This window comes from Vogesella oryzae, assembly GCF_902829295.1.
Classification (GTDB): domain Bacteria; phylum Pseudomonadota; class Gammaproteobacteria; order Burkholderiales; family Chromobacteriaceae; genus Vogesella; species Vogesella oryzae.
Genome location: NZ_CADEPL010000021.1, coordinates 55,798 through 113,468 on the forward strand (window position 1 = coordinate 55,798; position 57,671 = coordinate 113,468).

General features: G+C 64.3%; 47 protein-coding genes, 1 tRNA gene and 1 pseudogene (2 of these 49 only partly in view). 16 read left to right on the forward strand and 33 right to left on the reverse strand.

Annotated elements, in window-relative coordinates:
- The 10 genes from HU218_RS09500 to HU218_RS09545 all read right to left on the reverse strand — a co-directional run.
- On the reverse strand, positions 1 to 1,391 hold the 5' portion of the coding sequence (locus tag HU218_RS09500) for a sensor domain-containing diguanylate cyclase (protein WP_174874705.1). 535 nt of this gene lie to the left of the window's left edge; only the first 1,391 of its 1,926 coding nucleotides appear in the window; it begins with the start codon at positions 1,389 to 1,391; its stop codon lies beyond the left edge, outside the window.
- A 101-nt stretch (positions 1,392 to 1,492) separates the two neighbouring features.
- Positions 1,493 to 2,560, reverse strand: coding sequence for a magnesium/cobalt transporter CorA (gene corA / locus HU218_RS09505; protein WP_174874706.1), 1,068 nt, complete (start codon positions 2,558 to 2,560; stop codon positions 1,493 to 1,495).
- A gap of 80 nt (positions 2,561 to 2,640) precedes the next feature.
- Complete coding sequence (gene ppx, locus HU218_RS09510; RefSeq protein WP_174874756.1) at positions 2,641 to 4,089, reverse strand: exopolyphosphatase; 1,449 nt, start codon at positions 4,087 to 4,089, stop codon at positions 2,641 to 2,643.
- Between the two features lie 128 nt (positions 4,090 to 4,217).
- Complete coding sequence (gene phoU / locus HU218_RS09515) at positions 4,218 to 4,931, reverse strand: phosphate signaling complex protein PhoU (RefSeq protein WP_174874707.1); 714 nt, start codon at positions 4,929 to 4,931, stop codon at positions 4,218 to 4,220.
- 108 nt (positions 4,932 to 5,039) lie between these two features.
- Positions 5,040 to 5,702, reverse strand: coding sequence for a ribose-5-phosphate isomerase RpiA (gene rpiA, locus HU218_RS09520; protein WP_174874708.1), 663 nt, complete (start codon positions 5,700 to 5,702; stop codon positions 5,040 to 5,042).
- A gap of 63 nt (positions 5,703 to 5,765) precedes the next feature.
- On the reverse strand, positions 5,766 to 6,248 hold the full coding sequence (gene ispF / locus HU218_RS09525) for a 2-C-methyl-D-erythritol 2,4-cyclodiphosphate synthase (RefSeq protein WP_174874709.1): 483 nt from the start codon (positions 6,246 to 6,248) through the stop codon (positions 5,766 to 5,768).
- On the reverse strand, positions 6,245 to 6,934 hold the full coding sequence (gene ispD / locus HU218_RS09530) for a 2-C-methyl-D-erythritol 4-phosphate cytidylyltransferase (protein WP_174874710.1): 690 nt from the start codon (positions 6,932 to 6,934) through the stop codon (positions 6,245 to 6,247). Before ispD ends, ispF begins: the two co-directional genes overlap by 4 nt.
- 11 nt (positions 6,935 to 6,945) lie before the next feature.
- Complete coding sequence (gene dnaQ, locus HU218_RS09535) at positions 6,946 to 7,674, reverse strand: DNA polymerase III subunit epsilon (protein ID WP_174874711.1); 729 nt, start codon at positions 7,672 to 7,674, stop codon at positions 6,946 to 6,948.
- A 24-nt stretch (positions 7,675 to 7,698) separates the two neighbouring features.
- Positions 7,699 to 8,142: a ribonuclease HI gene (rnhA, locus tag HU218_RS09540; protein ID WP_174874712.1), complete on the reverse strand. Its 444-nt coding sequence runs from the start codon at positions 8,140 to 8,142 to the stop codon at positions 7,699 to 7,701.
- Positions 8,135 to 8,878: a class I SAM-dependent methyltransferase gene (locus HU218_RS09545; protein WP_217450775.1), complete on the reverse strand. Its 744-nt coding sequence runs from the start codon at positions 8,876 to 8,878 to the stop codon at positions 8,135 to 8,137. The genes rnhA and HU218_RS09545 overlap by 8 nt, the downstream gene beginning before the upstream one ends.
- Before the next feature lie 16 nt (positions 8,879 to 8,894).
- Here HU218_RS09545 and gloB point away from each other — a divergent pair, with 16 nt between their 5' ends.
- Positions 8,895 to 9,668: a hydroxyacylglutathione hydrolase gene (gene gloB / locus HU218_RS09550; RefSeq protein ID WP_174874714.1), complete on the forward strand. Its 774-nt coding sequence runs from the start codon at positions 8,895 to 8,897 to the stop codon at positions 9,666 to 9,668.
- Between the two features lie 144 nt (positions 9,669 to 9,812).
- Positions 9,813 to 11,876 (forward strand): lytic transglycosylase, encoded by a 2,064-nt coding sequence (locus tag HU218_RS09555; protein WP_174874715.1) that lies wholly within the window; start codon positions 9,813 to 9,815, stop codon positions 11,874 to 11,876.
- Between the two features lie 94 nt (positions 11,877 to 11,970).
- Here the strand turns inward: HU218_RS09555 and dtd are convergent, their stop codons facing one another.
- Positions 11,971 to 12,423: a D-aminoacyl-tRNA deacylase gene (gene dtd / locus HU218_RS09560; RefSeq protein WP_174874716.1), complete on the reverse strand. Its 453-nt coding sequence runs from the start codon at positions 12,421 to 12,423 to the stop codon at positions 11,971 to 11,973.
- A 66-nt stretch (positions 12,424 to 12,489) separates the two neighbouring features.
- Between dtd and yaaA the strand changes: the two genes are divergently transcribed.
- Positions 12,490 to 13,269 (forward strand): peroxide stress protein YaaA, encoded by a 780-nt coding sequence (gene yaaA / locus HU218_RS09565; RefSeq protein WP_174874717.1) that lies wholly within the window; start codon positions 12,490 to 12,492, stop codon positions 13,267 to 13,269.
- 47 nt (positions 13,270 to 13,316) lie between these two features.
- Here yaaA and HU218_RS09570 read toward each other — a convergent pair whose 3' ends face one another.
- Positions 13,317 to 14,312, reverse strand: coding sequence for a 2-hydroxyacid dehydrogenase (locus tag HU218_RS09570; RefSeq protein WP_174874718.1), 996 nt, complete (start codon positions 14,310 to 14,312; stop codon positions 13,317 to 13,319).
- 207 nt (positions 14,313 to 14,519) lie between these two features.
- On the opposite strand from HU218_RS09570, the gene HU218_RS09575 reads away from it, so the two are divergent.
- Positions 14,520 to 16,094 carry a methyl-accepting chemotaxis protein gene (locus HU218_RS09575; protein WP_174874719.1) on the forward strand — a complete coding sequence of 525 codons (1,575 nt, stop codon included), beginning with the start codon at positions 14,520 to 14,522 and terminating at the stop codon, positions 16,092 to 16,094.
- A gap of 81 nt (positions 16,095 to 16,175) precedes the next feature.
- Here HU218_RS09575 and HU218_RS09580 read toward each other — a convergent pair whose 3' ends face one another.
- From HU218_RS09580 to HU218_RS09660, 16 genes and pseudogenes are all read right to left on the reverse strand, one after another.
- Positions 16,176 to 17,171: a GGDEF domain-containing response regulator gene (locus HU218_RS09580; protein ID WP_174874720.1), complete on the reverse strand. Its 996-nt coding sequence runs from the start codon at positions 17,169 to 17,171 to the stop codon at positions 16,176 to 16,178.
- A 23-nt stretch (positions 17,172 to 17,194) separates the two neighbouring features.
- Positions 17,195 to 21,637 carry a CHASE domain-containing hybrid sensor histidine kinase/response regulator gene (locus HU218_RS09585; RefSeq protein ID WP_217450776.1) on the reverse strand — a complete coding sequence of 1,481 codons (4,443 nt, stop codon included), beginning with the start codon at positions 21,635 to 21,637 and terminating at the stop codon, positions 17,195 to 17,197.
- Between the two features lie 302 nt (positions 21,638 to 21,939).
- Positions 21,940 to 22,845, reverse strand: a complete 906-nt coding sequence (locus HU218_RS09590) for a MerR family transcriptional regulator (RefSeq protein ID WP_174874722.1) — start codon at positions 22,843 to 22,845, stop codon at positions 21,940 to 21,942.
- Between the two features lie 35 nt (positions 22,846 to 22,880).
- Positions 22,881 to 23,294, reverse strand: coding sequence for a nuclear transport factor 2 family protein (locus tag HU218_RS09595; protein ID WP_174874723.1), 414 nt, complete (start codon positions 23,292 to 23,294; stop codon positions 22,881 to 22,883).
- Entirely contained in the window at positions 23,291 to 24,064 is a 774-nt protein-coding gene (locus tag HU218_RS09600; protein WP_174874724.1) for an SDR family NAD(P)-dependent oxidoreductase, read from the reverse strand. Before HU218_RS09600 ends, HU218_RS09595 begins: the two co-directional genes overlap by 4 nt.
- A complete protein-coding gene (locus HU218_RS09605) occupies positions 24,061 to 24,600 on the reverse strand; it encodes a DUF3833 domain-containing protein (RefSeq protein ID WP_174874725.1) in 540 nt (179 codons plus the stop codon). The genes HU218_RS09600 and HU218_RS09605 overlap by 4 nt, the downstream gene beginning before the upstream one ends.
- Positions 24,567 to 25,820: an MFS transporter gene (locus tag HU218_RS09610; RefSeq protein WP_174874726.1), complete on the reverse strand. Its 1,254-nt coding sequence runs from the start codon at positions 25,818 to 25,820 to the stop codon at positions 24,567 to 24,569. The genes HU218_RS09605 and HU218_RS09610 overlap by 34 nt, the downstream gene beginning before the upstream one ends.
- The gene (locus HU218_RS09615) at positions 25,817 to 26,350 is read right to left on the reverse strand and encodes a chalcone isomerase family protein (protein ID WP_217450777.1); all 534 of its coding nucleotides are present in this window, start codon (positions 26,348 to 26,350) and stop codon (positions 25,817 to 25,819) included. Before HU218_RS09615 ends, HU218_RS09610 begins: the two co-directional genes overlap by 4 nt.
- Entirely contained in the window at positions 26,316 to 27,566 is a 1,251-nt protein-coding gene (locus HU218_RS09620) for an SAM-dependent methyltransferase (RefSeq protein WP_174874727.1), read from the reverse strand. Before HU218_RS09620 ends, HU218_RS09615 begins: the two co-directional genes overlap by 35 nt.
- Positions 27,563 to 28,378, reverse strand: coding sequence for a DUF1365 domain-containing protein (locus HU218_RS09625; RefSeq protein WP_174874728.1), 816 nt, complete (start codon positions 28,376 to 28,378; stop codon positions 27,563 to 27,565). Before HU218_RS09625 ends, HU218_RS09620 begins: the two co-directional genes overlap by 4 nt.
- Positions 28,378 to 29,691, reverse strand: coding sequence for an NAD(P)/FAD-dependent oxidoreductase (locus HU218_RS09630; protein WP_174874729.1), 1,314 nt, complete (start codon positions 29,689 to 29,691; stop codon positions 28,378 to 28,380). Before HU218_RS09630 ends, HU218_RS09625 begins: the two co-directional genes overlap by 1 nt.
- Before the next feature lie 180 nt (positions 29,692 to 29,871).
- A pseudogene (locus HU218_RS09635) lies at positions 29,872 to 30,845 on the reverse strand (IS3 family transposase).
- Between the two features lie 191 nt (positions 30,846 to 31,036).
- A tRNA-Met gene (locus tag HU218_RS09645) sits at positions 31,037 to 31,113 on the reverse strand.
- 72 nt (positions 31,114 to 31,185) lie between these two features.
- Positions 31,186 to 31,371 (reverse strand): hypothetical protein, encoded by a 186-nt coding sequence (locus HU218_RS09650; RefSeq protein WP_174874732.1) that lies wholly within the window; start codon positions 31,369 to 31,371, stop codon positions 31,186 to 31,188.
- 297 nt (positions 31,372 to 31,668) lie between these two features.
- Positions 31,669 to 33,738 (reverse strand): methionine--tRNA ligase, encoded by a 2,070-nt coding sequence (gene metG / locus HU218_RS09655; RefSeq protein WP_174874733.1) that lies wholly within the window; start codon positions 33,736 to 33,738, stop codon positions 31,669 to 31,671.
- Between the two features lie 96 nt (positions 33,739 to 33,834).
- Positions 33,835 to 35,085 carry an MFS transporter gene (locus HU218_RS09660; protein WP_174874734.1) on the reverse strand — a complete coding sequence of 417 codons (1,251 nt, stop codon included), beginning with the start codon at positions 35,083 to 35,085 and terminating at the stop codon, positions 33,835 to 33,837.
- Positions 35,086 to 35,403: 318 nt separating this feature from the next.
- Between HU218_RS09660 and apbC the strand changes: the two genes are divergently transcribed.
- The 3 genes from apbC to HU218_RS09675 all read left to right on the forward strand — a co-directional run bounded on the left by apbC (position 35,404) and on the right by HU218_RS09675 (position 40,114).
- Positions 35,404 to 36,504 (forward strand): iron-sulfur cluster carrier protein ApbC, encoded by a 1,101-nt coding sequence (gene apbC, locus HU218_RS09665; RefSeq protein WP_174874758.1) that lies wholly within the window; start codon positions 35,404 to 35,406, stop codon positions 36,502 to 36,504.
- Between the two features lie 12 nt (positions 36,505 to 36,516).
- A complete protein-coding gene (murI, locus tag HU218_RS09670) occupies positions 36,517 to 37,305 on the forward strand; it encodes a glutamate racemase (protein ID WP_174874735.1) in 789 nt (262 codons plus the stop codon).
- 229 nt (positions 37,306 to 37,534) lie between these two features.
- Entirely contained in the window at positions 37,535 to 40,114 is a 2,580-nt protein-coding gene (locus HU218_RS09675; protein ID WP_174874736.1) for a putative bifunctional diguanylate cyclase/phosphodiesterase, read from the forward strand.
- A gap of 124 nt (positions 40,115 to 40,238) precedes the next feature.
- Here the strand turns inward: HU218_RS09675 and HU218_RS09680 are convergent, their stop codons facing one another.
- On the reverse strand, positions 40,239 to 41,543 hold the full coding sequence (locus HU218_RS09680; RefSeq protein WP_174874737.1) for a hemolysin family protein: 1,305 nt from the start codon (positions 41,541 to 41,543) through the stop codon (positions 40,239 to 40,241).
- A gap of 135 nt (positions 41,544 to 41,678) precedes the next feature.
- Complete coding sequence (locus tag HU218_RS09685; RefSeq protein WP_174874738.1) at positions 41,679 to 42,920, reverse strand: MFS transporter; 1,242 nt, start codon at positions 42,918 to 42,920, stop codon at positions 41,679 to 41,681.
- 101 nt (positions 42,921 to 43,021) lie between these two features.
- On the opposite strand from HU218_RS09685, the gene HU218_RS09690 reads away from it, so the two are divergent.
- The 5 genes from HU218_RS09690 (at position 43,022) to yiaY (ending at position 47,858) form a co-directional block, all read left to right on the forward strand.
- Positions 43,022 to 43,930 carry a LysR family transcriptional regulator gene (locus HU218_RS09690; RefSeq protein ID WP_174874739.1) on the forward strand — a complete coding sequence of 303 codons (909 nt, stop codon included), beginning with the start codon at positions 43,022 to 43,024 and terminating at the stop codon, positions 43,928 to 43,930.
- A gap of 61 nt (positions 43,931 to 43,991) precedes the next feature.
- Positions 43,992 to 45,056: a PLP-dependent cysteine synthase family protein gene (locus tag HU218_RS09695; RefSeq protein ID WP_174874740.1), complete on the forward strand. Its 1,065-nt coding sequence runs from the start codon at positions 43,992 to 43,994 to the stop codon at positions 45,054 to 45,056.
- Between the two features lie 147 nt (positions 45,057 to 45,203).
- A complete protein-coding gene (locus HU218_RS09700; RefSeq protein WP_174874741.1) occupies positions 45,204 to 45,896 on the forward strand; it encodes a substrate-binding periplasmic protein in 693 nt (230 codons plus the stop codon).
- Positions 45,897 to 46,208: 312 nt separating this feature from the next.
- The gene (locus HU218_RS09705; protein ID WP_174874742.1) at positions 46,209 to 46,448 is read left to right on the forward strand and encodes a vir-repressed protein; all 240 of its coding nucleotides are present in this window, start codon (positions 46,209 to 46,211) and stop codon (positions 46,446 to 46,448) included.
- A gap of 279 nt (positions 46,449 to 46,727) precedes the next feature.
- The gene (gene yiaY, locus HU218_RS09710) at positions 46,728 to 47,858 is read left to right on the forward strand and encodes an L-threonine dehydrogenase (RefSeq protein ID WP_174874743.1); all 1,131 of its coding nucleotides are present in this window, start codon (positions 46,728 to 46,730) and stop codon (positions 47,856 to 47,858) included.
- A 107-nt stretch (positions 47,859 to 47,965) separates the two neighbouring features.
- Here the strand turns inward: yiaY and HU218_RS09715 are convergent, their stop codons facing one another.
- The 3 genes from HU218_RS09715 to HU218_RS09725 form a co-directional block, all read right to left on the reverse strand.
- On the reverse strand, positions 47,966 to 50,857 hold the full coding sequence (locus HU218_RS09715) for an adenosylcobalamin-dependent ribonucleoside-diphosphate reductase (protein WP_174874744.1): 2,892 nt from the start codon (positions 50,855 to 50,857) through the stop codon (positions 47,966 to 47,968).
- Between the two features lie 191 nt (positions 50,858 to 51,048).
- Positions 51,049 to 54,354, reverse strand: coding sequence for a DUF748 domain-containing protein (locus HU218_RS09720; RefSeq protein WP_174874745.1), 3,306 nt, complete (start codon positions 54,352 to 54,354; stop codon positions 51,049 to 51,051).
- 2 nt (positions 54,355 to 54,356) lie between these two features.
- Positions 54,357 to 54,512 (reverse strand): hypothetical protein, encoded by a 156-nt coding sequence (locus HU218_RS09725; RefSeq protein ID WP_174874746.1) that lies wholly within the window; start codon positions 54,510 to 54,512, stop codon positions 54,357 to 54,359.
- A gap of 32 nt (positions 54,513 to 54,544) precedes the next feature.
- Here HU218_RS09725 and HU218_RS09730 point away from each other — a divergent pair, with 32 nt between their 5' ends.
- The 4 genes from HU218_RS09730 to earP form a co-directional block, all read left to right on the forward strand.
- Complete coding sequence (locus tag HU218_RS09730) at positions 54,545 to 54,706, forward strand: hypothetical protein (RefSeq protein WP_174874747.1); 162 nt, start codon at positions 54,545 to 54,547, stop codon at positions 54,704 to 54,706.
- 16 nt (positions 54,707 to 54,722) lie between these two features.
- Positions 54,723 to 56,063, forward strand: coding sequence for a glutamine synthetase family protein (locus HU218_RS09735; protein ID WP_174874748.1), 1,341 nt, complete (start codon positions 54,723 to 54,725; stop codon positions 56,061 to 56,063).
- 106 nt (positions 56,064 to 56,169) lie between these two features.
- Positions 56,170 to 56,856 carry a ParB-like protein gene (locus HU218_RS09740; RefSeq protein WP_174874749.1) on the forward strand — a complete coding sequence of 229 codons (687 nt, stop codon included), beginning with the start codon at positions 56,170 to 56,172 and terminating at the stop codon, positions 56,854 to 56,856.
- A gap of 67 nt (positions 56,857 to 56,923) precedes the next feature.
- A protein-coding gene (gene earP / locus HU218_RS09745) for an elongation factor P maturation arginine rhamnosyltransferase EarP (protein WP_174874750.1) crosses the window boundary here: on the forward strand, positions 56,924 to 57,671 show its 5' portion. The gene runs 404 nt beyond the window's last position; the window shows 748 of its 1,152 coding nt (coding positions 1-748); the start codon lies at positions 56,924 to 56,926; the stop codon falls past the right edge of the window.

The window sequence follows — 57,671 nt, forward strand, 5'->3', positions numbered from 1 at the left end:
GAAATATCATGCAGAAAGGCGCTGAAGATCCGCTGGTCCTCCAGTTGCAGGGCGCGAATGCGCAGCTCTACCGGAATGGTGCCGCCCTGTTTGGTGCGCGCCGGCACTTCGACACGCTGATCCAGCACCTTGCTTTCACCGGTGCGCAGGTAATGCGCCATGCCGGCATGGTGCGCCGCTTGCAGATCCAGCGGGATCAGCAGCTCGTCCAGCGGCCGGCCGATCGCCTCCACCGCGGCCCAGCCGAAGGTTTCCTGCGCCTGGCGGTTCCAGGCAATCACCACGCCGCGCTCGTCGATGCAGATATAGGCATCGCTGGCATGCTCCAGCACCGCACTCAGTTCCGCCTCGCGTTTGCGCAACTGCTGTTCCACACGCTGCTGCTGCACCATGGCGGCCGACAGCTGGTTATTGGCCAGCTGCAGCTGGGTGGTGCGCTCGGCGACGCGCTGCTCCAGCTCCAGTTGCAGGGTATGCAGCGCGGCCTCGGCTTCTTTGCGCTGCTGGATGTCTTTCACGATCAGGATCTGGTACCAGCGGTCATCCAGCGCTTCGTAATGCCGGGTGACGGTGATACTGACCCACCGCAAGCTGCCATCCTTGCGCAGGCAGCGCTGCTCCAGCTGGAAGCGATCAATATCGCCGCGGCGCATCGCCTGCCGCTCGTCGTGACCGATGGGCGCATCGCCCGGATAGATCAAGTCGGTGGCGCGCAACGCCAGCAGCTCGTCTTGTGGATAACCGGTGATCTGGCACAAGGCATCGTTGACGCTCAGCCACTCCCCTTCCGCCCCCAGCAACGCGATACCGGCGCCGGCACCTTCGAAAATCAGCCGCAAGCGCTGTTCCCGCGTATTCATCCGCGCCTGGGCTTCTTCGATCTGCCGCTGCGCCAGCTGCCAGCGTTCGCGCTGCTGCAGTTGCTCGGTAACGATATCCGCCAGCTCCCGCAACATGGCCAGATCGGCTGCGGCCAACGTGCGCGGCCGGGTATCGATGATGCACAGCGTGCCCAGCGGATAACCGTGTCGTGACAAAAGCGGCACGCCAGCATAGAAGCGGATGCCCGGCGAACCGGTAACCAGCGGATTGTCGCGAAAGCGTTCGTCGGCCACGGCATCCGGCACCACCAGCGGTTCCGTCTGCAGGATGGCGTGGGCACAGAAGGCGTATTCGCGCGGCGTTTCACAAGGGTCCAGCCCGACGCGGGACTTGAACCATTGCCGCCCTTCGTCCACCAGCGACACCACCGCCACCGGCACCTGCAACAACTGGCAGGCCAGCCGGGTGATGCGGTCGAACGCCGGCTCCGGCGGTGTATCCAGCAGCTGCAATGCCCGCAGCAGCGACAACCGTTCGCGTTCATGAGGGTGCAGGGGAGCTTGCATCATGTCGTAGCCACTCCGCGCCAAGGCGCATCCGGGAAAAAATCCTGTTTCAGCTTAGAAAGCAGGTTGTCATCCTGCCGCGCATTCTGTTGCCGCAGCCCGGCTTACAGCCAGCGCCGCCGCCAGAAGATGAAGCCCAGCAGCAGGGCAATCAGCAGCATGCCGGCCATCACGCCGTAGTAACCATAATGCCAGTGCAGCTCCGGCATATTGTCGAAGTTCATGCCGTAGATGCCGGCGATCAGCGTCAGCGGCATGAAGATGATGGTGATCACCGTCAGCACCCGCATCTGCACGTTGAGGCGGTTGGACTGCGCCGACATGTACAAGTCCAGCATGCCGGAAATCACCTCGCGCGCGGTTTCCAGCGATTCGATCAGATGCAGGGTGTGGTCGAAGGCATCGCGCAGGTACAGCAGCGTACCGTGCTGGAAAAACGCATAGTCGCCGCGGGGCAGTACATTCAGCACCTCGCGCAGCGGCACCAGCGCGCGGCGCAGGCGCATCGCCTCCTGCTTCTGGCGCTGGATACGCGCCAGGATGAAGCGGTCGTGCCCGGACAGCACCTGCTTATCCAGCTGTTCCACACGGGTATTGAACTGGTCGATGACGCCAAAGTAGTCATCGATGATGGCATCCAGCAGACCGTAGGCCAGATAGTCCGCCCCCTGCTGGCGCAGTTGGCCGCGCCCTTGCGCCAGCCGCTCGCGCAAGGTGGCAAACACCCCCAGCGGCTGGGTCTGGAAGCTCAACACGAAGCCGTTGCCGATCACCAGATACACCTGATCATGCTGCAGGCGCTCGCTGTCATGCTGGTAGCGATACACGCGGGTAGCGATGAACAGGTAATCACCGTAATCGTCTACCTTGGGCCGCTGCCGGGTGTTGAGAATGTCCTCCAGCACCAGCGGGTGCAGCCCGAAACGCTGGCCGATCGCCTGCAGCAGCGCAGGGTCGGTCAGGCCGTACACGTTCAGCCACAGCACCGGCAATTGCGGCTGGTAGGCCAGCCCTTGTTCCAGCGTGGCAAACTCGGTTTCGCGATAGTCGCTGGCGTTGTACTCGATCAGCGAGATGCGGCTGGGCCGGGGATCGGGGTTGCCCACCGGCAATAAGGTACCCGGCGCTTCACCAAGGGTGGGAAAACGAGGTTTCAGTTGCGGATGACGCATACGGCTCCAGACAGACAAACGGTCGTGGCAGAGACTGCACACGACCGGTTCCAGACAACAGCAATAACCGCCAGGCAGGCTTAATCGCCGCGCAGCTCCAGCGCGACGCCGATATCGCGCCACTGGCCGATTTCCTGCTTGAAGGCGGCGGTGGTCAGCGGGTTGGCCGCCAGCCAGCTCTTGCCCACGGTCAGCGCATAACCGTTCATGGTGCGGCGCAGGCCGTGGATGGCATCGACTTCCACCGGATTGCGGCTACGGCAGAACAGCGCGGCCAACCGCAGCGCCAGCACCGCCGGCCACAGCGTCTCGTCGCTGACTTCGCGCAGCATCTTGCCCATATCGCCACGATGCCCCAACACGATGGTCGCCAGCGCGCTCTGCTCGCGGCGCGAGAAACCGGGCATGTCGGCATTGTTGAGGATGTAGGCGGAATGCTTGTGGTAGGCGGTATGCGCGATCGACAGGCCGATCTCGTGCACCCGCGCCGCCCAGACCACGCGCTTGAGCATGTCCTCGTCCAGCGGTTCACCGGCCACCATGCGGTACAGCCGCTCGGCCAGCTGCGTCACCCGTTCCGCCTGCGCAGTGTCGACGTGATAGCGTCGCTTGAACTGGGTGATGGTGGAATCACGCATGTCCTTCTCCCGCTGGCGACCAAGCAGGTCATACAGCACGCCGTCGCGCAGCGCGCCATCGGTCACGATCATGCGTTCCACCGCCAGCGCCTCGAACACCGCGATCATGATCGCCAGCCCGCCCGGCAGCACCGGCGCACGGTCGGACTTCAGGCCGTTGATGGCGATATTGCGGATATCGCCGCAACGCAGCAGCGCCTCGCGCAGCCGCTTCATGCCGGCCAGGGTGATCTCGCCGCCGAACCAGTCGTTGATCTCCATGATGTCGCGCAGCGAGCGCGCGGTACCGGAGGTGCCCACCGCCAGCTGCCATTCGCTGACCGGATACTGGTGGGCAATACGCTGGATCTCGTTGCGTGCGGCCAGCTCGGCATCGCGGAACGCGCTCTTGGTGATCTTGCCATCCGTAAAGAAGCGCTTGCTGAAGGTCACGCAGCCCAGCGGCAGGCTCTCGGTAACATGGGCCTTGTACTGGCTGCCGATGATGAATTCGGTAGAACCGCCGCCGATATCGACCACCAGCCGGCGCTCCTTGGTGGCCGGCAGGGTATGGGCCGCACCAAGATAGATCAGGCGCGCTTCTTCGCGGCCGGCGATGATCTCGATCGGGAAGCCCAGCAGCCGCTCGGCTTCCACAATGAAGGCCGGGGCGTTTTTGGCTACCCGCAGGGTGTTGGTGCCCACCACGCGCACCTGCTTCGGGTCCAGCCCGCGCAGCCGCTCGCCAAAACGCGCCATACAACCCAGGGCGCGGGCCAGCGTTTCTTCGTCCAGGCTCTTGTCTTCTTGCAGACCGCCACCCAGGCGCACGGTTTCTTTGAGGGAATCGAGGGTATACAGCTGGTCATCTACCACACGGGAAATCTGCAGCCGGAAGCTGTTGGACCCCATGTCCACGGTAGCCAGCACGTCAAACGGGGGCGTGACGGTACTCAAATGCTCACCCCTTGTCGGAGAATTGGTTGAATAAAAAAACGGCGGTAACCGATGTTACCGCCGTTCGCTAGGCTGATGCACGCTTATTGGGCGGCGTCGCCCAGCGATTCGCGTTTCTTTTCTTCCAGCGAGGTGTGGCGGATGTCCTTGCCCTTCACCAGATACACCACGTATTCCGAGATGTTCTTGGCGTGGTCGCCAATGCGCTCGATGGCCTTGCACAGGAACAGGGTATCTATGGAGGTGCTGATGGTGCGCGGATCTTCCATCATGAAAGTAATCTGGGCACGCATTTCGGACGCGTAGTCCTGGTCCAGCAGCAAGTCTTGCTCGGCCAGCTCGACCGCGGCGGTCGGGTCCAGACGGGCAAAGGCATCCAGCGCACGGTGCAGCATGGCGATGGCGGTTTCCGCCAGCTTGGAGACTTCACGGAAACGCGGCGCCGGCAGGCGGGAGCCCTGGCACAGGTCGCGGCCAACGCGGGCAATCTTCTGTGCCTCGTCGCCGATACGCTCCAGATCGGTAATGGTCTTGATCACGGCCACCACCATGCGCAGGTCGCTGGCCGCCGGCTGGCGGCGCACGATGATGTGCTGGCAGTCGTCATCGATCTGCACTTCCAGCGCATTGACCTTGGTATCGTCGGCAATCACCCGTTCCAGGCGGACCACATCGCCGTCTTGCAGGGCATCCATGGCGGCACGGATCTGCTGTTCAACCAGGCCGCCCATCTGCAGCACGCGGGTGCGGATGGTTTCGAGCTCCAGGTCATACTGTTTGGAAAGATGTTCGGGCATGTCAGACCTCGGTCAGAATTTCGACGTAACGACGTAGCGTAACTCAGCTTTGTGACAACTTGGTTGCAAACCATGCAAAAATCGGGCCGCCCGCCGGCGGCCAACCGTTTAGCGGTATTCCTTCACGCCTTCCGGGGTACCCAGCAGCAACACATCGGCACGGCGGGCAGCGAACAGGCCGTTGGTCACCACACCGACGATCTGATTGATCTGCTGCTCCAGTTTTACCGGCTCGGCAATCTGCAGGCCGTGCACGTCCAGAATGATGTTGCCGTTGTCGGTGGTGACACCCATGCGCCATTCCGGATGGCCGCCCAGCTTCACCAGCTCGCGCGCCACGTGGCTGCGCGCCATCGGGATTACTTCCACCGGCAGCGGGAACTTGCCCATCATCGCCACGTACTTGCTGCTGTCGGCGATGCAGATGAACTGCTGCGCCACCGCGGCGACGATCTTCTCGCGCGTCAGCGCCGCGCCGCCGCCCTTGATCATGTGCAACTGATGGTTCACCTCGTCGGCGCCATCCACATACACCGGCACTTCGTCCGGGCCGACGCTGTTCAGATCGAGCACCGGAATGCCGATCTCTTTCAGCCGTTTGGTGCTGGCCTCGGAGCTGGACACCGCGCCCTTGATGCGGCCCTTGATCTTAGCCAGCTCGTCAATGAAGAAATTGACGGTGCTGCCGGTGCCGACGCCGACGATGCAGTCATCCGGCACAAACTTGATGGCGGCTTGCGCCACTTGCTGTTTCAGCTGGTTCTGGTCCATGAATCACTCCGCAGGTTTCAGGTGTTTTATGAATTTCGTGATGCGGCCAACCCTGCTACCGGCTCAGGCCGGCACCAGCAGGCATACCGCCTGGGTCTCGATCGCCTCGGCACGGCCGAGGTAGCCCAGCTTCTCGTTGGTCTTGCCCTTGACGTTGACGCAGCCGACATCGATGTCCAGCAGCGCGGCAATGCGTGCGCGGATGGCATCGATGTGCGGCGCCAGCTTGGGCTGTTGCGCAATGATGGTGCTGTCGACATTGACCAGCTGCCAGCCGGCAGCGCGTACGCGGCGCATGGCCTCCTGCAGCAATACGCCACTGTCGGCCCCCTTGAAGGCGGCATCGGTATCCGGAAAGTGGCGGCCAATATCGCCCAGTGCGGCCGCGCCCAGCACGGCATCGGTAATGGCGTGCAGCAGCGCATCGGCATCGGAATGGCCCAGCAGGCCCTTGTCGTGCGGGATGGTCACCCCGCCCAGAATCAGCGGCCGGCCTTCTACCAGCCGGTGCACGTCGTAGCCCTGACCGATACGGAACGGGGTCATGCGAAATCCTTTCTTGCAGCCAGAATGGCACCGGCCAGCGCCAAATCGCCGGGCCAGGTCACCTTGAAATTCTGCGCCTCCCCCACCACCAGCCGTGGCGCATGGCCCAGCAGTTCGATGGCGGAAGCTTCGTCGGTAATGGCAGGGTTGGCCGCATCCGCCAGCGCCTCTGCCAGCAAGCCGGCGCGGAACATCTGCGGCGTCTGCGCCAGCCACAAGCCGTCGCGCGGCACGGTGGCGGCAATGCGGGCGGCGGCATCGCCCTGCTTCACGGTATCGGCCACCGGCTGCGCCAGGATGCCGCCTACCGCATCGTCGCCGATCTCGGCGATCAGCCGCTCCAGCACAGTCGGTGACAGGCAGCAGCGCGCGGCATCGTGCACCAGCACCCAGTCGTCCGCCGCCGGCTGCAGGGCGTGCAGCCCGTTGGCCACGCTTTCGGCGCGGCTGGCGCCGCCAACGCGCAGCACCGTCAGCTTGGCCTGCGGCCAGTCGAAACTGTCGAACCACTCGTCGCCCGGCGAGATCACCACCGCCACCTGGTCAATGGCGGGGTTGGCCGCCAGCACCGCCAGCGTGTGTGCCAGCAAGGGTTGGCCGCCTATGTCCAGATATTGCTTGGGTGTCGCCGAACCGAAGCGGCTGCCGTGGCCGGCGGCGGGCACCAGCGCAATGTAGCGGGTCATATTGGCGGCTCTCAGGCCGGATTCCCGGCTGGCGGGTTTTCGATGCTGCGCCACAGGCAGGTGCCTTTGACGCTTTTGTCCAGGGTATCGAGGTATTCCTGATGCGCGGCCAGCTCCTCGGCGGACGCGGCCAGCACGGTCAGCGGTTTGCGCTCGAAGCGGTAACCCTGGCTGCTGCTGCCATCGGCATTGTCGCCATAGCCGATATCCATCATCAGGCTTTCCTGGCCACGGGTCATCCACAGGTAGACCTCGGCCAGCAGCTCGCAGTCGATCAGCGCGCCGTGCAGGGTCCGGTTGCTGCGGTCGATCTCGAAGCGGTCGCACAGCGCATCCAGGCTGTTGCGCTTGCCCGGAAAGGCATCGCGCGCCATCGCCAGCGTGTCGGTCACCAGCGCGCACTGCTTGTCCACCAGCGGCAAGCCCAGACGGTTGAACTCGGCATTGAGGAAGCCGACGTCAAACGGCGCGTTGTGGATGATCAGCTCGGCATCGGCAATGAATTCCGCCAGCTCGGCAGCCACATCGCGGAACTTGGGCTTGTCGGCGAGGAACTCCAGCGAGATGCCGTGCACGCGCTCGGCATCCGGATCGATATCGCGCTCCGGGTGCATGTACAGGTGCAGATGGCGGCCGGTGAGCTTGCGGTTCACCATTTCCAGGCCGGCAAATTCGATGATGCGGTGGCCCTGGTTCGGGTCCAGGCCGGTGGTTTCGGTATCGAGAATGATCTGGCGCATAACTGTTCTACAAGGTTGGCCGCATCAGCGCAGGCTGGCGACGCCGGCATTGGCCAGCTGGTCGGCGCGTTCGTTGAATTCGTGGCCGGCATGGCCCTTCACCCAGCGCCAGTCGACCTGGTGCCGGTTGCGCAGCTCGTCCAGCTGCTGCCACAGGTCGGCGTTCTTTACCGGCTCCTTGTTGCTGGTCACCCAGCCGCGCTTTTTCCAGCCGTGAATCCACTCGCTGATGCCCTTCTGCACATACTGCGAGTCGGTGTGCACCACTATGCGGCACGGGCGCTTGAGTACCTCCAGCCCGCGGATCACCGCCGTCAGCTCCATGCGGTTGTTGGTGGTGTTGGCTTCACCGCCAAACATTTCCTTTTCCTGGCCCTTGTAGCGCAGCAGCACGCCCCAGCCACCGGGGCCGGGATTGCCCTTGCAGGCGCCGTCCGGGTAGATCTCGACGATGGTGTCGTCAGTCATGTGGTTTATCGTCCTGCACTGTGTGATTTAATGGGTGGCGTTCGCTACCGCCGGCGACGATCAACCCGTGGCCAGCCTTGGCTGGCTTCCAGCTGGGCATGAGCAGGCGCATGCCGCGCTGGCGCTTGACGGCTTCGATGCCGTAGACGCCTGCCAGCATCGGCCAGCAGCGACCGCCGATGTTGTCCATGAACTGCCAGCGCGCCAGCCAGTCGCCGCGCGCGAAAGGCGGCGAGTATGCCACGAAGGCGTTGCCCGTGGCTTCCAGTTGCAACAGCGCCAGCCAGTCGCGGATGCGCGCCGGACTGAAGAAATTGCCGCTCCAGGGCGCGTCTCGCTTGCCGCGCAGCAAGCGGCACAACCCCCACAGCGATACCGGATTGAAGCCGGTGATGACCAGGCGGCCTTCCGGTACCAGCACCCGCTCGGCCTCGCGCAGCACCTGGTGCGGCGTACTGGTAAAATCCAGCGCATGCGGCATCACCAGCAGGTCCAGGCTGCGGCTGTCGAACGGCAGGAACGCGGCATCGCAAATCACGTCGGCGCTGGACTCCGGCCCGGCATAGCCATGCCAGGGAATGCGGTTGCAGGCCAGAAAATCGTATTCGGTCAAGCCGACCTGCACGGCGCGAAAGCCGAAGGCATCGGCCACCGCCCGATCGAAAAACACCTGCTCGCGGCAAAGCAGGTATTGTCCCAATTCCGAGCTGGCCAGCCAGTCAGCAAATGCTTCCATTGTTTCGGGGTACCCCATGGCCGACATTATTCGCCTCACACCGGTTTGTGCCTTTGCCGACAATTATATCTGGGTTTTGCACGACACTCGCTGCGCCATTGCCGTCGATCCGGGCGAAGCCGCCCCGCTGCTGGCGTTTCTGGAGCAACACCGGCTGCAGCTTGATGCCATCTGGATCACCCACCATCACGCCGACCATATCGGTGGCCTGCCGGAATTACTGGCACGTTGGCCGCAACTGGACATCTACGGTCCGCCAGGCGTGCCACACATCAACCAGCCGGTGATGGCAGGCAGCGAGCTGCTGGCATTCGGCGAAGCCGCGCACGTGCTGGCGGTCCCCGGCCACACCGCCAACCATCTGGCCTATCTGTGGGGCAAGCATTTGTTCTGCGGCGATACACTGTTTGGCGCCGGCTGCGGCCGCATTTTCGACGGCACGCCAGCACAGCTGCACCAGTCACTACAGCAACTCGCGGCACTGCCGGACGACACCCTGTGCTATCCCGCCCATGAATACACGCTGTCCAATCTGCAGTTTGCCCTGGCGCTGGAGCCGGACAATCCGGCGCTACAAGCCCGCTGGCAGCAGGATCAGGCTAGCCGTAACAGCTTGCGGCCAACCTTGCCCAGCAGCATGGCGCTGGAGAAGGCGACCAACCCGTTTCTGCGCACCGGCAGCAAGGACATCGCCGCCGCGGCCCGCCAGTACTGTGGCAGAGACCTTGCCGGCGATGAGGCCATTTTTGCCACACTGCGCGAGTGGAAAAACCACTTTCGTCCGGCATAAGTTCACCGCCGGCCGACAAATGATGTTGCCAACGATAAATATCGACTAAAACACAGAAAAATCATGCTTTAAGGTGAAGTTTCGCGTTTGACTGCCAGCCCTCGCGTGTTAGCATCGACCGATACGGAATACAGGCTCAGGTCCATGAAAAAGCTTACCCCGCTCGCTTTGTCGGTTTCTCTTGCATTTGTGCTGTCACCGGCGCATGCCGACAGCAGTAATGTCAGCCAGATCCCACAGCAACGCAGCGTGGATGACGCACTGGCTGCCGGCCTTGACATGATGCTGCTCAACAGCAGTCTGCTGCGTAACGGCGATAGCGTCTGGGAACGGGTGCGTGAAGGCTTCCAGATGTCGGAAGTCAATCCGGAACTGGTACGCCAGCACGAACGCTTCTTTACCGCACGCATCGACTATTTCCGCCGCACCGTTGATCGCAGCCGCAAATATCTGTTCTTCATCATGAACGAGGTAGAACGCCGCGGCATGCCGACCGAAATCGCCCTGCTGCCGATCGTGGAAAGCGCTTTCGTTCCCACCGCGCAATCGCCGGTCGGTGCCGCCGGCCTGTGGCAGTTCATGCCCGCCACCGGTCGCCAGTACGGTCTGGAGCAGACCTGGTGGTATGACGGTCGCCGCGATGTGGTGGAAGGTACCCGTGCGGCGCTGGATTACCTGCAGAACCTGTACACCATGTTCGGTGACTGGAGTTTGGCACTAGCCGCCTACAACTGGGGCGAAGGCAACCTGGCCCGCGCCATCGCCAAGGTGCGAGCCCGTGGCGAGGTGGAAAGCTACGAAAACATCCAGATGCCGAAGGAAACCCGCAATTACGTCCCCAAACTGCTGGCGGTACGTAATCTGCTGCAGGCGCCGGAGAAATTCGGCCTGCGCCTGGCACCCCTGCCCAACAAGCCCACTTTTGTCGCGGTCTCGACTGGCCGCCACATGAACATCGATATCGCTGCCCGTCTGGCCGAGATGTCGGTCGCCGATTTCAAGGAGCTCAACCCGGCCTTCAATCTGCCGGTGTTCGCCTACAAGAGCGGCCGCCAGATGCTGCTGCCGGAAAACAAGCTGCACAAGTTCGAAACCAACCTGGCCAAATGGGACAAGCCACTGCTGACCTGGCAAGTACATGTTCCGAATAGCGATACCTCCGCCAGCGAGCTGGCCAGCCAGTTCGAGATGAATCCCAACGAGCTGATCACCGCCAACAATATCAAGGGCGGCACGCTGCCGGCGGGCCGCCCGGTGCTGGTCGCCATGCATGGTAACGGCAACGCAGCACCACAGCTGGATGCCACCGATATTGCCGCCCCGGCCAGCGAAACAGCCACGCTGGTAGCCTTCGCCGCCAATGGCGTCCCGGCACCGGCCGCAACCAGCACGCCGCCGGCCACTAGCGCAGTCGTGCCTGCCAGCCTGCAAACCCAGGTAGCGGCACCAGCCAACAGCAAGCCGGTTGAAGCCGTTACCCCGGCCGCGGCAACAGTAACCGCAGCGGCCAAACCGGCGGCAACCACCACGGTAGCGCTGCAAAGCAAACCTCTGGCCGCGCCAGCGGCAGTCGCCATGTCTACTGGCGGCAGTAACGCTCCCGCTGCCGGCAATAATGTCCTGGCCGCCGCAGCCATCCAGCCGGCTACCGTGGTAACGAACAAGCCGGACAATGGTGGCGATCTGCAGCGGGTAGCACTGCGTGTCGATGGCAACAAAGCGGACCGTGGCGAAACGCTGCGTGTCATCGCCCGCAATGATGGCAACGTTGGCCGCGACCAGCAGCCGGTACTGCCCGTTAGCACTAACGGCCTACACACCGTGGCAGCCGGTGACACCCTGTTCAATATCTCGCGCCGTTATGGCATGACCGTTGCCGACCTGAAACAGCTGAATGGCCTGGGCGACAATGCCATCAAACTGGGCCAGAACCTGAAGGTGGTAAATGGAGTGCCGCTGCCTGCTGCTCCGGCAACGGTGATGGCCAGCAGCAATCCGCTGCGTACCGTGTCCTATACCGTACGCCAGCCGGCCGCCGGTCCGGTGCCGACCGATTACGTGGTCCAGCGTGGCGATACCGTGTTCAGCATCGCCCGCAAATTCAGCGTCTCGCATACCGACATCCTACGCTGGAACGATCCGGAGCAGCTGACCCGCCTGCAGCCGGGGCAGAAAGTCCGCGTATTGGCCGAGGGCGATGGGCTGTAAATAACTGCCGCACCAACAGCAAGGCCGCAGCATCTGCTGCGGCCTTGTGCTTTTCATCCCGCCCGCCAGCCATCAACGGCAGACGGGCAACGGTTTACTCCGGCGCCTTGCTATCCAGCCAGATGGTAACCGGGCCATCATTCACCAACGCCACCTGCATGTCGGCGCCAAAGATGCCGGTCGGCACCGGTTTGCCCAACGCGTCCTGCATCTGCTGCACAAAACGCTCAAATAGCGGCCGCGATACTTCCGGCCGCGCCGCGCGGCTATAGCCCGGACGGTTACCCTTTTTGGTAGTGGCAAACAGCGTGAACTGGCTCACCGCCAGCACCTCGCCTCCGGCATCCAGCACCGAGCGGTTCATCACCCCGTCGGCATCGTTGAAGATGCGCAGCTGGCTGATCTTGCGCACCAGCCAGCCGATATCCTCGTCGCCGTCGCTGTCCTCCACCCCGACCAGCAATAACAGGCCGCCGGCAATCTGCCCGCATACCTGCCCTTCCACCGTCACCGACGCCTGTGTCACGCGTTGCACCAGTACTCGCATCAATCTCTCCCATCATTGGACACAACATTCTAAAATGGGCGCCCACCTCCCAGACAAGGATTCGCCATGCTGATGGTCGTTTCGCCAGCCAAAACGCTGGATTACGAGACCCCCGCCCACACCGCGCAGTTCACGCAACCGGATTTTCTCGCCCACAGTGCCGAGCTGATCGAGGTACTGCGCGAACAAAGCCCGGCACAACTGGGCAAACTGATGGACATCAGCCCGGCATTGGCCGAACTCAACGTTGGCCGCTATCACGACTGGCACGCGGACTTCACCCCGGCCAATGCCAAGCAAGCCGTCCTCGCCTTCATGGGCGATGTCTACGAGGGACTGGACGCCGCCAGCCTGTCGGAAGCGGAGCTGCAGTGGCTGCAACAGCATCTGCGCATCCTGTCCGGCCTGTACGGCCTGCTGCGCCCGCTGGACCTGATGCAGGCCTACCGGCTGGAGATGGGTACCCGCCTCGCCAACGCGCGCGGCAGCAACCTGTACCAGTTCTGGGGCAGCATCATCACCGACGAGCTCAACCGTCTGCTGGCAGCAGATGAGTTTCCGCAGCTGGTAAACCTGGCGTCGGACGAATACTTCAAGTCGGTCAAGCCGAAACAGCTGCAAGGCCGCCTGATCACCCCGGTATTCCAGGATCTGAAAAACGGCCAGTACAAGATCATCAGCTTCTACGCCAAGCGCGCGCGCGGGCTGATGGCGCGCTGGGCCGTCAAGCACGGCATTGCCGATGCGCAGGCACTGCTGGACTTCAATGCCGAGGGTTATGCCTTCGCGCCGCAAGCCTCGGACGAGAATACCTGGGTATTCCGCCGCGATCCGGCGGCGCAATAATCCGCCCACCGGTTGGCCGCCCTGCCTGCTGCGGCCAACCTGGCCGGCTACAGCCGGATCTCGTTCGCCAGCGGGCGGCCCAGTGCAAAGTCGGTGGCATTACCCAGCGTGGTGGTGGCGATATTGTGCAGCGCCTCTGCCGTCAGGAAGCCCTGATGCGAAGTCACCAGCACATTGGGGAAAGTCAGCAATCGTGCCAGTTGGTCGTCCTGCAGACCGGTATCCGACAGGTTCTGGAAAAACACCCCCTCTTCCATCTCGTAAACATCCAGCCCGACCCCGCCCAGGTGGCCGCTTTTCAGCGCCGCGATCAGCGCCGGGGTGTCCACCAGCCCGCCGCGGCTGGTATTCACCAGCACGCAGCCCGGTTTCATCGCCGCCAGCGCCTGGCGGTCGATCAGGTGACGGGTTTGCGGCAGCAGCGGCAGATGCAGGCTGACCACGTCGGCTTCGGCCAACAGCTGCGCCTGCGGCACGTAGCTGAAGCCCAGGCGCGCCGCCAAGGCGGCATCCTGCTGCACGTCACTGGCCAGCACGCGCATGCCAAAACCGCGGGCAATGGCGATGGCTGCCTCGCCGATGCGCCCGGTGCCGATCACCCCGAAGGTCTTGCCATACAGATCGAAGCCCACCAGCCCGTCCAGCGAGAAATCCATTTCCCGCACCCGCACATAAGCCTTGTGGATGCGACGGTTCACCGCCAGTAGCAGCGCAAAAGCGTGCTCGGCGACCGCGTGCGGCGAATAGGCCGGCACCCTTGCCACGGTCAGGCCGTGGCTGGCGCAGGCCGCCAGGTCGACGCCGTTGTAGCCGGCACAACGCAGCAGCACCAGCTTGACGCCCAATGCGGCCAACCTGGCCACTACTGCAGCATCCAGCCGATCATTGACGAACGGGCACACTGCCTCGGAACCGGCAGCCAGCTCTACCGTGGCGCCATCCAGCCGTGGCGCGAAATAGTGCAACTCGTGGCCGGCACTCAGGTTGGCCGCATCCAGCGCCTGGCGGTCATAGTGTTTGGTATCGAAAACGGCAATTTTCATCCGGCGCCCCAATTGCTTAGTCACGTAAAAGCAACAGCATACACCACCGCCAGATCGGCAATGACAAGGTAAACCAGGCTCGAATCGCTCTCATTTAAAAGCAAAATCTAACAAATAGCGGCGACTTGATTTCGATCAAGCGGATAATAAGGCAGCCGCCAGCCCCGCCGATAAGATGCGCAGCTATCACTGTCAGCAGGCTAAGTCATGAAAAAGAATTTACCGGTAAGCGGTGTGGAAACCCCATTCGAAGCAGGCATCATCGTGACCCGTACCGACCTCAAGGGGGCGGTCAGCTATGCCAATGATGCATTTGTCGCCATTTCCGGCTTCAGCCGTGAAGAGCTGCTCGGGCAAAACCACAATATCGTCCGCCATCCGGACATGCCGCCGGTACTGTTTGACGACTTGTGGCGGACCGTGAAGAGCGGCCACTGCTGGCGCGGGCTGGTCAAAAACCGCTGCAAGAACGGCAACCATTACTGGGTAGATGCCTTCGTGGTGCCGGTAAAGGAAAAGGGGCAGATCAGCGGCTATATGTCGGTACGCAGTCCGGCCAGCCGCGATGCCATCCATGCGGCAGAGGCTCTGTACCCGCAGCTGATGCAGGGCGCCCCATTGCGCAAACCGGCGCAGCGCGGCCGCTTGCTGGCGCACTTCCAGACCCTGTACGCCGCCGGCATGACCGTGCTGGCCGGCACTTCTGCCGCGTTACTGGGCAATACCGCCGGTGTGGCCATCGCCGCGACGGCGCTGGCCGCCAGTAGTGGCTGGCTGTGGCTGGAGCAACGCCGCCGGCGCGAGCAACGCCGCCTGCTGACCGCCTGCGCCAATATCGCCGAAGGCAAGCTGACCAATGCGCTGGCGATCGATGCCGCCGGCGAGCTGGGAGAGCTGGAAACCGCGCTGGCCTATATGCAGGTCCACCTGAAAGTGATGCTGGATGATGTGCAGCTGACCGCCCGCGAGCTGGCGGGTGACACCGACCGGATGCAGCATGCCATTGCCGATATCTACCAGCGCATGGCGGCGGGCAACAACAGCGTGCTGCAGATGAGTGCCTCCATCGAACAGCTGTCGGCCTCCATCGAGCAGGTATCGCAGAACGCAGCCGAAACCGCCGAACTGAGCCTGCGCTCGCAGCAGCAGCTGCAGCTCGGTGCGGCAGAGATGGAGACCGCCTATCAGCGCGGCACCGCCGCCGCCGGCGCAGTGGAAAGCACCCAGGGGGTGATCACCGAGCTGACCACCGCCATCAACGGCATTACCGTGGTAACACAGACGATTCATGACATTGCCGAGCAGACCAATCTGCTGGCACTGAATGCCGCCATCGAAGCCGCCCGCGCCGGCGAATCGGGCCGCGGCTTTGCCGTGGTGGCCGACGAGGTGCGCAAGCTGGCGGAACGCACCAGCAGCAGCACCGATGAAATCAACACCCTGGTTGCCAATGTCCGCGGCGCGGCCGGCAGCACAGTGGACGCCATTGCCAGCATCACCACCCAGACGCGCGCCGGCGTGGAGGCGCAGCAACGCACCAGCGTGCAGCTGCACAGCGTGCGCGGCGATGTCGGCGACGTAAACGGCATGATGCAGGAAATTGCCAGTGCCAATGCCCAGCAGTCGGCCAGCGCCACCCATCTGGCCGAACGCATGACGCATATCGCCACCCAGTTCGAAGAGTCGCACCAGCATATCGATGCGGCCAACCAGACCATCCGCGAACTGGCGCAGCAAGCCGGCAACCTCGCCAGGCTCGCCGGACATTTCGAAGTCAGCTAAGCCGCGCCACCGGCCGGCCGGTGGCAAAATAAAAAGAAGCCGCATTTGCGGCTTCTTTGCTTGTCCGGCCCGGCGCTGCCTTCAGCTGGCCGGGGTGCATAGCGCGTAAAAAACCGAGCGCGCCCGGCCGGTGCCCTTGGCATCGTACAGCGCGGCATCCGCCGCCTGCAGCAGGCTGACGCCGACGCCGGCCGGCTCGTCGCTGATGTCGAACGGTATGGCGACAATCTCATCGGACAGGCTGGCCGCGCACGGCCCCAGACTGGCACAACCGATCGACACGGTGACATGGCTGGCCACCGACGATGCCTGGTGTGGCAACGCCAGCTGCGCCACCGCCTGCAGCATGTCTGCCGCCAGCTGCTGCGCACCCTCCAGTGCGGTTTCCGGCAGCAGCACCACAAACTCCTCGCCGCCATAGCGGGCCACCAGATCGGCCGGCCGCTTCACCGTCGCCGCCAGAACCTGCGCGACCGAACGCAAGGCGCTGTCGCCTTGCAGGTGGCCGTAGCAGTCGTTGTAAGCCTTGAAGTGGTCGACATCCACCATCATCACGCTGAGCGGCTGCTGCTTGCGCTGCGAGCGCGCCCACTCCTTGGGCAGCGTCTCGTCGAACACGCGCCGGTTGGCCACCCCGGTAAGGCCATCGAGAAAGGCCAGCCGCTTGAGCTGGTCGCGAGCCAGCTTGAAGCTCAGGTGATTGTTCACCCGTGCGGCCAGAATCGCCGGCCTGATCGGCTTGGTAATAAAGTCGGCCGCGCCCAGCGCCAGGCCGGTGGCCTCCATCGACTCTTCGCTGTGGCTGGTAACAAAGATCACCGGCACATCACTCAGCAGCGGGTCGTGCTTCATCTCCTCGCAGACCTGGAAGCCGCTCATGCCGGGCATCTCGGCATCCAGCAAAATCAGGTCTGGCACGTCTTCGCGCGCCAGACGCAAGGCATCCTCGCCACTGGTGGCAAACTGCACCTGCCCCAGAGGCAGCAGTGTTTTTGCCATCAGGTGGATCACGTTGGTATCGTCATCCACCAGCAAAAGGCGTGGCCGTTTATTGGCGGCCGGCACAATATCGAGCATGGTTGGCAGTCATCACGCTGTCGTCAGACAGCTCTTGTCGCGGTAAAAGACATGGTCTGCATCAACTGCAGCCCGGCAGTAAAATCGAGTTTTTCCAGCGCCGCCGCCAGGCGGGCAACACGGTCAGCACCAAACTGCTCGCGCAGCGCCGGCAGCATGCCTTCGAACAGGGGCAGCGCCGCCAGATCCTGCTGGCGCAGCATAGCCTGCAATTGCTCCCAGTGCATCTGGTCAAGAGGGTCGACATGTTGGCCGTGGTTATGAGCCGCCCGCTCGGAGACTTCCTGCAGGAGCTGCCGTGCCGCTTGTTCCAGCTCCCGCAGCGCCTGTCGCACCGCCTGCAGTGCGGCGGCCTCCGCCGGAATGTCGATAGTGGTGCCAGCCAGCAAGGCTTCGGCCTGCGCCGCCAGTTCCTGCACCTCGCTGGCCCCCACCGTTGCGGCACTGCCGCGCAGCTTGTGCATGCGCGCCCGCAGCATGTCGCGGGCGGCGGCGTCCTGCGGCGCGTCCGGCACCGAATCCGGCGCGAACTCGTCCAGCAAATGCCGCAACAGCCGCGGGAACAGCTCGACATCGTAGTTGAGCCGCTGGGCGGCCTGCTGATTGTCGATCCCCGCCACCTCCGGCCACGCGGCGCGGTGCTGCTCGCGATATTTCTCGCCGTTGGCGACCGGCAGCAGCCTGCCGCTGGCCTGCTCGATGGCGGCACGCACGGCACGGAACAAGGTTGCCGGCTCCAGCGGCTTGCTGAGGAAACCATTCATGCCCACCGCCAGGGCACGCGCCCGCTCCTCGCTGTGCGCGCTGGCAGTCAGCGCCAGTACCGGCAGGGTAGTCAGGCCAAGCTCCTGGCGCAGACGTCGCGTCGCTTCCAGCCCATCCATCTCCGGCATCTGCACATCCATCAGCACCAGATCGATCGTGCCGGCGGCCTCCCGCAGGCACTGCAGCGCCTGCAGGCCGTTGTACGCCAGCGTCACGATAGCGCCTTCCGACTCCAGCAACCTGCGGCCAACGTCGAGATTGATTTCGCTGTCATCAACCAGCAGCACGCGTAGCTGCGGCAAACACAGCAGCACGCCGTTGCCCAGCTGCGTGGCCCGCCCCAGCCGGGTACCACTGCCATCGTGGCCTTTCATGACGTTGTTCAAGGCATTGAACAGCTCGGCCGCATGTACCGGCTTGGTGAGGATATCCCCGGCCAGATGGCGGTAATCCAGCTGCCGGATCGCCTGTCGCTCGTGCATGCTCACCACCAGCGCCGCCGGCAACGGCTGTGGCCCCCAGCCCTGCTCCAGAGCCGCCAGGGTATCCAGACCATCCATGTCCGGCATTTGCCAGTCGACGATCAGCGCCTCCGGCAAGTCCTGCCCCTGCTGCCGGCGCTGTGCGGCCAACTGCAGCAGCTCCTTGCCCGACGACAGCGCCTGGGCCTGCCAGCCCAGACTCTGGGCTATCGCCAGCAGCGCCAGACGATCGGCCGGATTGTCATCCACGATCACAACATCCAGCGGCGTGGTGGCCGGCACGGCCTGCGGTGCCGACTGCCCTACCAGCGAGAACGGGAGCCAGAACCAGAAGCGGCTGCCCTGTCCCAGGGTGCTTTCCACGCCGATTTCGCCGCCCATCATTTCCACCAGCCGCTTGGCAATGGACAGCCCCAGCCCGGTACCGCCAAAGCGCCGCGTGGTCGAGGCATCGGCCTGGCTGAAGGGCTTGAACAGCGCCGCCAGCACCTCCGGCCCCATGCCGATGCCGGTATCGCTCACCGCGATATTCAGGTACACCGCATCCTGGTCTGGCACCGGCTGCCATTTTGCGGCCAACACCACACTGCCGCTGGCGGTGAACTTCAAGGCATTGCCCAGCAGATTGACCAGCACCTGCCGCAATCGCAAGGCATCGCCGGACAGCAAGTCCGGCAAACCGTCTTGCGCCTGCAGCTGCAACGCCACACCCTTTTGCCGCGCCTGGGTCTGGAACATGTCCATGGCGGTCTGCAATACTTCGGACAGCGAGAACGGGCTCTCCTCCACTTCCAGCCGCCCGGCCTCGATCTTGGAGTAGTCCAGCACATCGTTGATGATGCCGAGCAGCGCCTGTCCCGATTGCTGCAGCTTGCCCAGCAGTTGCTGCTGCTCGGCATCCAGCTCGGTCTGCTCCAGCAGGTAGGCAAGGCCGATCATCGCGTTCATCGGCGTGCGCAGTTCGTGGCTGATGGTGGACACGAACTCGTCCTTCATGCGCTCGACCCGCCGGCGCTCGGTTATGTCCTGGGCAATGCCCAGATAGCCGCTGATCTCGCCCGCCGCATCACGCATGGTGGTCACCACCAGCGACACCGGGAAACGGCTGCCGTCGCGGCGGACATAAGTCCACTCGCGGGTTTCCGCCCCCTGTTGTTCGGCGATGTGCACAAAGGTGCGGAAGCCTTCGATAGCCTGGCCGTACTCCTTGCTCAGTTCCTGGCTGCGTGCCGCGACTTCTTCCGCCACGTGGATCACGGCCGGCGTCTGCTTGCCGACCATGTCGGCTGCCGACCAGCCCAGCAGGTGCTCGGCGCCGGCGTTGAAAATGCGGATCACCCCATCGCGGTCGGTCGCGATGATGGAAATCTCCGAGGCGGCTCGCAGCACATCGCCCAATAGTGCGGCCAGCCGCGCCGACTCTTGCTGCGCCAGTTTCAGCGACGTGACGTCATGCACAATCACATAGAAGCCACGCACTTCACCATCGACCACGTCCGGCAGATAGTTGGCCAGCGAATAGCGGCTGCGGCCCGACGGGTGCGGGATCTCCCGCTCGAACACCTGCACCTGCCCTTGCAGCGCCGCCTCGACATAAGGACGGTTTTTCTCGAACAGCACCGGTCCCAGCAGGTCTTGCAGCCGGGTGCCCGGCAAGGCATCGGCATCACAACCGAACCAGTCCGAGTACGCATGGTTGGCAACCCGGTTGACCAGGTTTTTGTCCCAGTAGCCGATCATCGACGGCAAGGCATTGATCACCTGCGCCAGGTCATGCCGCGCCGCCTCCAGCGAGGCGGTACGCTCGCGCACCTGTTGCTCCAGCAGGTCGTTGAATTCCAGCAGCTGCCGTTCCCGCGCCTTGCGCTTGGCGATATCGCGGATGAACTTGGCCACCCCGATCACCTTGCCCTGCGCATCACGCATTGCGGCCAACGTCACCGACACATCCAGCATGCTGCCATCGCGACAACGGCGCTGGGCATCAAACGGCGCCACCCACTCCCCGTTTGACAGGCGTGTGAGCAAGGCCTGCTCCTCGCCGCCTTCTCCCGCCGGCAGCAACAACTCCGCCACCGGGCGGCCCAGCGCCTCCGCCGCGCTGTAGCCGAACAGCTTTTCCGCCGCCTCGTTCCAGAAGATCACCCGGCCAGCCATGTCCTCGCCGACGATGGCGTCGCTGGCATGCTTCACGATGGTGGCCAGACGAGCCTGCTCGCGCTGAACCAGCGCCTGACCGGACTTGCCCTCCCGCCACTGGATGTAGATCAGGCTCAGCAGCAGCGTCAGCGCCAATCCCAGCACCAGCACCTTGGCAGGCGGGGTTTGCTGCAGGCTGGCGGCAAACGCCGGGTGCGCCAGCACCTCGATGGACCATTGCCGCCCCATTACCTGGCGCGCCAGCGCGTAACGCGCCAATACCGGCGTGCCGGCATGCGCCGCCGTGGAGTCGAAGAACACCTCCGCTGGCTTGCCGTCTTGCAGATCGCTGAAACGCAGGGTCAGGCTGCCGTCTGCCGGTTGCAGACCCTGCAGGACACTGCCCATCGACAAGGGCGCATACGACCAGCCCAGCAGCGCGGTTTCACGCTGTGCGGCAGTCGCCAGCGGCATGCCCGGGCGGAAAATCGGTTGCAGCATCAGGAAAGACTGCTGGCGCTGTGCCGTGGCCTGCACCAGGGTGATGGGTCCGGTCAGCGCCGGCATGCCGCTGCGCATCGCGCGCTCGGCCGCTTCCCGCCGGTGCGCTTCGGAGGCCACGTCCAGCCCGACCGCGGTGCGGTTCTGCGCCACCGGCTCGATGTACTGGATGATGTAGCTGTCACCCGGATGCGGGTTAAGAAGGCGGGGTGTAAAGTCCGGCGCGCCATCGGCACGGGCACGCGCGACAAAGCTGTCCTGCATGCCGGCCGGCACGCGCCGGATCAGGCCAAAACCGCGGGCGCCGGGAAAACGGCTGGCGATGTCGCGTTGCTCGCTGTAACGGCGGAACTGCTCGCGGCTGATTCCCCACTCGCCCAGCGTCAGTACCATGGCGCGGACATCCTGCAGCCCGTGCTGCATGTTTTGCAGCCGGGCAATCGCCTGGTCGGCAAGGACCTGGGCACGCTGTTCCAGCGCCCGCTGCAAGTGCTGCTGGTTATCGCGCGCCTGCAACAGGAACAACACAATGCTCAGCAGCGTGCCGCCAAGCAAGATAAGCAGTGCTCTGCTCAACACAGGCAGACGCTGCCGGCCTGCCGCCACCCAACCAGGTTTTTTCAATGCCATCGCTACGTTCACCCACCTTGCCCGGAGCAAGTCATCCAATGCCAATGACAATCACGGCCGCTGGCCTGATTTAACCATCACAGCGCGGCTTAGCCTACTCTCCATTCGGCCTAGTGGTAGCGGCATGGCGATGTCGCGGCCAAGCTGTTGTAGCGGCGACAGTGCGGCCAACGTGGTACGACAGGAAGACAGCAAGGGAAACGGGGTGGCGGGGAAACCGCCAGCAGGCAGGACGACAGATCAGGCGCGGCTCAGGATGGCTGTCGCCACTGCGCCACCAGGGTATCCAGCTCGGCCAGATCACGCACATGACAGACCTGCGGCGGCAAGGCCGGCAGCTGGCGGCAGCCGCCGCCCCCGACCCACAGCTGCGCCTGCGGCGGCAGTTGCGACGCCAGCTGCGTCAGATCGCTGCCCACACTGCCCTCGTAGGACGGCGAGAACGACAGCACCACCACATCCACCGCATGCTTGCCGGCGGCCTGCACGATGTCGCCCAGCGGCATCTGCGCGCCAAAGGCAATGGTGTCGCAGCCTTGCAGCCGCAGCAGTGTCTCCACCATCAGCAGGCCCAGCACATGCTGCTCGCCAGGACAAGTGGTCAGCATCACCCGCGGGCTTTGCCGCCCGGCCGGCACGGCCGACAGCGACTCGCGAATGACGCGGGTGACTTCCTCCGAATACAGGTGTTCTTCGTAGACCTGCAATTCGCCGCGCAGCCAGGCATCGCCGACCAGCCGGTTGGCCGCCGGCAGAAACTCCTGCACAAAGCGCCGCAAGCCCAGCTCCAGCAGCTGATGGCGCAGATATTCGCGCACCGCGGCCGCCACATGTCCCTGCAGCACAGGCACCAGCTGGCTGCAACTGGCGGGTACCTCCAGCTGCGGCGTGTGCTGCTCGGTCAGCGCCTGCAAGGCCGCCAGCTCCAGCCGCACCAGCTTGCCCGGGCGGAAACCGAGATCGAGCAGCCGGCTGATCAAGCGCAGTTTGGCGACTTCGGCCGCCGAATACTGCCGGTCGCCGGCGGCATCGCGCTGCGGCTGCGGAAAGCCGTAGCGACGCTCCCACATGCGCAGCAAATCCTTGGGGATGCCGGTGTCGCGCTCGACGGCGGCAATGGGCAATCCGGCAGGGGTGGGCGTGGTGGCGGCAGACATGGCAGAGGCAGCGGGTAAATGGCCGAAGGCCGGCATTATGCCATGCGCCGCTTGAGGCGGCGCAGCAGCCAGCCCAGCACCGGCAATTGTTCATACACGCCGGCGGCGGCGTCCCAGTAGTCGCAGTGTTCGCAGATCAGTCCGGCGGCATCCAGCCGCAATAGCGTACCGCCGTGGATCTGCTGCTGGCGGCCGTTGAGGGCAAAACAGAAATCCCAGGTGACGAATGCGCTGCTGTCCTGCTGCAGCACCTCGCCGATGACGAAACGTGGCTGCGTCAGGGTATCGAACATGCGCGCATACACCGCCTGGATCGCCGCGCGGCCGCGCAGGGCGTGAAACGGATCCTGAAAGCTGGCATCGGCGGCATATACCTGGTCGATCTGCGCCAGCGTGGCCGGCGACAGCTTGGCGAAGCAGTCCAGGTGGCGGGCAAGCATCGGATTCATAAGCCGGTAACCTTGTGAGCCAGCCAGAAATACAGCCGGTAGGGCAAATGTGACGCCAGCTTCAGCAGCAGGCTGAAGCGGCGCGGGAAGTGGATGTCGAAGTCGCCGCGCGCCAGACCGGCCAGCATGGCGCTGGCGGCCTGCTCGGGCGAAATCAGCGCCGGCATGGCAAAGTCGTTCTGCGCGGTAAGCCGCGTGTCGACAAAGCCCGGGTTGACCACATGCACGCCGATGCCGTGCGGCCGCAAGTCCAGGAACAGGCTCTGGGCAAAGTGGTTCACCGCCGCCTTGGTGGCGCCGTACACCAGCGCGTTGGGCATGCCGCCCCAGCCGGCGACACTGGCCACCAGCGCGATGCTGCCGTGCCGCTGCCGCAGCAGGGTCGGCATCACCGCGGCGGTGCCGTACATCACTCCCAGCAGGTTGACCTCCACCATCTGTCGCGCCAGCTGGGGTGTCAGCTGCCAGGCACGCACCGCGCGGTAATCGCCAGCCAGCATCACCACCAGATCGATACGCGGCCAACGTTGCAGTAGTTGGCCGCAAGCCTGCTGCCAGTCCTGCTCGCGGGTGACATCCAGCGGCAGCACCAGGCAATGCGCATCGTCGCCAGCCACCGCGCGCAGCGCGTCCTCGCTGCGTCCGGAAAGGGCCAGCATCGCGCCGGCAGCCCGCAGCTGGCGTGCCAGCGCGGCGCCAATGCCATGGCCGGCGCCGATCAGCCACACATGCTGGCCCTGCCAGTCGCGCAAGCGGGGATTGAGGCTCATGGCGTGCCCTCCTTGCGGATATACAGCGTGACTTCGCCCAGCCGCACGCCGAACTTGCTCATCACCGAGCGGTTGAGCACGCTGCGCTCGTCCAGCTGGTACATCCAGTCGGCAAAGCGGACTTCGTACTCCTTGCCATCCACCGGCAGGCGCAGGGTGTAGTCCCAAAACAGCGCAAAGCCTTCGGTGCGGCCGCTGGCCTCGCCCACCACATCGCCAGCGGTGCCCAGATAGCGGCCATCCGGCAGTTTTTTCAGGGTCCACACCCGACGCTGGGTCTCGCCATCGTCGTAGCGGAACTGCTCGTCCAGCACGCCGGTGTCACCCTGCCAGCGTCCCTGCATGCTGACGGTAAAGCGCCGCAGCACCTTGCCGCTGCGGTCCTGGAACATGCCATGCGCGGTGAGCGGGCCGGCAAAGAACTGCTGCAGATCAAACGTTGGCCGCGTAGCACGGTAATCATCAATGCTGGCGGTAGAACAGCCGGCCAGCAGCGCCGCGATCAGCGCCAGCGCAAAGCGTGCGAATTGCCACATGGTGACTCTCCGGTTTGCGGCAGGCGGCGCAACAGCCACCAGGCCGACAGTTTGCAGATCGCCGGCAGGCCGGCGTACAGATACAGCAGGCCGCCGGCAGCCTCGCCCGGCTGGTAGCCGCTCCACTGCGCCAGCGGCAGCGCGATGCCGGCCGCCAGCGCCAGGGCCAGTTTGCCCAGCATCGACACCACGCCGAACGCGGCGCCGCCGTGGCTGGCGACGTTGTCGCCCAGCTCGTCGGCCACCAGCGCGCTGCCGAACGCCAGATCCGCCCCCAGCGCCATGCCGGTCAGCACGCAGACCAGGGCAAAGCCGGCAAGCGCCCCGGCGGCCAACCACAGCACCGGCACGAAGCCCAGCAGCGCCAGCAGCATGCCGCCACGCCAGGCGCGCACCTTGCCGACCCGGTCGGCCAGCCGCACCCACAGCGGCATCGCCAGCATGGCGGCCAGGAAGTACAGCAACAGCAGCGGCCCGGCGGCGTGCCCCAGCTGCAGCACATCGGCCACGTAGAACTGGAACAGCGTGGCCGGCAGCGCCATCGCCAATGCATTGAGCAGCAACACCGCGCCCGCCAGCTGCAGCCGGCGCGAGCGCCACCAGTCGCCACCTTGCCGGCCGGCGGCCAACGTGGCCGCTGCCGCCGGTGCCAGCGCCGCGGCCAGCAGCGCCAGCACGCTGCATGGCAGCAGCCACCACAGGAACTGGCGCATGGCCGCCAGCTCGCCGCTGCTGGCCGCCCACCAGGCAGGCAAGGCGGCTGCCAGCAATACCCCCAGCACGCCCCAGCCTTCCCGCCACGCCGCCACCCGCATGCGCCCGGCCGGCGTCGGCCACAGCGCCGCGCCGTAGCGCAGCAGCGCGATGTTCAGCCAGCCGTGCGCCAGGTACACCAGCAGCAGGGCCAGCGCCAGCTGCGCCAGCAGCGGCATGCCGGCCTGCGGGTACAGCAACCAGCCATAACCGCCCAGCCCGACGATGGCGGCCAACAGGTTGGCCGCATGCTGCCGTGCCGGCGCCAGCCGGTCCTGCCAGCGCCCCAGCAGGGGGTCGAGCAGGGTATCCAGCAGCCGGCAGGCAAACAGCACCACGCCCAGGCTGCCCAGCGCCACGCCGAATTCGCGCGCATACAGCGCCGGGGTGTGCACGTACAGCGGCAGCGCCACCATCGCCAGCGGCAAGCCGCCGAGGCCGGCCAGCGCCAGTTGCCGCGCGTTCATCCGGGGCTCCGCAGCAACTGCTGGCGCAGGGCCGGCGCACGCGAGGCCGGGTCCAGCCAGATGCGGAAGAACAGCCGTCCGAACAACGGGTCCTCCACCGCGGCGGTAAGGCGGCCGTTGTGCCAGAAGCGCACGCTGCCAGCCTGGTAAGCGCCGATGATTTCGTCGCCCTGCTTCACATCGGGAAAGGCGTTCTGCATCAGCGCCCGCCAGCTGTTCTTGCGCTCCGCCGGCATGCCGTAACGCTGCATTTCCTCCACGCTGGCATCCACGATGCGGGCGGACGGGATATCGCGCGCATAGCGCAGCGACAGCGCAAACGGCTGGTTCCAGTCAAACGGCTGGCCCTGGCGGGTATACAGCGTGGCGTCGTACAGCTTGAAGCCGAACCAGCGCAGGTCCCCTGCCCCCAATGGCTGCAAACCGTTCAGTTCTGCAGGTAGTGCCATGGCCGCCTCCGACAACAGCAACAAGGTCGCGCCGTAACGCAGCACGCTAGACACGGCGCTGGATTTCCAGTTGGCAAACATCGGTTCTCCCCGCTTCGAACGCCGCGATGCAGTAGTACAGATAGAACTGCCACAGACGGATGAAGCCATCGTCAAAGCCCTGCTGCCGGATCTGCGGCAGCGCCTGCTCGAAGCGCGCCAGCCAGGCACGCAGCGTCAGCGCGTAATCGGCGCCAAAGGTGTAGCGGTCGGCCAGCTGCAGGCCGGCGCGCTGGATCTCCTGCTGCAAGCGGGACGGCGACGGCAGCATGCCGCCGGGAAAGATGTACTGCTGGATAAAGTCGGTGCCGCTGCGATAGCGCGCGAAATGCTCGTCGGCGATGGTGATTACCTGCACCAGCGCCTTGCCGCCCGGCTTGAGGCAATCGCGCAGCTTGGCGAAGTAGCTTGGCCACCAGCGCTCGCCCACCGCCTCCAGCATCTCGATCGACACGATGAAGTCGTACTGGCCGTCAACATCGCGGTAATCCTGCAGCCGCAAGTCGGCGTGCGCTGCCAGCCCGGCCGCGGCCAACCTTTGCTGCGCCCAGTCAAGCTGCTCGGTGGACAGGGTGAGGCCCGTCACATGCACGCCGCACTGGCGGATCGCCTGCTCGGCAAAGCCGCCCCAGCCGCAGCCGATCTCCAGCACGCGCTGGCCGGCCGCGGGCTCCAGCCGCTGCAGGATGCGCTGGTACTTGGCCTCTTGCGCCTGCGCCAGCGACAGCGTGGCATCACCGGCATAGATACCGGACGAGTAGCTCATGCCCGCATCCAGCCACAGCCGGTAGAAGGGGTTGCCGAGGTCGTAATGGGCGTGGATGTTGCGCCGGCTGCCGCGGCGCGAGTTGGCGCGCGACAAGTGGCGCAGCAGATAGCCCAGCGTGCCCAGCCAGCTGCCGTGGATGGCACGCTCGAAAGCCGCCTCGTTTTCCAGCGCCAGATTCATCAATGCCGGCCAGTCACTGGACGAGAGCTGGCCATCCCGCCAGGCTTCGGCCAGACCGATATCGCCGGACAGCGCGATGCGGCGCAGCGCACGCCAGTCGTGCAGCTGCAGCTCGGCGCGACTGCCGTGGTGGCGACCGCTGTACAAGTGCTGGCCGCCATCCGGCGTGTGCAGCAGCAACTCGCCATACAGCAGCTTTTCCATGGCGGCGAGCAAGGGCCGCGCCAGCCACGGCAGCTTGCTGGCAGGCGGTTGGCGCGTTGCGGCCGGCGCATCTGCGCGCCGCAGGGTATCGGAAGCGGTATTCATGGCTGGGCTCTCCGTTGGATTTTGCTGGGGATAGCGTGTTCGTTGATCGGGGTGACGCTGCGCCCGGCAGGCGCTGGCGTGGCGACTTGGCCGTTCTTGCCAAAGAACGGCGCGCCCTTGCGCCACAGCCGCCAGGCCTGCCAGTGGATGCGCAGCCACACGGCGAAGGTCAGCGAGGCACAGGACAACACCAGGCGCCAGACGTTGGCCGCGGTGGCCGCTTGCGGCCAACCCTGCTGCCGCGCGGCAAAGTCGCGCCGGCTGCCGTCGCGGCGGTAATCGATGGCCACGCCGAAACGGCCGGAGCCGGCATCGCGCTGGAAGCGGAAACGGTAGTCGCCCTCGATCTGGAAAAACGGCGACACCTGTAGCGCCTTGGGAGCGACAAATTCATCGCGGGGCCGGATCGGTGCCAGGTCCGGATGGCGCAGGCAGTAGTCGTGATGCGCGCCAAAAGTGTTGTTCACCTCCACCCACACCGCGCGCAATTGCTCGTCGTGATCCAGCACCAGGTAGAAGCTCACCGGGTTGAACACGTAGCCCAGCACCGCCGGCAGGGTATGCAGCTCGATGCGGCCAACCTCGTGTACTCCGTGCTCCCGCAGGCGCTGGCACAGCCACGGCCATAGCGGGCTACCGTCGCGCGGGCCGTGACGGCGGCGCTGCCAGCGCACGCCGGGCGCCAGCCGCAGCTGCATCACATCCTGCTGCGGCAGGCTGATCGCCACCCAGGCATGGCGGTAGCGGAACTGGTGCTGCACTGGCAGGCAGCGCCCGTGCCACACCTCGCCGCGATACAGTTGCGGCTGCATTACGCCAACTCCGGTGCGGCCAGCGGCGGCAATACTTCATGCTGCAGCAACGGCCGCTCCAGCTGCCACGGAATATCGGCATGCAGGCCGCGGGCCACCGCCATGCCGGCCTTGAGGCCATCCTCATGGAAGCCATAGCCGGCCCAGGCGCCGGCAAACCAGGTATGGCGACGCCCCTGGATCGCGGCAAGATCGTGTTGCGCGGCAATGGCGGCAGTATCAAACACCGGGTGGGCGTAATCGAACTCGGCCAGCACCTGCGCAGGTTCACGGTAGGGGTTCAGCGTGACGATCACCGGCTGGCTGAACGGCAGCGGCTGCAGCTTGTTGAGCAGATAGCTCACCATTACCGGCTGATCGCTCTGCCCCGGGCGGCCGACACGGTAATTCCATGCCGCCCAGGCGGCTTGCCGCTGCGGAAGAAAGCTGGCATCGGTATGCAGCAGCGCGCGGTTGCGCTGGTACGGCAGCCGGCCGAGCACGCTTTGCTCTGCGGCATCGGCATCGCTGAGCAGCGCCAGCGCCTGATCGCTGTGACAAGCCAGCACCAGCTGGTGGTAGTGCTCCTCGCCGTGACGGCTGCTGACATGCACGCCCTGCTCACTGCGGCGCACTCGCGTTACCGGCGACTGCAGCCGCAGTTGGCCGCATCCGGTCAGCATGCGACGCACATACTCGCGCGAGCCGCCCAGCACCGTCTTCCACTGCGGGCGATCCAGCACCTGCATCAGGCCGTGGTTGCGGCAGAAATCGAAGAAAGTCGCAGCGGGAAACTGCGCCATGCCGCGGGTGGAGCTGGACCAGATCGCCGCCCCCATCGGCAGCAGGTACCAGTCGCGTAGCGTCTGGCCAAAGCGGTAGCGATCCAGAATCTGGCCCAGGGTTTCACCACTGGCATGTGCTTCCTGCTGCAGTCGTGGCGCAAGGCGGTGCAGGCGCAGGATGTCGCCCAGCATGTACCAGAAGCGGCCGCGCAGCAGATTGCGCCGCTGCACGAACAGGCTGCCAACGCTGGTACCGGCCCACTCCAGCTGCGGCTGCTCCAGCGCTACCGAGAAGGTCATCTCCGTCTCATGCACCGCCACACCCAGCAAGCGGAACAGACGAGTCAGATTGGGATAGGTGCGATCGTTATGCACCAGAAAGCCGGTATCCACCGGCGCTGTCATCCCCTGCAGGCTGACATCGACGGTATTGCTGTGGCCACCGGCATAGTCATTCGCTTCGTACAGCACCACCTGATGACCACTGCGACTCAACAGCCAGGCTGCAGACAAACCGGCAATGCCGGCCCCCACCACCGCAATTTTCATTGAAACCTCCTAAACAATACCGCCGCCGCATCACGCCTGCTTTGGCATTGCCAGTAACTGCACAAAAGTTTGTACATCATTTGTACTGTACAAAAATCAAAAGTTCAATAAATTTTGTTAGCCGTTAGCTGGAGGGGCAGGAAAGTGGACTGTCCCGGGTGCAGTAGACAAACTCCTGCCTCACGCCGAGGCCCGCTCAAAGGCCCTGGGACTGATGCCACCCAGGTGACTGTGGCGGCGGGTGCGATTGTAAAAAGCTTCGATGTAATCGAATACATCTGACTTGGCCAAGTCGCGGGTTTTATAAATCCGCTTGCGGATACGCTCCTTCTTCAGGCTGCTGAAGAAGGACTCTGCCATAGCATTATCCCAGCAATTGCCACGGCGACTCATGCTGGGCTCAAGGTTGTGGGTGTGACAGAAACGACGCCAGTCATCACTGCCATATTGCCCCTGCCAGGTACGGATGTAAGTAATGTCCGTCACCCAGATCTGGTCAGGCTGTGACGTCGTGAACTCGCGATTCAGATGGTTGGGGGCCAACAAGGAAGGGCGACCAGCAATGGGTCGTGGTGCCTGATAACCGCGCTGTGCCTTGATACTGTGCTGCCGCATGATTCGGGCGACACGGTGTTTGCCGCACACCTCGCCAATCTCGCGCTGGTCCCCCAGCACCCGACGCGACTCATACACCCCGCCACTGGCTCGCCAGGAGTCGCGAATCAACGCCAGCAATCTGGCATCTTCCTTGGCATGATCAGACTCGGGGCGGTGTAGCCATTGATAGAAGCCGGCACGGGCAACTTGCAGCAAACGGCTCATAGTCGTCAGCGGCCAGGTATGTCGATGCTCGTTCATGCAGCGGTACCTTACTCGGACTCCCTGGCAAAGTACCGCGCGGCATTTTTTAGAATATCGCGCTCTTCTTCTGTGCGACGCAGTTGCGCCTTCAGGCGAAGGATTTCGCTCTTGGCCTCGAGCAGTTCGGCAGCCTGTTTCTCCGAGTTATCCGGGCTGACTGCTTTCACCCATTTGTACAGGCTGCGGCTAGAAACCCCAAGCCGGGCGGAAACTTCAGCAACAGAGTAGCCGCGCTCAGTGACCTGCTTGACGGCTTCTTCTTTGAATTCAGGGGTGAAACGCTGTGTGCTCATAGATATCCTCCTATGCTCAAATCATAGGGCAGGATTGCCTACAGGAGCCGGGGCAGTCCAGACGTCTCTGTCACAGACTACTGCGTGGAGTTGGCACAGATCTGTCACAACGTAGATTTGTGACTGTTTTACGGGCGCTTAAAATGCGAAAAACCTGATTCAATTATTCAATTGAATCAGGTTTTTGTATTTGGTTGCGGGGGCAGGATTCGAACCTACGACCTTCGGGTTATGAGCCCGACGAGCTACCAGACTGCTCCACCCCGCGGCAGAGAAGACCAATAATACCTAACCATCACGGGTACGTCAAGCTATTTGTCGAAAAACTTTACTGGCCGCCCTACGCGGCAATCTGCACGTAAGCGTTGGCCGGGTATAACACACTTTCCAGCCCTGCCGGAGTACGCATGGTGATTTCGTAACGACGGCCGATTGCGCGTACGGTGACAACCTCAAACCGCAGGGTTTCACCGCTATCGGTAGTTTCCAGGATGTTATGGCCTGGCAACAGTTCATTGATTCGCATGATTTCTTCCTTACATTGTCATTCTTGTTATGAACACTGGTACTGCATGATTGACTATACAAAGTACTCACTTACGACAGTATTGACCATACGTAGTTTCACGGTGAGGCCACCTTGCGCTGGCGCAAGCTTTTGCCTGCGCCTGAAATGGCAAAAAGGGTGCTCCCCAATGTGGAATAACCGCGTATCCGCAATGACATCAGCAGCTTAGGGCCGGCAGATGACATGATCGTGACACCCAAACAAAACGCCCCGCGATGCGGGGCGTTTTCATGCTTGCCGGCAACAGCCTGCTGCTTAACCGATACGCATACCCGGCTGGGCGCCGTCGTCGGCATCCAGCAGGAACAGGCCGGAGCCGTCTTCCACGCCGGAAGCACACACGATCATGCCCTGCGACACGCCAAAGCGCATCTTGCGCTCGGCCAGGTTGGCCACCACGATCACCTTGCGGCCAACCAGCTTCTCCGGCTGCTGGTAGGCCGCACGGATGCCGGAGAAGATGTTGCGGGTTTCAAAGCCCAGATCGACGCTGAACTGCAGCAGCTTGTCCGACCCCTCCACAAAGTTGCAGGCCAGTACCTTGCCCACGCGCAGGTCCAGCTTGGCAAAGTCGTCGATCTTGATGGTGTCGGCCAGCGGCTCGTAGTTGGCCGCGGCGGCCGGTGCTTGTGCTTCCATGCTCTGTTTGTTCGCTTCGATGAGTTTGTCGATCAGCACCGGGTCGATACGCTGCATCAGGTGCTGGTACGGTTTGATGTGATGATTCAGCAGCAGCTGCTGCGCATCGGCCCACTGCAGCGGGTCGATGTTGAGGAACACTTCCACGCCTTCCGCCAGCTTGGGCAGTACCGGCTTCAGGTAGATGGTCAGCAGGCGGAAGGCGTTGATCAGCACGGTGCACACTTCGTGCAGACGGGCGTCCTGCCCTTCCTGTTTGGCCAGATCCCACGGCTTGTTGGCATCCACATAACCGTTGACGATGTCGGCAATGGCCATGATCTCGCGCAGCGCCTTGGCGTATTCGCGCGCTTCGAACGCAGCGGCGATGTTTTCCGCTTCGCCCGCGATATTGCCCAGCAGGCGGGTTTCGTCCTCGACGTTGGCCGCAAGCTGGCCGCCGAAGCGCTTGGTGATGAAGCCGGCAGCGCGGCTGGCGATGTTGACATACTTGCCGACCACATCGGAGTTCACCCGCGCCACGAAGTCGGCCAGGCTCAGGTCGATGTCCTCGATACGGCCGTTGAGCTTGCCGGCGATGTAGTAGCGCATCCATTCCGGGTTCAGGCCGCAGTCGAGGTAGCTCTTGGCGGTGATGAAGGTGCCACGCGACTTGGACATCTTCTGGCCATCCACGGTCAGGAAGCCGTGGGCGAACACGCCGGTCGGCGCGCGGTAGCCGGCAAACTTCAGCATCGCCGGCCAGAACAGCGCGTGGAAGTACAGGATGTCCTTGCCGATGAAGTGGTACATCTCGGCGTCGGAATCGGCGCGGAAGTAGTCATCGAAATCGATGCCGCTGCGCTCGCACAGGTGCTTGAAGCTGGCCATGTAGCCGATCGGCGCATCCAGCCATACATAGAAGTACTTGCCCGGCGCATCCGGAATCTCGAAGCCGAAGTACGGCGCATCGCGGCTGATGTCCCAGTCCTGCAGGCCGCCTTCGATCCACTCGTTCATCTTGTTCAGCGACTCGGGCTGCAGGTGCGGCTGGCTGACGCCGTCGGCACGCACGCTGCTGCCGCCGGTCCAGTCCTTGAGGAAGTCCACGCACTCGCCGAGGCGGAAGAAGAAATGCTCGGAGGTCTTCAGCACCGGGGTGGCGCCGGATACCGCCGAGTACGGGTTCTTCAGCTCGGTCGGGTTGTAGGTGGCACCACACACTTCACAGTTGTCACCGTACTGGTCCTTGGCGCCGCACTTCGGACATTCGCCCTTCACGAAGCGGTCCGGCAGGAACATCTGCTTTTCCGGATCGAACAGCTGCTCGATGGTGCGACTGACGATCTTGCCGTCGGCCTTCAGTGTCTTGTAGATGTGCTCGGCGAAGTGCTTGTTCTCCGGCGAGTTGGTGCTGTAGTAGTTGTCGTAGCCGATGTGGAAGCCGGTGAAGTCGGCCAGATGCTCGCTCTTCACGCGTTCGATCAGCTGTTCCGGGGTGATGCCCTGCTTTTCCGCCGCCAGCATGATCGGCGCACCGTGGGTGTCATCGGCACACACATAATGGCAATCATGCCCACGCATCTTCTGGAAACGCACCCAGACGTCGGTCTGGATGTGCTCGAGCATGTGGCCAAGGTGAATGGCGCCGTTGGCATACGGCAATGCGCTGGTTACCAGAATCTTGCGCTTGCTGGCTTTGGTCATGGGGTGCATCCCGGTTGGTATTCTGAAACGGTCGATTATAGCGGCAAAGGTTGGCCGCAACAGCTGTACGGCCAACCTTAATCACCGCGGCAAGGCTCAGATGCCCTGCGGCAGCAAATCCGGATCGGCGCGGTCGGCCATTGCCTGCTTGACCTGCGGCCGCGCCAGCCACACGAAGCCCAGCGCGGTACACACCGACAGCAATGCAAAGCCGGGAATGCCGCCGGCCAGATAGCCCCAGCGGAACAGTTCGATCCCCAGCGCGTAGCCGGCCATCGACAGCATGCTCATGCCGGCGGACACGATGCCCTTGGCCTGCGGACTGGCCGTCAGCGCAAAGCGGTACAGCACGGCAAACGACAGCCCTTCGCCCAGCGCCATCAGCGACATGCCCAGCGCCAGGAACACATGCTGGAACTGGCCGTACAGTACGCCGCCCAGCATCAGCAGCAGGCCACCGACCAGCGGCCACATGCCCACCAGTACCGAACGCCCCAGCGGCCAACGTTCCGCCACCAGCGCCAGCAACAGGTTGCCGCCGATCAGCCCGGCAAACACCGGAATCTGCCACAAGCCGTAGGCCAGCGCCGACAGATGCAGGTCTTCCACCAGCAACACCGGCGACAGCGCGATCCACGCCATCAGCGGCATCGCCAGCAGCGGGATGCACAGTGCCGAGCGTACAAAGCGGCCATCACGCAGCAGGCGGGTGTAGCCGTGCCACAGCGTGCGCGGCGTCAGCTTAACTGCGGCCGACGGCTGCACGGTTTCCGGCATCTTCCACCACAGACCGATCAGCGCAAACAGCGAGCACAGCGCGATCAGCAGAAAGCCGGTACGCCACGGCGCCAGCGTGATCAGCGCGGCGCCGGCCAGCGGGCCGGCCAGCGGCGCGATCAGCGCCACATTGGCCATCAGCGCGGTCACCCGTACCGCGGTGGTTTCGGCATACGCCTCCTGGATGGCGGCATAGCCGACGGCATTGATAAAGCACAGCCCGAAGCCCTGCAGCACGCGCAGCAACATATAACTGTGGATATCGCTGACCAGATAGGTGGCCAGGCAACTGGCGGTAAACCACGCCACGCCGAACAGCAGCACCGGACGGCGGCCGAAACGGTCGGACAGCGGGCCGGACAACCACGGCAGCAACGCGCCGCCCAACAGGTAGGCCGTCATCGACAGCGGTACCCAGGAAACATCCACCCCGAACTCCTGCACTACCCGCAACATGGCCGGCTGCGCCATATCGTTGCCGATGTAGACGGCAAACTCGAACAGCACCAGTGCCAGCGGAAACAGCAGCGTGGCGACATTCAAACGGGAAATCTTTTCTTGCTGACTCAAAACGCAACCTCGGAACAAAAGCCGACGGGGCGCATTAAACGCCCCGCTCTTTCGGAAAAAAGGGGCGGATTCTACGGCAAATCAGCCACTTAGCCAAGCAAAGCTGCCAACAGCCAGCAACGGCGCGACGGCAAGGACAAGCCCGCCGTCACAAGCCACGGGCTTTGGGCTATCATTTCCGCCTTGAATTGCCGGCTCGCTGGCCGGCAAAAAACCAACTAAAATAGTCGGTTATCCAATCAGGCCTCCACACGCATGTTCTCCCGACTTGGCAAACTGTTCGGCGCCGGCGCCGACGACTCCGCACGGAACTCCACCATGACTCCCAACTCGACCTACGGCGACGACGACATCCTGGCCGCGCTCGGCAACCTGATCGACCCCGACACCGGCAAACCGTACCGCCACGCCAAGGGCGTGAACCTTGCGGCCAACGATGCGCAGCAGCTGGTGGTCAACGTGGCACTGCCCTACCCGGCACAAAGCCGCTTTACCGCCATCCGCGACGAATTCCTGGCCGCGCTGGCACCGTTTGCCGCCGGCCGCAGTGTCAGCGTCAACGTGGAAAGCCGCATCACCAGCCATGCGGTGCAGCGCGGCATGTCGCCGCTGCCGGGGGTAAAGAACATCATCGCCGTGTCGTCCGGCAAGGGCGGTGTCGGCAAATCCACCACCGCGGCCAACCTGGCGCTGGCGCTGGCGGCCGAAGGCGCCCGCGTCGGCATCCTGGATGCCGATATCTACGGCCCGTCGCAGCCGTTGATGATGGGTCTGGCCTGCCACAAGCCGGAGGTGAACGACGGCAAGCTGCAACCTTTGCTGGCGTATGGTGTGCAGACCATGTCCATCGGCTACCTGGTGGACGAAGATCAGGCCATGGTGTGGCGCGGCCCGATGGTGAGCCAGGCACTGCAGCAGCTGCTGAACGATACGCTGTGGGACAACCTCGACTATCTGGTGATCGACATGCCGCCGGGCACCGGCGACGTGCAGCTGACGCTGTCGCAGAAGGTACCGGTCACCGGCGCCCTCATCGTCACCACACCGCAGGACATCGCGCTGCTGGACGCGAAAAAAGGCCTGAAGATGTTCGAGAAAGTCGGCGTGCCGGTGCTGGGCATCGTCGAGAACATGGCCATCCACGTGTGCAGCAATTGCGGCCATGAAGAACACATCTTCGGTTACGGTGGCGCCGACAAGATGGCCGCCCAGTACGGCGTGCCGGTGCTGGGCTCGCTGCCACTGGATCTGGCGATCCGTCTGGCCACCGACGAAGGCAAGCCCACCGTGGTGGCCGAGCCGGATGGCAAGTTGGCCGCACGCTACCAGGACATCGCGCGCAAGCTGGCGGTGAAAGTCGGCGAGAAGGCACGCGACTTCTCCGGCAAGATCCCCAAGATCGTGATCCAGAACAACTGAGCAGGACCACGCATGATCGGCATGTTCGATTCGGGCCTCGGCGGCCTGTCGGTGTGGCGGCAGCTGGTGCAGGCACTGCCGCGGGAGTCGGTGCTGTATCTGGCCGACCAGGGTTACTGCCCGTACGGCGGCCGCAGCCAGCAGGAAATCATCGCCCGCTCGGAGCTGATTACCGACTACCTGCTGGCGCAGGGCGCCACGCTGCTGCTGATCGCCTGCAATACCGCCACCAGCGCCGCGGTACGCCACCTGCGCGCCAAATACCCGACGCTGCCGATCGTCGGCATGGAGCCGGCGATCAAGCCGGCGGTACAGGCGACGCAGAGCGGCCGCGTCGGCGTGCTGGCCACCCGTGCCACGCTGGCCGGCAGCAAGTTCCGCGAACTGGCGGAGCAATTCCGCGAGCACGCGCAAATTGTCAGCCAGCCGGGCGAAGGCTTTGTCGAACTGGTGGAAAGCGGCGATCTGGCGAGCCAGCAGGCGCGCGCCACCGTTGGCCGCGCACTGGCGCCGCTGCTGGATGCCGGTGTCGATCACGTGGTACTGGGCTGCACCCACTACCCGTTTCTGGCACCGCTGCTGCGCGAACAGCTGCCGGCACATATCGATCTGATCGACCCCAGCGATGCGGTGGTACGCCAGACCGCCCGGCTGCTGGATCGCCACCAGCTGGCCGCCGCCCCGGATGCCACCGCGCATTACCGTTTCATCAGCACCGGCGACACGGCCAGCATGCAGACGTTCATGCAGCAGATCCTGCAGCGCGACGATGCGGTGGAATACCTGGCACTGCCAGGCTGAGTGGCCAGCCTCGGCGGAGGCAAGCATTAGCGGCGGCGGTCCTTTTGACCCTCGCGGGTTGTATTGATAGCGCGGCTGGCGGAAAATACCGCCGCGCCCGATTTCGCCGTGGGCGAACCACGCAACGGCATGCCGGACTTGCTTGATCCGGCGCATTTTTCGCAATCGACTGCCGCAAGCGCTTGGCTGTCATATATTGCAGTAGCTCCTGAACCCGGTGTCGACGTCCTTGTCCCCCTTCTCTTCTACTCCGCTGCCCAGCAAGAAGCTGGGCTGGATGCTGTTACTGCTGCTGGCGATGCTGGGCGGCATCGTGCTGTTCTATCACCATGCCAACCAGCGCATGGCCCGCGAACTGGGCAGCATCAACAACACCCAGGCGGCCAACCTGCGGGTCAGCAGCCAGATGCTGAGCCTGCTGGGCACCATCCAGAATCAGCTCAGCCAGCTGCTGGAAGAAGACAACGACGACTCGTTGCAATACCTGGAAGTCAACCGCCGCATCGCCAGCATCGAAGCCCGGCTGGCACAACTGGAGCACCTGCCGCAGCAGCTGCAACCGCCGTCGCCGGATCAGGCTCGGCACGATGAAATCCTGAAACTGCAGCAGCAAATCGGCCGCAATCTGGAGAACTTCAGCCAGCAGGTCAGCGGCCTGCTGTTACTGGTGCAGGCCGACACCCGCCATGCCAAACACCAGGCGATTTTCGTTACCCGCCAGGTACGCGACGACATGGAGCAGCTGTCGGATCTGGTACAGCTGCAAGAACAGGCCACGCAGCAGGCGGTAGACAGCAATCTGCGCGCGACCTCGATCCGCTTCCAGCTGGTAGAGATTCCGCTACTGTCGCTGATGCTGGTGGTCCTGCTGCTGATGCTGGGCACCTTCCGCCGCATCGGCGGCCAGATGCGGCTGACCGAGCGTACCCTGCTGCAACTGAGCGCCGGCGACACCGCCATCAGCCTGCCACCGCAACCGGAGCCGGCATTCCAGCCCATCGTCACCGCCCTGCTGCGGTTTCGGCAGTCGCTGGAAAGCAATCGCCAGGCGCAACAGCAACTGGAGCAGCAGGTCGCCGAGCGCACGGTCCACCTGATGACGGCCAACAGCCAGCTGGAAGGGGAGATTGCCCAGCGCCGCGAGGCGGAACGGCACCGCCGGCTGTACGAGATCGTGTTCCGCAATACCGACAACGCGGTGCTGATCACCACCCCGGACACCTGCATCATCACTGCCAACCAGGCCTATCTGCAGATGACCGGCCTGCAACTGGATGAGCTGATCGGCAAACATCCGCCGATCAGCCGTTCCGGCCACCAGTCCAGCGAGTTCTACCAGCAGCTATGGCAGGAGCTGTCGCACCGCGGCCGCTGGCAGGGCGAAATCGTCAACCGCCATGTCGATGGCGCACTGGTGCACGCGCTGCTGACCATCAACGCGCTGTACGACGAGGACGGCAGCCTGACCCACTATGTCGGCATCCTGTCCGACATCACCCAGATGAAAGCGGCGGAAAACCAGCTGCGGCGCATGGCCTACTTCGACCCGCTGACCGCGCTGCCCAACCGGGTAATGCTGAAAAACCGGCTGGAACACGAGATCGAGATCGCCCGCCAGAAACGGCAGAGCTTCGCGGTGATCATGCTCGACCTCGACCGCTTCAAATTCGTCAACGACACCATGGGGCACAAGGCTGGCGACGAGCTGCTGATGGACGTGGCCGAGCGCCTGCGCGGTACGGTGCGCATCGAGGATACCGTGGCGCGGTTGTCCGGCGACGAGTTCTGCATCGTGCTGCGCGACAGCAAGCCGAGCGAGGTCGCCGTGATCTGCGAGGCGCTGCTGCAGGTGCTGGGCCTGCCGTTCCGCCTCACCGAACGCGATGCCGAGATCGGCGGCAGTCTGGGCATTGCCATGTATCCGGAGGATGGCGACAACGTCACCACCCTGCTCAAGCACGCCGATGCCGCCATGTACCAGTCCAAGGCTACCGGCCGCAACCGCTACAGTTTCTTCGAGGCCGCCATCGGCGAGAAGCTGAAAGAGGAAATGGCGCTGTTCACCCACCTGCGCAGCGCCGTCAAGCAGCGCGACTTTACCCTGCACTACCAGCCGGTGGTGCCACAGCAGCCGGGCCTCGCACCCTATGCCGAGGCCCTGTTACGTTGGCCGCAAGGCGGAAGCAGCGCCTCGCCGGCCATATTCATCCCGTTTGCCGAGAACCATGGTCTGATCGAGGCCATCGGCGACTTCGTGCTGGATAGCGCCTGCGACTTTGTTGCCCGCAGCCGCGATGCCGGCCAGCCGCTGACACTCAGCATCAATCTGTCGCCCAAGCAGCTGGCGCGCGGCGACCTGGCCAGCAAGCTGACACAGCTGACCCTGGCACGCGGCATCGATCCGTCGTCGCTGGAGCTGGAGCTGACCGAGTCCACCCTGATCCAGGACCTGGCCGCCATCAGCGGCGTGTTGACCGAGCTGCGCACGGCCGGTTTCCGCATTGCCATCGATGACTTTGGTGCCGGCTACTCCTCGCTCAACTATCTGGTGGAACTACCGGTGGACAAGGTGAAAATCGACCGGCGCTTCATCGGCAACCTGGCTGAAAATCCGCGCAACCAGGCGGTGGTGATTGCCATCCTGCAACTGGCACGAGCCATCGGTGTGCAAACCGTGGCCGAAGGGGTGGAAACCTCCGAACAGCTCGCCTTCCTGCAGCAGCATGGCTGCCACTATGTGCAGGGTTATTACCTGGCACGGCCGATGCCGGAAGAGAACTACCTGAGCTACTGCCAGCAGGCACAATAAGCCTGCCGACCTGCGGCTATACGCCAGAGCAGTTGCGCCCTGCCGGCCGGCCACAGGCCAAAACCTGCGGCCAACATGACAACGCCCCGCAACAGCGGGGCGTTTGACTTACAACGGCAGGGGCTTACTGCGCGGCTTCGGCCTCTGCCGGCGGCGCGATTACCAGCACCTTGTCGACACGGGTGCGATCCATGTCCACCACCTCGAACACAAAGCCGTGCCACTCTACCTTGTCGGCAGCGACCGGCACCTTGCCCAGCATGAACATCACGAAACCGCCCAGCGTCTGGAAGTCACCGGACTCCTCGCCCTCGATGCTGTCCAGCTCGAAGTGCTCCTTGAAGTCGTCCAGCGCCATCATGCCGTCCACCAGCCAGCTGCCGTCATCGCGCTGCACGATTTCCTGATCGCTGTCGGAAATATCGGTCGGCAGATCGCCGACGATGGCTTCCAGCACATCGTTGATCGATACCAGGCCCTCGATCTCGCCGTACTCGTCCACCACCAGCGCGGTGTGGTTGCGGGTGCGCTTGAACTGCTCCAGCAGCTGCATCGGGCTGATGGCTTCCGGCACGTACAGCGGCGGATGCGCCAGCCCTTCCAGCGTTACCGATTTGTCTTCCAGCAGGCGGTGCAGCAAATCCTTGGCCTGCACGAAGCCCAGCACGTTCTCGAAACCGCCCTTCACCAGCGGGTAACGGGTAAACACGCTGCCGCGCACGATGCGCAGGTTGTCCTCGATCGGGTCTTCCGCATCCAGCACCACGATATCCTTGCGCGGCGTCATGATGGCGACCACCTTCTTCTCGTCGAGACTGAAGATGTTTTCCACCAGCTCCTGCTCGGCACGCTCGAAGATACCCTCTTCGGCCCCCTGCTCCATCAGCACCTTGATTTCTTCTTCGGTAATGGACGGGTCCTTGTTCTTTTTCACCCCCAGCACGCGCAGCACCGCCTCGGTGGACAGGCTCAGCAGCCGCACCAGCGGCGAGGTGAAGCGCGCCAGCTGCAGCATGGGGCGGGCCAGAATGGAGGCCAGCAGCTCAGGGTTCTGCATGCCGATGCGCTTGGGCACCAGCTCGCCGATGATCAGCGAGAAATAGGTAATACCGATGACGGTAACGCCCAGTGCGATCGGGCGCGCCAGTTCCGCCAGCAAGGGCACGGTTTCGAGATAGGCCTGCAGACGGTCGGCCACGGCGGCTTCACCGAAGGCACCGGACAGAATGCCGATCAGGGTGATGCCGATCTGGATGGTGGAGAGGAAGCGGGTCGGCTCTTCGGCCAGCCGCAACGCGGCAGCGGCGCCGCGGTTGCCTTCGTCTGCCCACTGCTGCAGGCGAACCTTGCGCGAGGAGACGATGGCGATTTCAGTCATGGCAAAAATGCCGTTAAGCAAAAACAGGACAACTAATATGAGCACGTCCATTGGACCGGGATACCCCTGATACACAGAAGGCTACATTCTACATGCCCACGCCGATTTCACCAGCCGCCCGGCATGGATAGCGGCCAGGCAGCCGGCAGCGTGTGCAAATCGCCCCGGCTCCCTGCCACAAACCGGCTAGTGGCTGGCCGGCTGCAGCGGCTCCACGCTGCGCAGCTGCCAGGTCAACCACAGGCACAGGGCCAGCAACGCGGCGATCAGGCCGGCCACGCCCAGCCAGCCGTCCAGCCGCCACATCAGGCCGGAGCCGGAGCCGATCAGCGCGGAACCGACATAGTAGGAAGTCAGGTAGAACGCCGAGGCCAGACCGCGGGCGTGGCTGGCCCTGCGGCCAACCCAGCTGGCAGCCACCGCGTGGGCGGCGAAGAAGCCGAAGGTAAACAGACCGACACCGATCACCACCAGCCACAGACTATTGGCCAGGGTCAGCGCCAGTGCCGGCAGCATCAGCGCCACCATTTTCCACAACACCTCGCGGCGGCCCAGGCGGTCGGCCATGCGCCCAGCCACCGTGGAGGCTGCCATGCCCACCACATAAAGCAGGAAGATCAGACCGATGGTGCTCTGGCTCAGCGCAAACGGCGCCGCCTGCAGGCGGAAGCCCAGATAGTTGTACAGGCTGACAAAGCCGCCCATCAGCATGAAACCCAGCACAAACAGCCGCGCCAGACCGGCATCCCGCCAGTGCTGACGGCTATCGGCAATCACCCCGCGCAGCGACACTTGCCGCGCCACGAAACGGCGCGACTCCGGCAGCAGCTTCCAGAACAGCAAGGCGGTGAAAGTACCCAGCACCGCCTGCGCCAGCATGCCGTTTTGCAGGCCGGCGGCATCGGCCACTACCGAAGCGAGGTAGCGACCGCTCATCCCGCCCAGCGCGTTACCGGCAATGTACAGCCCCACCGAACGCCCCAGCGAGCCAGGCTCCAGCTCTTCCGACAGATAGGACAGCGCCAGCGCCGGCAAACCGGCCATCACCACGCCGAACAAGCCGCGCCACAGCAGCAGCCAGCCGTAGCTGTCGCTGAACGCCGCACACCATGACAGCAGCACGCCCAGAAACAGCGACGCCACCATCATGCGGGTACGGCCAAAACGTTCGGCCAGCAGGCTGGCGGGAATCAGCATCAGCGCCATCGGCAAGGTCGCTACCGACAGCACCCCGCTGGAGGCCGCCGGCGACAGGCCGTAGTGTGCGGCCAACATCGGCATCAGCGGCTGGACGCCATACAACAGCGAGAAAGTGGCAAAACCACCGGTGGCGGCAGCCCAGGTGGCTCGCCACCAGGCAGTGGAGCCGCCGGCATGCGGCTGGGCGGAAAGGTTGGCCGCAGAGGCGGCGCAGGTCGCGCTAGACATCACAACACCACACACAACAGATTCGATACCGCCAGCGTAGGCTGGCAGTAAAACAAGGTCCAATATATATTTCATCGTTTTTTAAGACGAAAAACATATCAATGGAACTACGCCATCTGCGCTACTTCGTCGCCGTGGCCGAGGAGCTGCACTTCACCCGCGCCGCGGAACGGCTGCACATCGCCCAGCCGCCGCTAAGCCAGCAGATTCGCGCACTGGAAGAAGAACTGGGCGTGCAGCTGTTCGAACGCCACCAGCGCGCGGTGCGGCTGACCGTGGCCGGCGAACGCTTTCTGCTGCGCGCCCGCACCCTGCTGGACGACGCACGGCTGGCGGCCGACGAGGCACGCCGTGCGGCACGCGGCGAGATCGGCGAGCTGCGCATCGGCTTTACCTCGTCGCTGCCGCTGATGTCGGTGCTGCCGGCGACCCTGCAGCAGTTCCGCGCCCGCCATCCGGAAGTGGCGCTGCATTTTCACGAACTGTTCACCCGCGAGCAGTTCCAGCAGTTGCGCCAGCGCAAGCTGGATGTCGGCGTGGTGCGTTTCAATCACGACGAGGACACGCCGGGGCTGGAGGTGCGCGAAGTGAAGCGCGACCGGCTGAGTGTGGTGCTACCCGCCAGCCACCCGTTGGCCGCGCGCGACAGCATTGCTATTGCCGAACTGGCCGGCGAGCGGATAATCGGCTACCCGGCAGGCAACGGCAACTGGCTGAATACCCGGCTGCACAGTCTGGCGCGGCAAAACGGCTTCGAGTGGCAGGTACACCAGCTGGCCGGCGAAGCCACCACCCAGATCGGCCTGGTGGCCGCCGGACTCGGCATCGCCGTGCTGCCGTCGCCGCTACAATGCGTGCAGCTGCCGGATATCCGCTACCTGCCGCTGCGCGATGCCGATGCCTACATGACCCTGGCGGTAGCCTGGCGCCAGCACGACAACTCGCCGCTGGTGACTGCCCTGGTCACCACCCTGCTGGCCATCGGCCAGCAGCAGAACACAGCGCGCTAAGCACGGCGGCCAACCTTGCCGCCATGCACGCAACCAGCACAACACCATAACGGAGATACTCATGAGAACCTGGCTGATGCAGGCCGTGCGCAAGATCGAGGCGGACTTCAACCGCTCCAGCGACACCCACCTGATTCCGCTGCAGATTCCGTCGGCACCCGACATCCAGCTGTATTTCAAGGACGAGTCCACCCACCCCACCGGCAGCCTCAAGCACCGGCTGGCGCGCTCGCTGTTCCTGTATGCCCTGTCCAATGGCTGGATCAGGGAAGGCACGCCGGTGATCGAGGCCTCCAGCGGCAGCACCGCGGTGTCGGAAGCCTACTTCGCCCGTCTGCTGGGGCTGCCGTTCATTGCGGTAATGCCGGCCACGACCTCGCAGGAAAAGATCCGCGCCATCGAGTTCTACGGCGGCCGCTGCCATCTGGTCACCGACCCGGCCACCATCTACGACGAATCCATGCGCCTGGCACATGAGCTGAACGGCCACTACATGGATCAGTTCACCTATGCCGAGCGTGCCACCGACTGGCGTGGCAACAACAATATCGCCGACACCATCTTCAAACAGATGGCGCTGGAGCCGCATCCGGAACCGACATGGATCATCAATGGCGCCGGCACCGGCGGCACCAGTGCCACCTTTGGCCGCTACGTGCGCTACCAGCAGAAAAACACCCAGATTTGCGTGGTGGACCCGGAGAACTCGGCGTTCTACGCCAGCTATGAAAGCGGTGACGCCGGCTGCACCTGCGAGGGCGGCTCCGGCGTGGAAGGTATCGGCCGCCCGCGGGTGGAACCGTCGTTCATCCCGACGGTGATCGACCGCATGATCCGCGTACCCAACGTCGCCAGCTACGCCGCGATCCACTTTCTGGAAGAAGTGCTGGGCCGCAAGTGCGGCGGCTCCACCGGCACCAACTTCTACGGCGTCTGCGTGCTGATGGACGAGATGCTGCGTCGTGGCGAGAGCGGCAGCATCGTCACGCTGATCTGCGACGACGGCAACCGCTACCTGAACAGCTACTACGACGCCGGCTGGCTGGCGGCGGGCGGTTACGACATCCAGCCGTGGCTGCAACGCTACCGCCAGTTCTTCCACAACGGCCAGTGGTCGCTCGGCTAGGAATGCGGCCAACCATGCCAGCTGAATGCAGCATGCCGCGGGTGGAACGTCTACGCTGGAAGCAAGCACTACCCGCTGCCGGCACACGACCAGACGCCTTCACCTGGCCGGCATGATGACCAACCGTTGCCCCAGCAAGGATATGCAATGCCCCGCTGCCTGCCCGCCCTCGCGCTGTTCTGCCTGCTGCCGCTGGCCCATGCCCAGCAGGCACAACTGCAGATCGCCATCGACGCCAACAATCCGCCATTCATGTACGCCGACCGCAGCGGCCGGCCGGCCGGCTTGTATGCCGAGCAGCTGCAGGCACTGTCCAAACGCAGCGGCATCGCCATCAGCATCGAGGCGATGCCGTGGAAGCGGGCGCTGGCGTATCTGGAGCGCGGCAGCCACGGTGTAGCCGGCATCTACAGCAATGCGGAGCGGCAGAAACGCTACCTGTTCAGCAAACCGCTGCACCAGGAAGTGCTGATGGTTTACGGCCGCAAGTCCGCCGGCACCCCGCGCTACAGCAGCATTGCCAGCTTCGGCGGCCGCCGCGTCGGCGTGCTGTCCGGCTGGTTCTATTCCGAGGAGTTCAGCAAGGCGCGCGACAGCGGCGCACTGCAGGCCGACGAGGCCAGCCGCGACGCGCAGAACGTGGAAAAGCTCAGGCTCGGCCGGCTGGACTACATGATCGGCATCCGCGAGAGCATCGCGCCACTGATGGCAGACCAGCTGGAAGAGCTGGGAGTGTTTGCCACCAATCCCACCTATATTGCCCTGCCGCGTAGTGCGGCCAACCTGCAGCTGTTACAGCGCATCAACCAGGCACTGCCGCCAGTAGGCGACGCGCCCTGAAGCGCCGGCACGACCCGGCCCGGCCGCACGCGGCGGCGCGGCTGTCATCAAGTCAGTACAGCCTTAATAATTGTTAGCAGCTTTCCACTAGGGCCGGCGCCCGTCCTGGCTTATGCTCGGAATGCCTGCGCCACCGGCTGTGCGCCAAGCCTGTCCGACAGGCCGACCCTGCCAGCCATGGTGGCAACAAGCGGCACCCTTGCTGCCGCCACCCTCCCCCGCGAGCGGGGCCATCGCCGCCACGCCGGCCGCCAGGCACCAGATTCCGGGTATGCCCGCTACGGGACTACCCCTGCCAATTCGGAGAACACCATGAGAACCCTGTTAATCGCCCTGATCGCCGCAGGCAGCCTGTCTGCCTGTGTAGTGCAGCCGGCCCGCGTGCAACTGCGCTCGCCCATCGTGCTGGAACCTGCCCGCATCGTCGTGCCGGTATACGGCGATGACGGCGGCCACCATCACTGGCATGGCGACGACGACGGGCGCGGTTACTACTACGACTACCGCGGTGGCTTCTGCCCACCGGGACAGGCAATGAAAGGCCGTTGCTGAACGTTGGCCGCCGACACGCAACCGCCGCCCCTTGGGCGGCTTTTTTCATGCTGCGCCACGATTGGTATCGATACCAAGCAAAAACAATCTCTGTCAGCAATAGCGGCCACCGGTGACGGGCAAGCATGCACCGTCAGCCGCCAGCAGAGCACCGCAGCGAGCGTAAGCAGCAACACGCGGCAACTTCAAAACAGGATTTTGCTTGATATGGCGCAAGAAGGCACAGAGCGGAAAGCGTAGCCTGACGGCATGAAATCGTTTCCATGAAAGGACAAGAAAATGGCTGTCAGCGAATTCCACATCCCTGCCCTCAACCTGATGGGCGCCGGTAGCGTACAGAAGGCGGTCGACGCGATGCAGGCCCGTGGCCTGCGCCGTACGCTGATCGTGACCGACGGCGGCCTGGTCAAAGCCGGCCTGGTGGCGCAAGTACAAAACCAGTTGGCCGCAGCGGATATCCAGTCTTTCGTGTTCGATGGCGTGCAGCCCAACCCGACCACCGCCAACGTGGGCGCCGGTCTGGCGCTGCTGCAGGATAAAGCCTGCGACAGCGTGATTTCGCTGGGTGGCGGCTCCCCGCACGACTGCGCCAAGGCCATCGCGCTGGTGGCGGTGAACGGCGGCAAAATCCAGGATTATGAAGGCGTGGACAAATCGGCCAAGCCGCAGCTGCCGCTGGTGGCGATAAATCCCACCGCCGGTACCGCCAGCGAGATGACCCGCTTCTGCATCATTACCGACGAGTCGCGCCACATCAAAATGGCCATCGTCGACAAGCACACCACCCCCGTGCTGTCGGTGAACGACCCGGAAACCATGCTCGGCATGCCGGCCAGCCTGACCGCCGCCACCGGCATGGACGCACTGACCCACGCGGTGGAAGCGTATGTATCGACCGCGGCCACCCCCATTACCGACGCCTGCGCACTGAAGGCAGTGAGCCTGATTGCGGCCAACCTGCGCACCGCCGTCAGCAACGGCCAGGACATGGCAGCGCGCGAACAGATGGCCTATGCCCAGTTCCTGGCCGGCATGGCGTTCAACAATGCGTCGCTGGGCTATGTGCATGCGATGGCGCACCAGCTGGGCGGCTTCTACGATCTGCCGCACGGCGTGTGCAACGCGGTGCTGCTGCCGCACGTGCAAGCGTTCAATGCCCGCGTGGCGTCGGCCCGTCTGGCAGATGTCGCCGTGGCACTGGGTGCCGAGCCAAGCGCCGAGGCGGCACTGGCGGCCATCCGCCAGCTGGCGGCCGATGTCGGCATCCCGGCCGGTCTGACCCAGCTGGGAGTGAAGGACGCGGACATCCCGACGCTGGCGGCCAACGCACTGAAAGACGCCTGCGGCCTGACCAACCCGGTGCAGCCTAGCCAGGCCGAGGTGGAAGCGATCTACCGCGCCGCACTGTAAGCCCGCCATCACGCCCCCGCCCTGGTCGACAGGCCGGGCCAAGCGCACAAGACGACAGCCATGAAAAAGCCGCCCCGAGGGGCGGCTTTGTTTTCCGCGATCAGCCGCTAGCCGCAGGCGCCGACGTGGCCGCAGGCGGTGCAGAACTCGCAGCCGTCCTTCTTGATCAGCGCGCGGTTGCCGCATTCCGGGCAGGCCTTGCCGGCCATCTGCGCCGGCGCCACGCTGACCACCGCGCTTTCAAACAGGTCGCCCTGCTCCGGCACCATTACCCCCATTTCCTCCACCGGCACACCGTCCTCGCTAAGGATGCCCAGCATGGCGTAGCGGTGAATCACCAGCCGCGCCAGGTAGGCCTCGGTGGACGGCCAGCTCTGCGACTTGTCGCTGCCCGGGGTGCGTGCGAAGAAGTCGGCCTGCGGCTCGGCATAGCTCAGCAGCTTGCGCAGCTTCATACCGATCCACGCCGGGTCGATCACCCGCATGTCGAGGCTGAGCATCTTGCACAGCCCGTCCAGCTCGCGCGGGTAATGGCCGGCCAGCCACAGCGAGTACGGCCGGCGCTGGCCGTTGGGCAGTACCAGCTCCTTCACGAACAGCACGAAGTCGTCGCCCGTCTGCGGGTTGTTCACGTCCACCGACCAGCTGATGGTGCCGTCGGTGCCGGATTTCGGCTCCTTGCGCGCAAACAGCGCGTCCATCACCGGGGTGGCATCGCCGGCGGCCAACGTCAGCGCCCCCAGTTGCTCGACGCGGTGCTTCACCACCCGCCCCAGCGCGGCGGCGGCGGCGCTGCTACCCACCGGACCATCACCCAATTCTGCACGGTAGTGGCGGTCACCGCGGGTGGCGGCCAGCGCGTCCAGCTTGGCCCCCAGCCAGGCGCGGTCGCGGCAACGCATGTCCATCGACAGTGTCTTGGCAATCGCCCCCAGGCCGCGCGGCACGTCGCCGTTGACCCAGCATTCGAACGGCAGTGGCGCTTCGCCCGGCTGCTGGCCTTCGATATGGCCGACCATCACCGCGAAGTCGCCCTCCTCGCCTTCCACCATGAAGGTCCACGACGGGTTGCCATGCTTGAGCTTGGGACGGTGCGGCCATTTCAGGCTGGCCAGTGCCGGGCTGGGCGCGGTATTCAGCGTGATGCGGCGGTCCGGGTCGTTCTGGTTGCCCAGGTCCTGCGGCAGCTGCTGGCTGCCTGCGCTGCCAGACGCAGGGTTGGCCGCAGGCGTCGGCTCCACCGACAGCACCGAACCCAGCACGCTGTTGGGGCGATAGGTGGTGATGCCCTTCAGCCCGGCACGCCAGGCCTCCAGGTACAGGCTTTCGAAGTCGGAAAACGGGTAATCCGCCGGCACGTTCACGGTCTTGGAGATGGCGGTATCCACGTACGGCGCCACCGCCGCCACCATGCGCATGTGGTCCAGCGCGCTCATTTGCAGTGCGCTGACGAAGTAATCCGGCAGCGCATTGGTATCGCCGCCCTGCATGCGGTACACGCGGTAGGCATGGTCTTCCACCAGGTATTCCTGCTGCGTGCCGTCAGCCATGCGCTTCTTGCGGGTGTAGTACCAGCTGAACGGCGGCTCGATGCCGTTGGAGGCGTTGTCGGCAAACGCCAGCGAGATGGTGCCGGTGGGCGCAATGGATAGCAGGTGCGAGTTGCGGATGCCGTGTTTGCGGATACGCGCCTTGATTTTGTCCGGCAGGCGGCTGGCGCAGTGCGGCGCCGCCAAGTATTTGTCGGCGTCGAACAGCGGGAAGGCGCCCTTTTCAATGGCCAGATCCACCGAGGCGTCGTAGGCGGCGTCGCGCATGTGTTCGGAGATGCTGGCGGCCAACCTGCGGCCTTCTTCGCTGTCGTAGCGCACCCCCAGCATGATCAGCGCATCGCCCAGGCCGGTAAAACCCAGGCCAACACGGCGCTTGTTCTGCGCCTCGCGCTGCTGCTCCTGCAGCGGCCACACGGTGAGATCCAGCACGTTGTCCAGCATGCGGATCGACATGCGCACCACCTTCTCGAACGCCTTGTAGTCGAAGTTGGCCGCCGAGCCGAACGGCTGGCGCACGAACTTGCACAGATTGACCGAGCCCAGGTCGCAACAGCCGTAGTCCGGCAGCGGCTGCTCGCCGCAGGGGTTGGTGGACTCGATCACCTCGCAGTAGGACAGGTTGTTGTCGGCGTTGATCTTGCTCATGAACAGCACGCCCGGCTCGGCGTGGTCATAGGTGGAGTGCATGATCTGCTGCCACAGCTCGCGGGCACGCACCTTGCGGTATACCCACAAGCCATCGGCGCGCTGGTAACTGTCGGGGAAGGCATCATTGGCTGGCGCCACCGCGTGGGTCAGCTCCCAGTCGCCATCCGCGTCCACTGCCTGCATGAAGGCGTCGGACACGCCCACCGAGATATTGAAGTTGGCCAGGTCGCCCTGGTCCTTGGCGTGGATGAAGGCTTCGATGTCCGGGTGGCTGACGTCCAGCACGCCCATCTGCGCACCGCGGCGCGCGCCGGCGGATTCCACCGTTTCGCAGCTGCGGTCAAACACCCGCATATACGATACCGGGCCGGAAGCGCGGCTGTTGGTACCCTTCACCCGCGCACCCTTGGGACGGATGCGACTGAAGTTGTAGCCGACGCCACCACCGCGGCGCATGGTCTCGGCCGATTGCAGCAGTGCTTCGTAAATACCGACCTTGCCGTTCTCCGACTCGGACACCGCATCGCCCACTGGCTGCACGAAGCAGTTGATCAGCGTGGCCTTGAGGTCGGTACCGGCGGCGGAATTGATGCGGCCACCGGGAATGAAACCGCCATCCAGCGCCTCGAAAAACAGCGGGGCGAAACGTTGCGGATCCTGCTCCAGCGCAGCCAGTGCCTGCGCCACGCGCTGACGCACTTCCGTTACCGACTGTTCGCCGTTCTTGGCGTACTTTTCCAGCAAGACTTCGCGTGAAATATCCTGTTCCGCAAACACGGCATTGTTATCCCGGTTCATGCCACCTCCGCTAGATGTGGTGTCAGAAAAAAAGCAGTCTAACTAGATACAGTGTCCCATGCCCTTGATATTAGGCAATGCTGCCCTAGCGGACAGCCTGCGGCCAACCCGGTGCGGCAGTACTGCAACAGCCATGCAAAACGACTGCGGCCGGACTGTCATCCAGTCCGGCCGCATGGTCAAACACCTGCTTATTTCAGCTTCAGCAACAGCGGAATGCCATCCTTGTCCGCCTTCACGGTATCCGGTTCCAGCACGCTGATACGCTCGGCCAGCGTCGGCTGCGCCTGCAACAGCAGCTGCTGCGCTGCTGTGCCGCGCGCCTTGGCCAGCGCGTTAAGGGCCGCCTGATCGACTTTCTGTGCCGCCAGCAACTCCTGCCGCATCGCCTGCGAACGCTCGGCGGTGTCTTTCTCGGTGGCAACCCGTTTCAGCCAGGCAAAGCGGCCGAACTGCGCGGCATAGACATCGCCCACTGCCTTGCGGATGGCAGGATCTCCCATGTCCGGCAGCGGCAGCGGCTCGTCGGCCTGCAGCTTGTAGGCCGCACGCTTGAGAATGTCGCTGTCGACACGGTAACGCGCCAGCTCGCGGCTATCCTGCGTGCTGTCGTAGCCGCCACCGATCGCCAGCATCAGCTTGGGCCGCTTGACCATCAGCTCGGCCAGTTTGCCCAGCTTCTCGCGCTCCGGCGGCGGGATGCGGTCATCGCCGGCATCGGCGTAGATCGCGTCGAAGCCCTCGCCGCCGAACAGCGCGCGGAACGGTGCGGTAACCACCTTGGTCAGGATATTGCGCAGCGCCTGCCACACCAGATGGCCGTAGGAGAAGTCCGGCGCATCCAGGCTGCCGGCCACCGGCAGCGACAGGTCGATACGGCCGTCGCTGTCTTCCAGCAACGCCACCGCCAGCCGCAGTGGCAGGCGGGTGCCTTCGTAGTTGGCCACCTCGCCGCCCAGCTTGATGTTATCGATCACCACGCGGTTGTCGCCGTTAAGCTGGCGATCCTTCAGCAGGTACTTCAACTCGGTCGTCAGGCGGCCATCGGTGATCTGCCAGCCGGCAAAGGTCATCGAGTACGGGTTGAGGCTGCCCAGCGGGATGTTGCGGAAGTTCAGCGTCATGTCCAGGTCGCGCGTCACCTCGAACGGCGACAGTGCGCCACGAATACGCACGTCGCCGAACTGGTCGACACGGCCGTCCAGCGTCACCGTGCCGCGGCGGCCCGGCTTGCTGGACAAGCCCAGCACGGTGCCGGACAGCGAGTGGATGCGGGTACCGAAGCTCGGCTGCAACCCCAGGTCGGCAAAGTCCATGCGCGCATCGCGCACGCGGATGGCGCGCACCTCCACCACCGGCGCGGCACTGCCGCCGCCCTTGGCCGGCGCCGCCGCTTTGGCGGCAGTTGCCGGCTGTGGCTTCATCAGGTGGGCAAAGTTGGGCACCCGCTTTTCATCGAGGATAAAACGCAGCTGTGGCGCCACCAGACGCACATCGGAGATGTTCACCTTATCAGGCTGCGCCTTGATGCCGGACACCGCCAGCTGCTGCCAGCCCAGCAGCGGCTCGCGCCGCCCCGGCTCGAACAGCGCCAGTTTGTCCAGCTGTGCCTTGCCGTCAGCCTGCCAGCGGCTACCCGCCAACGCAAAGCCCAGATCGGCCGACACTTCGCCGCCGCCAAAACGCAACACGGTCTGCTGCAGTGCATACGGCGCTACGCCGGCCAGCGGCAGATGACTGGCCTGCAGCTGACCCTTGATGTCCTGCAGGTTGGCCGCAAGCGAGGCATCCAGCTGCAACTTGCCTTTACCGAGTCCGGCCGCCAGTTGCAGCGCCCAGCCCTGCTGCGGGTCACCGGCCGCCTTGGCGGCAATATCGGCCAATTGCAGCGTTACCGGCGTGGCAGTAGTGCTATCGCGCCAGCTGACGTTACCGCCCTCCAGCAGCAGCTGCGGGTAGCGGATCTGCCACGCCGCGCCGGCTGCCGCTTTGTCAGTGCCTGCCGGCGCTTTGGCAGCAGTGCCGGCGCCGCGCTGGCGCAGGGCCTCGGCGACATCCAGCTTGCCATCCTTGCTGCGGTTAACCACCAGCTGCAGGCCCTGCAGCGTGATGTCGCCCGCTGCGATGCGGTGTTTGGCCAGATCCAGATTGCTGCTGGCGAGCTTTACGCTGGCGAGGGTGGCAAACGGTGGCTGCTTGCCACTGGCGGCAAGCAGTTGCGATAGAGCCAGCGTAGCGTCCTGCACTGTCAGCCCGCCCTTGTCATCGGCGTTGATGGCGGCCTGCAGGCTGTCGAGCTTCAGGCTGGCGAACAGTGGGGCGCTAAAGCCGTTATGCGTCGCCCGCAGCTGCCAGTTTTCCAGCCGCAACTGCGGCAGGCTGACATGCCACGGCGGCGCGGCCGCGGCGTTGGCCGTCGCTTTGGCGGGCACGTTGGCCGCAGGCCGGGCGGCGGGTATCGCCGCCAGCCAGTCCGGCCGGCCCTTGTCATCCAGCACCGTGGCCACTTCGCCTCCCGCCAGGGTCAGCTTGCCCAGCACCACGCGGTGGTTGACCAGATCGAACTGCCCGCCAGTCAACTGCAGGCTGGCCAACTTGAACGGGCTGCCACTGACAGGTGCGGCCAACGCCAGGCCATCCAGCCGGGCGCTGAAGCCGCGCGACCAGGCACTGGCCGACACGCCAGCCAGATCGAAGTGGTACGGCACGGTCAGCGACAGTTTGCCCTGCGGTGCGGCCAACTTGAGATGCGGCTGCACATACGGCCAGATGCTGGCCAGGGTGAAGCCCTCCACTTTCAGCTCGCCATCCGACTGCAAGGGCTGCAGCAGCAGGCTGCCATGCCATGCCAGTTTGGTGCCGTCGTCCAGCTCTGCCGCCAGCTGGTAGCGTCCCTGGTTTTCCGGCAGCGTGGACAGGTTCTGCAGCTGGAAATTGAGCGGCAACAGCTGATGCTGGACATCGCCGCCCAGCGCATCCTGCAGATGCGCCTGCCCCTTGTTCAGTGCCAGCTGGCGGATCAGCAGCTTGGGCGGGCCGGACGCTTTCTGCTGTTGCGGCTTGGCCGGGCCGCTGGCATCACGCAGCAGCCGGTTCCAGTTCCATTCGCCCTTGGCATCGCGCTCGGCCCACAGCTGCGGGGTATCCAGCGTGATATCGGAGAGCTGGATGCGGCCGATCAGCAACGGCAGGCCTTCGGCATCCACGTTCAGGCGTGCGGCGCTGAACAGCGGGCTGCCATCGCGGTCGCGCAGCGCCACATCGTGCAGTGTCAGCCGCAAGGCCCACGGCGCAAACTCCACTTTGCCCAGCGTCAGGCTGCGGCCAAGACCTTTGGCCCAGTTACCGGCGGCGTAATCTACCGCCCTGGGTACGCCGACCCACAAGCCGGCTTGCAGCGCGGCCAGCGCAGCAACGGTCCAGGCCAGGCGGCGGCCCCAGCGGCGCGCGGCGGATGGCGGGGTTGCCGGGCGTTCCGGCGATTCGGCATCACTCATAATTAAACAGTCCTGTCGTACGGGACATGGTTGTCGTCTTTCTTCCACAGCAGCCAGCGGTAAACATGCGGCGCAGTTGCTGCCACATGCCCGCTGCTTTTAGCATGACGTTCTGCCGATGATGATTTTAAACATCGAATATCGGCGGCAATTTTCATCTCTCATTCTATACCGCGAAAGGACACGCATTTTGATTGATCTGTACGGGTTTGGTTACCAACGCCAGCCCCTGCCACGCCATCCCAGCGACCAGCGCCTGTGCGCCACGCTGGCATTTCTGACCCTGGCGCAGCGCCGCAAGACGCTGCTGAACCACGAGCGGCGGACCACCAGTTCCGGCGCGCATACCTGATCCTCGAGACCTGTTTATGAGCCATGACCCGCAAGCAATCCAGCAATGGCTGGACGACCATCACATCACCGAAGTGGAATGCCTGATTCCGGACATGACCGGACTGGCCCGCGGCAAGATCGTGCCGCGCCACAAATACAATCCGGCCGAGGGCCTTCGCCTGCCGGAAGCTGTTCTCTCCATGACCGTAACCGGCGACTTTCCCGAGCAGGACTTCACCTCGGTTGCCGACCCGGACATGCGCCTGATTCCCGATGCCGGCTCCATCCGCCCGGTACCGTGGGCAAAAGAACCCACCGCCCAGATCATCCACGACTGCGTCAACTTCGATGGCAGCGACGCTGACCTCGCGCCGCGCAATGTGCTCAAACGCATCCTCAAGCTGTACGAACAGGAGGGCCTGTCCGCCATCGTGGCCCCGGAAATGGAGTTTTACCTGGTCGAGGTAGAACCCGACGAAGACATTCCGCTGCGCCCGCCGGTTGGCCGCACCAAGCGCACCGAGGCCGGGATGCAGAGCTTCAGCATCGATGCGGTGAATGAATACGACGACATCTTCGATGTGATGTACGACTGGTGCGAGGCCCAGGGCCTGCAGCTGGACACGCTGATCCACGAGATGGGCACCGCGCAGATGGAGATCAACCTGGATCACGGCGACCCGCTGGCGCTGGCCGACCAGGTATTCCTGTTCAAGCGCACCGTGCGCGAGGTGGCGATCCGCAACAATATGTACGCCACCTTCATGGCCAAGCCGATGCAGGGCCAGCCGGGCAGCGCCATGCACATCCACCAGAGCGTGGTGGATGGCAACGGCCGCAATATCTTCAGCCAGCCGGACGGCAGCGCCTCGGATGCCTTTTTCCACTTCATCGGCGGCCTGCAAACCTATCTGCCGGCGGCGATGCCGTTCTTCGCCCCCTATGTAAACAGCTACCGCCGCCTCAGCCGCTTTACCTCGGCGCCGATCAACCTGAGCTGGGGCTACGACAACCGCACCTGCGGCCTGCGCGTGCCGCATTCCGGTCCGGAAGCGCGGCGGGTGGAAAACCGTCTGGCCGGCGTGGACGTCAACCCGTATCTGGCGCTGGCCGCCAGCCTGGCCTGCGGCTACCTGGGCATGCAGCAGCGCATCAAGCCTTCCGAGCCGCTGACCGGCAGCGCCTACGAGCAGCCGCACCAGCTGCCTCGGCATCTGGATGACGCCATCGACATGCTGCTGAAGTGCAAGCCGCTGGCAGACATCTTCGGCGAGCACTTCATCCAGACCTATGGCGCCATCAAGGAAGCGGAGTACCGCGAGTTCTTCGACGTAATCAGCCCGTGGGAGCGGCGCTTCCTGCTGCTGCACGTGTAAACGCGTCTCCACACAAGGCCGGGCCGACGCCCGGCCTTGTTACATGCCGCTTGCCAGTGCCGCCAGCCGGGCTTAGCGTGGCGGTTTTCTCCGCCGGATAGCACCCATGCGTCGCCTACTGCCTGCCCTCGCCTTGCTGCTGGCCACCAGTATTGCCAACGGCGCTCCCTGCCAGAGCGATACCCGGATCGGACAATGGTGCGAGACAACGTTGGCCGCCTTGCATCCCACCCAGGGCGGCATCGGCAAGCTGCAGGTAGAGGACGAGGCTGAGGCACTGCGCGCGCTATCTGCCGACAAGCTGGCCGCCAGGATTCGCAAGAAAGTGATTCCGGTGGTGATCGGCCCGCAAGGCAAACTCTATCTGGTGGATCGCCATCACTTTGCCAGTGCACTGCTGCGCATCGGCGTCAGCAGCGCCAGCGTGCAGGTGATCGGCCGTCTGCCGCAGGCCGACACCTTCTGGCAGCAGATGAGCGCACGGCACTGGGCCTGGCTGCATGACGAGCACGGTCAGCCGCTGGCAGCGGAAGCGCTGCCAGCCTCCCTGGCGGAGCTGCCGGATTACCCCTATCGCACGCTGGCCGGCCGGCTGCAGGACGACGACTACTTCAGCAAGCGTGACGAGGTATATTTTGTCGAGTTTGCCTGGGCCAGCTGGCTGGGGCAGCAGCTGCACTGGGCTGCGGTCGATCGCGGCAATCTCAAACAGCAACTCAAACTGGCGCGCAAACTGGCTTGCAGCCCGGCCGCCAGCCAGCTGCCGGGCTATCCGGGCGAGGCCTGCCACTAGCACACAACCGCCGCTTGGTCGTCCTGCGCCACTGCGCTATGCTGCGCAGCCAATCAAGGAGACCGACATGCCACGCCAGCGCTGGGACATTTTCTGCACCGTGATCGACAACTTCGGCGACATCGGCGTGACCTGGCGCCTGGCGCGCCAGCTGGCCGCAGAACACGCTCTCGACATCACGCTGTGGGTGGACGATCTGGCCAGTTTTGCCCGCATCGCCCCGGCGCTGGATAGCACCAGCCCCGACCAGCGGTTGGGCGACATCCGCGTACGCCACTGGGGCAAACCGTTCTGCAGCGACTTCGAGTCCGCAGATGTGGTGATCGAAGCCTTTGCCTGCGAACTGCCGGCGTCTTACCAGCAGGCAATGGCGACCCGCACACACAAACCGGTGTGGCTGAATCTGGAATATCTGTCGGCCGAGGACTGGGTAGCCGGTTGCCACGGCATGGCATCGCCACACCCGCGCCTGCCGTTGACCAAGTACTTTTTCTTTCCCGGCTTTGACGAGCACAGTGGCGGCCTGCTGTGTGAAGCCGGCCTGCTGGCCGCGCGCGACAGCTGGCAGGCCGACCGGACGGCACAGGATGCCTACTGGCTGGCCCGCGGCATACCGCCGTGCCCGGCAGGCGGGCTGCGCATCAGCCTGTTCGCCTATGACACCGCCGCGGCGGCGCAATGGTCCGCAACGTTGGCCGCAGGCACGCAAGCGGTACAACTGCTGGTACCGCAAGGGCGGGTACTGCCGGACGTGCTGGCCGGCATCGGCATCACACAGCCGGCACAGCCCGGCGACAGTTTCCGTCACGGCGCAC

Bases quoted from the DNA above. Each gene is read 5' to 3' on its own strand.
- corA (WP_174874706.1), bottom strand. From the start codon at position 2,560: ATGCGTCATCCGCAACTGAAACCTCGTTTTCCCACCCTTGGTGAAGCG.
- ppx (WP_174874756.1), bottom strand. From the start codon at position 4,089: ATGGGGTCCAACAGCTTCCGGCTGCAGATTTCCCGTGTGGTAGATGAC.
- phoU (WP_174874707.1), bottom strand. From the start codon at position 4,931: ATGCCCGAACATCTTTCCAAACAGTATGACCTGGAGCTCGAAACCATC.
- rpiA (WP_174874708.1), bottom strand. From the start codon at position 5,702: ATGGACCAGAACCAGCTGAAACAGCAAGTGGCGCAAGCCGCCATCAAG.
- ispF (WP_174874709.1), bottom strand. From the start codon at position 6,248: ATGACCCCGTTCCGTATCGGTCAGGGCTACGACGTGCACCGGCTGGTA.
- ispD (WP_174874710.1), bottom strand. From the start codon at position 6,934: ATGACCCGCTACATTGCGCTGGTGCCCGCCGCCGGCCACGGCAGCCGC.
- dnaQ (WP_174874711.1), bottom strand. From the start codon at position 7,674: ATGCGCCAGATCATTCTCGATACCGAAACCACCGGCCTGGACCCGAAC.
- rnhA (WP_174874712.1), bottom strand. From the start codon at position 8,142: ATGACTGACGACACCATCGTCGAGATCTACCCGGACGGCGCCTGCAAG.
- HU218_RS09545 (WP_217450775.1), bottom strand. From the start codon at position 8,878: ATGGAAGCATTTGCTGACTGGCTGGCCAGCTCGGAATTGGGACAATAC.
- gloB (WP_174874714.1), top strand. From the start codon at position 8,895: ATGGCCGACATTATTCGCCTCACACCGGTTTGTGCCTTTGCCGACAAT.
- HU218_RS09555 (WP_174874715.1), top strand. From the start codon at position 9,813: ATGAAAAAGCTTACCCCGCTCGCTTTGTCGGTTTCTCTTGCATTTGTG.
- dtd (WP_174874716.1), bottom strand. From the start codon at position 12,423: ATGCGAGTACTGGTGCAACGCGTGACACAGGCGTCGGTGACGGTGGAA.
- yaaA (WP_174874717.1), top strand. From the start codon at position 12,490: ATGCTGATGGTCGTTTCGCCAGCCAAAACGCTGGATTACGAGACCCCC.
- HU218_RS09570 (WP_174874718.1), bottom strand. From the start codon at position 14,312: ATGAAAATTGCCGTTTTCGATACCAAACACTATGACCGCCAGGCGCTG.
- HU218_RS09575 (WP_174874719.1), top strand. From the start codon at position 14,520: ATGAAAAAGAATTTACCGGTAAGCGGTGTGGAAACCCCATTCGAAGCA.
- HU218_RS09580 (WP_174874720.1), bottom strand. From the start codon at position 17,171: ATGCTCGATATTGTGCCGGCCGCCAATAAACGGCCACGCCTTTTGCTG.
- HU218_RS09590 (WP_174874722.1), bottom strand. From the start codon at position 22,845: ATGTCTGCCGCCACCACGCCCACCCCTGCCGGATTGCCCATTGCCGCC.
- HU218_RS09595 (WP_174874723.1), bottom strand. From the start codon at position 23,294: ATGAATCCGATGCTTGCCCGCCACCTGGACTGCTTCGCCAAGCTGTCG.
- HU218_RS09600 (WP_174874724.1), bottom strand. From the start codon at position 24,064: ATGAGCCTCAATCCCCGCTTGCGCGACTGGCAGGGCCAGCATGTGTGG.
- HU218_RS09605 (WP_174874725.1), bottom strand. From the start codon at position 24,600: ATGTGGCAATTCGCACGCTTTGCGCTGGCGCTGATCGCGGCGCTGCTG.
- HU218_RS09610 (WP_174874726.1), bottom strand. From the start codon at position 25,820: ATGAACGCGCGGCAACTGGCGCTGGCCGGCCTCGGCGGCTTGCCGCTG.
- HU218_RS09615 (WP_217450777.1), bottom strand. From the start codon at position 26,350: ATGTTTGCCAACTGGAAATCCAGCGCCGTGTCTAGCGTGCTGCGTTAC.
- HU218_RS09620 (WP_174874727.1), bottom strand. From the start codon at position 27,566: ATGAATACCGCTTCCGATACCCTGCGGCGCGCAGATGCGCCGGCCGCA.
- HU218_RS09625 (WP_174874728.1), bottom strand. From the start codon at position 28,378: ATGCAGCCGCAACTGTATCGCGGCGAGGTGTGGCACGGGCGCTGCCTG.
- HU218_RS09630 (WP_174874729.1), bottom strand. From the start codon at position 29,691: ATGAAAATTGCGGTGGTGGGGGCCGGCATTGCCGGTTTGTCTGCAGCC.
- HU218_RS09650 (WP_174874732.1), bottom strand. From the start codon at position 31,371: ATGCGAATCAATGAACTGTTGCCAGGCCATAACATCCTGGAAACTACC.
- metG (WP_174874733.1), bottom strand. From the start codon at position 33,738: ATGACCAAAGCCAGCAAGCGCAAGATTCTGGTAACCAGCGCATTGCCG.
- apbC (WP_174874758.1), top strand. From the start codon at position 35,404: ATGACTCCCAACTCGACCTACGGCGACGACGACATCCTGGCCGCGCTC.
- murI (WP_174874735.1), top strand. From the start codon at position 36,517: ATGATCGGCATGTTCGATTCGGGCCTCGGCGGCCTGTCGGTGTGGCGG.
- HU218_RS09680 (WP_174874737.1), bottom strand. From the start codon at position 41,543: ATGGACGTGCTCATATTAGTTGTCCTGTTTTTGCTTAACGGCATTTTT.
- HU218_RS09685 (WP_174874738.1), bottom strand. From the start codon at position 42,920: ATGTCTAGCGCGACCTGCGCCGCCTCTGCGGCCAACCTTTCCGCCCAG.
- HU218_RS09690 (WP_174874739.1), top strand. From the start codon at position 43,022: ATGGAACTACGCCATCTGCGCTACTTCGTCGCCGTGGCCGAGGAGCTG.
- HU218_RS09695 (WP_174874740.1), top strand. From the start codon at position 43,992: ATGAGAACCTGGCTGATGCAGGCCGTGCGCAAGATCGAGGCGGACTTC.
- HU218_RS09700 (WP_174874741.1), top strand. From the start codon at position 45,204: ATGCCCCGCTGCCTGCCCGCCCTCGCGCTGTTCTGCCTGCTGCCGCTG.
- HU218_RS09705 (WP_174874742.1), top strand. From the start codon at position 46,209: ATGAGAACCCTGTTAATCGCCCTGATCGCCGCAGGCAGCCTGTCTGCC.
- yiaY (WP_174874743.1), top strand. From the start codon at position 46,728: ATGGCTGTCAGCGAATTCCACATCCCTGCCCTCAACCTGATGGGCGCC.
- HU218_RS09715 (WP_174874744.1), bottom strand. From the start codon at position 50,857: ATGAACCGGGATAACAATGCCGTGTTTGCGGAACAGGATATTTCACGC.
- HU218_RS09720 (WP_174874745.1), bottom strand. From the start codon at position 54,354: ATGAGTGATGCCGAATCGCCGGAACGCCCGGCAACCCCGCCATCCGCC.
- HU218_RS09725 (WP_174874746.1), bottom strand. From the start codon at position 54,512: ATGAAAATTGCCGCCGATATTCGATGTTTAAAATCATCATCGGCAGAA.
- HU218_RS09735 (WP_174874748.1), top strand. From the start codon at position 54,723: ATGAGCCATGACCCGCAAGCAATCCAGCAATGGCTGGACGACCATCAC.
- HU218_RS09740 (WP_174874749.1), top strand. From the start codon at position 56,170: ATGCGTCGCCTACTGCCTGCCCTCGCCTTGCTGCTGGCCACCAGTATT.